Genomic DNA, 55741 nt, shown 5'->3' with positions numbered 1-55741 from the left:
ACACGGGGCGCGCCGGCGTGCCGGCCGACACGGTCAGCACGTCGTAGCCGGTTTCGGTGACGAGCACGGTGTGCTCCCACTGCGCCGACAGGCTGCGGTCGCGCGTCTTGACCGTCCACTGGTCGGGCATCGTGCGGATGTCGCGCTTGCCGGCGTTGATCATCGGCTCGATCGTGAAGATCATCCCGGCCTTCAGTTCGATGCCGGTGCCCGGACGGCCGTAGTGGACGACCTGCGGATCCTCGTGGAACACCGTACCGATGCCGTGGCCGCAGTATTCGCGCACGACGCTGTAGCCCTGTGCTTCCGCGTGCTTCTGGATCGCGTAGCCGATGTCGCCGAGGTGCGCGCCGGGCTTGACCTGGTCGATGCCGAGCCACATGCACTCGTAGGTGGTCTGCACGAGGCGCTTCGCGAGGATCGAACCGTCGCCGACGATGAACATCCGGCTGGTGTCGCCGAAATAGCCGTTCTTGATCACGGTGATGTCGATGTTCAGCGCATCGCCGTTCTTGATCACCTTCTCGCCGGGAATGCCGTGGCAGATCACGTCGTTGACCGAAATGCAGGTGGCCTTGGGGTACGGCGGATAGCCGGGCGGCTGGTAGTTCAGCGGCGCGGGGATCGTGCCCTGTTCGTTGAGCATGAACTCGTGACAGAGGCGGTCGAGTTCGGCGGTCGTGACGCCCGCGACGACGTGCGGCGTAATGAAATCGAGCACTTCGCTCGCGAGACGGCAGGCGACGCGCATCTCGGCGATATCGTGTTCGTTTTTGAGCGTAATAGTCATCGAGGTATGCCTGGAATGCGGTGAATTGACGGATTATCGCACCTTCTGGCAGGCGTCGCAGCCCCTGCCGGCGGTGCGGGTGCGGGTTTTCGCGGATTGTCCGGCGGGCTGCCGCGCGGCAAGCGAAAGTGGTGAGCGACTTGAGAGCGGACAAATCGGCGTGCTATACTCTTTGGCTAAGTCGACATCCAAATGCCGAGTTTGTCCCATTCTGGGGCGGCATCGCGGTGAAAGGCTTACGGCACGGGCGTTTTGCACGTGTCGAATCGCAAGCCGGCGCAACCAGGGTGCCGGCCGCGCGGAATCGGTGCCTTTCGGGCAGATCCGCGCGGCGGTACGGCAGCCGGCTTAAGACCCAACCCTCGTGGAGAATTTACATGGCAGTTACGATGCGCCAAATGCTGGAAGCGGGTGTCCACTTCGGTCACCAGACGCGCTTCTGGAACCCGAAGATGGCTCCGTTCATTTTCGGTCACCGCAACAAGATTCACATCATCAACCTCGAAAAGACGCTGCCGATGTTCACGGACGCACAGAAGTACGTGCGCCAGCTGGCAGCGAACCGCGGCACGATCCTGTTCGTCGGCACGAAGCGTCAATCGCGTGACACGATCGCCCAGGAAGCGCAGCGCGCAGGCATGCCGTACGTCAACGCACGCTGGCTCGGCGGCATGATGACCAACTTCAAGACGCTGAAGGTGTCGATCAAGCGCCTGAAGGACATGGAAGCAGCTGTCGAATCGGGCGAAACCGAGAAGATGAGCAAGAAGGAAGCGCTGCTGTTCGAACGTGAAATCGCCAAGCTGCAGAAGTCGATCGGCGGCGTGAAGGACATGGGCGGCATTCCGGACGCAATCTTCGTCGTCGACGTCGGTTACCACAAGATCGCCGTCACCGAAGCGAACAAGCTGGGCGTGCCGGTCATCGCCGTGGTCGATACGAACCACTCGCCGGAAGGTGTGGATTACGTGATCCCGGGTAACGACGACTCGAGCAAGGCAGTCGCGCTGTACGCTGAAGGCGTGGCCGACGCGATCCTCGAAGGCCGTGCGAACGCGGTCAACGAAGTGGTCCAGGCCGCACGCGGCGACGACGAGTACGTCGAGGAAAACGCGTAACTGGCCCCGAGCCGGCGCAAAAAGGGGGCTCTCAACAGGCCCCCTTTTTTTAAGCTTGTGCGCCGGACCTGATCGCGCCGAATCGGCGCGGGTCCGGAAACGAATTTCGGCCGTTCGCGTCCAAGCGGGCGGCGTTGTGAATACAGACTCAAGGAGCGAATGATGGCGGCAATTACCGCAAGCATGGTGGCAGAACTGCGCGCAAAGACCGACGCACCGATGATGGAGTGCAAGAAGGCGCTGACGGAAGCCGACGGCGATCTGGCCAAGGCTGAAGAGCTGCTGCGCGTCAAGCTCGGCAACAAGGCGAGCAAGGCGGCATCGCGCGTGACGGCCGAAGGCGTCGTCGCATCGTTCGTCGGCGGCAACGCAGGCGCGCTGGTCGAGCTGAACTGCGAAACCGACTTCGTCGCGAAGAACGACGACTTCCTCGCGTTCTCGAAGACGGTTGCGGAACTCGTCGCGACGCAAAACCCGGCCGACGTGGCTGCGCTGTCGGCGCTGCCGCTCGACGGCTCGACGGTCGACGCAGTGCGTCTGGCACTGGTCGGCAAGATCGGCGAGAACGTGTCGATCCGCCGTTTCGTCCGCTTCGAAACCGCGAACAAGATCGCAACGTACCTGCACGGCGCGCGTATCGGCGTGATCGTCGAGTACACGGGCGCGGAAGAGCAGGTCGGCAAGGACGTCGCGATGCACATCGCGGCAATGAAGCCGGTCGCGCTGTCGTCGGCCGACGTGCCGGCGGAACTGATCGAAACGGAACGCCGCGTGGCCGAGCAGAAGGCCGCGGAATCGGGCAAGCCGGCTGAAATCGTCGCGAAGATGGTCGACGGTAGCGTCCAGAAGTACCTGAAGGAAGTGTCGCTGCTGAACCAGACGTTCGTGAAGAACGACAAGCAGACGATCGAGCAGATGCTGAAGGCAGCGAACGCGGCAGTGCAGAAGTTCGCGCTGTTCGTCGTCGGCGAAGGCATCGAGAAGCGCCAGGACGACTTCGCCGCCGAAGTGGCCGCGCAAGTCGCAGCAGCAAAGCAGCAGTAAGCCGTAAGCAGTCAGGCAGTATCCGCGGCGGGCGTCCGTTCCGCCGCGGTCGGCGCCGCCGCCGGCCGGCCGGGAAACCCGGTCCGACCGCCGGCGCTTGCCCGAATCAGTATTTCGCCCCTACAGTTCGTGGTTGTCATCCTCTCGTCGCTCGGAAGCCCCTATGTCCAATGCCTATAAACGCGTCCTTCTCAAACTCTCCGGCGAAGCGCTGATGGGCGACGATGCCTTCGGCATCAATCGCGCGACGATCGAACGGATGGTGGCCGATATCGCCGAAGTCGTGCGTCTCGGTACGCAGCTCGCGGTCGTGATCGGTGGCGGTAATATTTTCCGCGGTGTCGCGGGTGGCGCGGCCGGCATGGACCGCGCGACGGCCGACTACATGGGGATGCTCGCGACGATGATGAACGCGCTGGCGCTGCAGGACGCGATGCGCCACGCCGGCATCGAGGCACGCGTACAGTCCGCGCTGCGGATGGACCAGGTCGTCGAGCCGTATATCCGGCCCCGCGCGATCCGTCAGCTCGAGGAAGGCCGCGTCGTGATCTTCGCGGCCGGTACGGGCAACCCGTTCTTCACGACGGACACGGCCGCCGCGCTGCGCGGTTCGGAAGTGGGCGCGGAAGTCGTGCTGAAGGCGACCAAGGTCGATGGCGTATATTCTGCCGATCCGAAGAAGGATCCGTCGGCCACGCGCTACACGACGATCACGTTCGACGAGGCGATCAGCCGCAACCTGCAGGTGATGGATGCGACGGCCTTTGCGCTGTGCCGCGACCAGAAGCTGCCGATTCGTGTTTTTTCGATCAACAAGCCGGGCGCGCTCAAGCGCATCGTGCTGGGCGAGGACGAAGGTACGCTCGTCCACGTGTAAACTCCCGCGGATGCGGGTCGTCGGCCCTGGCGTGCGTGGCGCGCCGGGCAGTGCCCGCGTTTTTTGAAGGTTTGAAGGTTCGGAGGTTGAAATGAGTGTCGCTGATACCAAGAAGGGCGTCGAGCAGAAGATGCTGCGCTCGATCGATGCATTCAAGAGCGATCTGGCGAAGATCCGTACGGGCCGTGCGCACACCGGCATGCTCGATCACGTGCAGGTCGACTACTACGGGTCGATGGTGCCGATCTCGCAGGTCGCCAACATGACGCTCGTCGACGCACGCACGATCGGCGTGCAGCCGTGGGAAAAGCCGATGGTCGCGAAGGTCGAAAAGGCCATTCGCGAAGCCGATCTCGGCCTGAATCCGGCAACGTCCGGCGACCTGATCCGCGTGCCGATGCCCGCGCTGACGGAAGAGCGCCGCCGCGAGCTGACCAAGGTCGTCAAGAGCGAAGGCGAAACGGCCAAGGTCGCGATCCGCAACCTGCGTCGCGACGCGAACGAAGCGCTCAAGAAGCTCGTGAAGGACAAGGAAATCTCGGAAGACGACGAGCGCCGTGCGAGCGACGACGTGCAGAAGCTGACCGACAAGCACGTTGCCGAAATCGACAAGCTCGTGCAGAGCAAGGAAGCCGAGATCATGACGGTCTGACGACCGTCCTCGCGCGCCGCCTTCTTCCCGCATTACTGTCTCAACGGCCATGACCTATACCAGCTCTACCGTTCGCGTGCCTGACGTCGGCGTCGTGCCGCGTCACATCGCGATCATCATGGACGGCAACGGCCGTTGGGCGACCGAACGCCGCTTGCCGCGCGTCGCGGGGCATACCCGCGGCGTCGATGCCGTCCGGGCGGTGGTCGAAGGCTGCGCGCGCGCCGGCGTCGAATACCTGACGCTGTTCGCGTTCAGTTCGGAGAACTGGCGCCGGCCGAACGACGAAGTGTCGTTCCTGATGCGGCTCTTCATCACCGCGCTCGAGCGCGAGGTCGGCAAGCTCCATGCGAACGGGATCCGCCTGCGTGTCGTCGGCGATCTCGACCGCTTCGAGCCGCGCATCCGCGAACTGATTCGCCGCGCCGAAACCAAGACGGCGCGCAATACCCGTCTTACGCTCACCATCGCGGCCAACTACGGCGGCCGGTGGGACATCCTGCAGGCGACGAAGAAGCTCGTCGAGCAGGCCGTGCGCGAGGGGCGCGAGGTCGAAGTGACCGAGGACACGTTCGCGCCGCACCTGGCGATGGCCTATGCGCCGGAGCCCGATCTTTTCATCCGTACCGGTGGCGAGCAGCGCGTCAGCAACTTCCTGCTGTGGCAACTCGCGTACGCCGAATTCTATTTCACCGACAAATACTGGCCGGATTTCGACGGCGCGGCACTGGCCGACGCCATGGCGTCGTATACGGAGCGCGAGCGCCGTTTCGGCCGCACGAGCGCACAGCTCGAACCGCAATCGCAGAACGCCGACTCCTTTTCATGCTGAAAACCCGTGTGATCACGGCGATCGTGATGCTGGCGGTATTGCTGCCGGTGACGCTGTTCGCGCCGCTCAACGCGTTCGGCGCGCTGATCGGCGTCGTGCTCGTGTTCGCCGCGTGGGAATGGGCGCGCCTGCTCAAGCTCGGCGGCTTCGGCCCGGTCATTTATGCAGTCGTCGCGGCGCTTGCGCTCGCGGCAACGGCGCCGCTCGGCGTCGATGCCGCTTCGTCCCGTCCCCTTTTCATGGCAGCCGGCGTGTTCTGGCTGCTGGTCGGCCCGTTCGCGCTGCGGCGCAAGCCTGAACTCGCGGGCGGCGTATGGCGGCCGTTCCTGCTGGCGGCCGGCCTCGTGGTCTTTGCAGCCTGCTGGCACGCGCTCGTCGCGGCGCGCGCGCGGGGTGTGCCGTTCGTGCTGTCGCTGCTTCTGGTCGTCTGGCTGGCCGATATCGGCGCATACTTCGCGGGCAAGGCCTTCGGAAAGCGTAAACTGGCCATCACGATCAGCCCCGGCAAGAGCTGGGAAGGCGCGATCGGTGGCTGGCTCGCCGTGATGGTCGTCGCCGGTGTCGCGATGGCCGCGCATGCGTTCGAGCCGACCCTGTTTTCCGCGTTCGCCGTGCGCTACGGGATGCCCGGCGCATGGGCCGCACTGACGCTGCTGGTCGCGTACAGCGTGATCGGCGACCTGTTCGAGTCGCTGCTGAAGCGGCAGGCGGGCGTGAAGGATTCGAGCGGACTGCTGCCTGGCCATGGCGGCGTGCTCGACCGTGTCGACGCGCTGCTTCCGGTGCTGCCGCTCGCGATGCTGCTGCTTGGTTAAACCACTATTTCTGTTATGCAAAAACGTCTGACATTGCTCGGTTCCACGGGCTCGATCGGAGACAGCACGCTCGACGTGGTCGCGCGCCATCCCGAGCGCTTCTCGGTCTACGCGCTGACCGCGCACCGCAACGGCGACAAGCTGGTCGAGCAATGCCTGCGCTTCGCGCCTGAAGTGGCGGTGGTCGGCGACGCCGCGACCGCCGCGCACGTCGACGCGAAACTGCGCGCGGCGGGCAGCAAGACGACTGTGCTGCACGGGCCGCAGGCGCTCGTCGACGTGTCGAAGAGCGACGGTTGCGACACGGTGGTCGCGGCGATCGTCGGCGCGGCGGGCCTCGCGCCGAGCCTCGCCGCTGCGCGCGCAGGCAAGCGCATCCTGCTCGCGAACAAGGAAGCGCTGGTGATGTCGGGCGCGATCTTCATGGACGCCGTGCGCGACCATGGCGCGATCCTGCTGCCGGTCGACAGCGAACACAACGCGATCTTCCAGTGCATGCCGCGCGATGCGGCCGAGCACGGCGGGATCTCGAAGATCATCCTGACCGCGTCGGGCGGCCCGTTCCGCACGCGCGAGCCGGCCACGCTCGTCGACGTGACGCCGGACGAGGCGTGCAAGCACCCGAACTGGGTGATGGGCCGCAAGATCTCGGTCGATTCCGCGACGATGATGAACAAGGGCCTTGAGGTGATCGAGGCGCACTGGATCTTCGGGTTGCCGGGCGACCGGATCGACGTGCTGATTCATCCGCAGAGCGTGATCCATTCGCTCGTGTCGTATCGCGACGGCTCGGTGCTCGCACAGCTCGGCAACCCCGACATGCGCACGCCGATTGCGCACGCGCTCGCGTTTCCCGAGCGCGTCGACGCGGGCGTCGATCAGCTCGACCTCGCGCAGATCGCCCAGCTGTCGTTCGAGCAGCCCGATTACGCGCGCTTCCCGTGCCTCGCGCTCGCGCTGAAGGCGCTTGAGGAAGGCGGCATCGCGAGCGCCGCATTGAACGCGGCGAACGAAGTGGCGGTCGAAGCGTTTCTCGAGCGCCGCATCGGCTTCATGGCGATTGCGGCGACGGTCGACACCGTGCTCAGCACGCTGCCGAACCGCGAGCCCGACGGGCTCGACGACGTCCTGGCGGCGGATGCCGAGGCACGCCGCCTCGCCGCCGAAATCATTGCCAAAGCGCCTGCGCCTCGCGTGGAGCGTACTGTCTGAATGGGGTGCTCATGAACGTGCTGGTCGAACTGATCGCGTTTGCGGTGGCGATCGGGGTGCTGGTCGTCGTGCATGAGTACGGACATTATCGCGTCGCGCGCTGGTGCGGCGTGAAGGTGCTGCGTTTCTCGATCGGCTTCGGCCAGCCCGTCGCGCGCTGGGTCAGCCGCAGGACGGGCACCGAGTGGACGCTGTCCGTGCTGCCGCTCGGCGGCTACGTGAAGATGCTCGACGAGCGCGATTCCGGCCCCGGCATTCCGCCCGAGGAGCTTGGCCAGGCGTTCAACCGGCAGTCGGTCTACAAGCGCATTGCGATCGTCGCGGCCGGGCCGATTGCGAACTTCCTGTTGGCAATCGTGCTGTTTTCTGTCGTATTTGCCACCGGCGTGACCGAGCCGGCCGCGATCGTCGCGCCGCCGGCCGCCGGCACGGCGGCGGCGCGCGCGGGCTTCGACGGCGGCGAGACGATCGTGTCGATCCGCAACGTGCGCACAGGCGACGCGCAGGGCGGCGAGTCCGAGCCGGTACGATCGTGGTCGGACCTGCGCTGGAAGCTGCTGGCGGCCGCGTTCGATCACAGCGAGATCGTGCTCGGCGCACGCGACGGCAACACGACGTTCGATTTCCGCGTCGACCTCCGCAACGTTCCCGAAACCCAGCTCGACGACGATTTCATGGCCCATCTGGGCTTCGAAACCGGTGGCGGCACGCTGTCGGTCGCATCGGTGCAGCCCGGCAGCGCAGCGGAGCAGGCGGGCCTGAAGTCCGGCGACAAGCTGGTCGCGCTCGACGGCAAGCCGATCGGCGGCGCGTCGCGCTTCATCGATTTCGTGAAACACCATGCGGGCAAGCCGCTCGACCTGCAGATCGAGCGCGACGGCGCCGCGCAGACGGTGTCGATCGTGCCGCAGATGCAGCGCGACGATGAATCGGGGCAGCAGGTCGGCCGGATCGGCGCGGCGCTGTCGATGCATGCGCCGTCCGTCGACGTGCGTTACGGCCCGATCGAGAGCCTGCGGCTCGGCGCGCACCGCACGTGGGACATCTCCGTGTATTCGCTGCGGATGTTCGGGCGCATGATCACGGGCAACGCGTCGCTGAAGAACCTGTCCGGCCCCGTGACGATTGCCGACTACGCGGGCAAGAGTGCGCGGCTCGGTCCGTCCGCGTTCCTGTCGTTCCTCGCCCTTGTCAGCATTAGCCTTGGCGTCCTGAACTTGTTGCCGATTCCCGTTTTGGACGGGGGGCATCTGTTATATTATGCGGTTGAAGCCGCGACCGGGAAAGCCGTCTCGGAGCGCTGGCAGCTGATTCTGCAAAGAGCCGGGTTGATCTGCATCGTCGCGTTGTCGGCGATCGCGCTGTTCAACGATCTGGCTCGGTTAATCCATTTCTGAAGCGTCAGGCGGCGGCCGCTCGGCAGCCGCCCGATTTGATGCAGCTAAATATTGGGGATGCATGTTGTTCAAACCTCATCGCTTTGTACCTAAGACAGTTGCGGCGGCTGCGCTTGCCGCTCACGGCCTCGCGGCGCATGCAGCGGCACCGTTCGTGGTGCAAGACATCAAGATCGAGGGGCTGCAGCGCGTCGAAGCGGGTTCGGTGTTCGCATATCTGCCGATCAAGCAGGGCGATACCTTCACGGACGACAAGGCATCCGAAGCAATCCGCGCGCTGTACGCGACGGGCTTTTTCAACGACGTTCGCATTGCCACGCAGGGCAACGTCGTCATCGTGCAGGTGCAGGAGCGTCCGGCCATCGCGTCGATCGACTTCACCGGCACGAAGGAATTCGACAAGGACAACCTGACGAAGGCGCTGCGCGCGGTCGGTCTCGCCGACGGCCGCTACTACGACAAGGCACTCGTCGACAAGGCGGAGCAGGAGCTCAAGCGCCAGTACCTCACGCGCGGCTTCTACGCGGCCGAGGTCAAGACGACGGTCACGCCGGTCGACGCGAACCGCGTGTCGATCCTGTTCGCGGTGGCCGAAGGCCCGAGCGCGAAGATCCGCCAGATCAACTTCATCGGCAACAAGGCGTTCAAGACCAGCACGCTGCGCGACGAGATGCAGCTGTCGACGCCGAACTGGTTCTCGTGGTACACGAAGAACGACCTGTACTCGAAGGAAAAGCTGACGGGCGACCTCGAGGCCGTGCGCTCGTACTACCTGAACCGCGGCTACCTCGAGTTCAACATCGAGTCGACCCAGGTGTCGATCTCGCCCGACAAGAAGGACATGTACCTGACGGTGACGCTGCACGAAGGCGAGCCGTACACGGTGTCGGGCATCAAGCTGTCGGGCAACCTGCTCGATCGCGAAGCCGAACTCAACAAGCTGATCAAGATCAAGCCGGGCGACCGCTTCTCGGCCGAAAAGCTGCAGCAGACCACCAAGTCGATCGTCGACAAGCTCGGCGAATACGGCTACGCATTCGCGGCCGTCAACGCGCAGCCGGACATCGACCAGGCGAACCACAAGGTGAACCTGAACCTCGTCGTCGATCCGAGCCGCCGCGTGTACGTGCGCCGCATCAACGTCGTAGGCAACACGCGCACGCGCGACGAAGTGGTGCGCCGCGAAATGCGCCAGCTCGAAAGCTCGTGGTTCGATTCGAACCGTCTCGCGCTGTCGAAGGACCGCGTGAACCGTCTCGGCTACTTCACCAACGTCGACGTGACGACGGTGCCGGTCGACGGCACGAACGACCAGGTCGACGTGAACGTGAAGGTCGACGAAAAGCCGACCGGCGCGATCACGCTGGGCGCCGGCTTCTCGTCGACGGACAAGGTCGTGCTGTCGGCCGGCGTGTCGCAGGACAACGTGTTTGGTTCGGGCACGAGCCTGTCGGTGAACGTCAACACCGCGAAGAGCTACCGCACGCTGACCGTCACGCAGGTCGACCCGTACTTCACGGTCGACGGCATCAAGCGGATCACGGACGTCTACTACCGCACGTACCAGCCGCTCTACTATTCGACGAGCTCGAGCTTCCGGATCATCAGCGCGGGCGGCAACCTGAAGTTCGGCATTCCGTTCTCGGAAGTCGACACCGTTTACTTCGGCGCGGGCTTCGAGCAGAACCGCCTCGACGTCGATTCGAACACGCCGCAGAGCTACCAGGATTACGTGAACCAGTTCGGCCGAGTGTCGAACACGGTGCCGCTGACCGTCGCGTGGTCGCGCGACGCGCGTGACAGCGCGCTGATTCCGAGCCGCGGCTACTTCACGCAGGCGAACATGGAGTACGGCGTGCCGGTCGGCAAGATCCAGTACTACAAGGCCGACCTGCAGGCGCAGTACTACTATTCGTTCTCGCGCGGCTTCATCCTGGGCATGAACCTGCAGGGCGGCTACGGTAACGGTATCGGCAACCCGTACCCGATCTTCAAGAACTACTACGCGGGCGGTATCGGCTCCGTGCGAGGCTACGAGCCGAGCTCGCTGGGCCCGCGCGACACGAAGACGAACGACCCGATCGGCGGTTCGAAGATGGTCGTCGGCAACATCGAACTGACGTTCCCGCTGCCGGGCACGGGTTACGACCGCACGCTGCGCGTGTTCACGTTCCTCGACGGCGGTAACGTGTGGGGCAACGCGCCGGGCGGCACGAGTACGGGCGCCAACGGCCTGCGTTACGGCTACGGCGTGGGTCTCGCGTGGATCTCGCCGATCGGCCCGCTCAAGCTGAGCCTCGGCTTCCCGCTGCAGAAGCACGAAGGCGACCAGTATCAGAAATTCCAGTTCCAGATCGGGACGGCGTTCTGACCGAACGCATGACAACAGCAACGAGAGGGTAATTTTGCTAACCGGTAAGTTTTCGAAACGAGTGATGTGCGCGCTGACCGTTGCGCTGGCCTTGGGCGCGGCAACGGTGCACGCACAGGACGTCGCCCGCATCGCGGCGGTCAATTCGGATCGGATCCTGCGCGAGTCGGCGCCCGCGAAGGCGGCGCAGACGAAGCTCGAAGCCGAGTTCGCGAAGCGCGACAAGGATCTGCAGGACTTGGCGGCGCGTCTGAAGTCGATGTCCGATTCGCTCGACAAGAACGGCACGTCGCTGTCGGCGGCCGATCGTGCGCAGAAGCAGCGCGATCTCGCGCAGCTCGATACCGACTTCCAGCGCAAGCAGCGCGAGTTCCGAGAGGACCTGAACCAGCGCCGCAACGAGGAGCTGGCGGCTGTGCTCGAGAGGGCGAACAAGGTCATCAAGCAGATCGCCGAGCAGCAGAATTACGACCTGATCGTGCAGGAAGCCGTGTACGTCAGCCCGCGCATCGACATCACCGACAAGGTGCTCAAGGCGCTCGCGTCCGGCTCGACGAACTGAACGGAGCAGACGACGAATGGCATTGACGCTTGAGGAACTCGTAAAGCGGTTCGGCGGCGAGATCGCCGGCGACGCACAGTGCAAGGTGAGCGGGCTCGCACCGCTCGACCAGGCTGGCCCGCAGCAACTCGCGTTCCTCGCGAATCCGAAGTACCTGTCGCAGGTCGAGTCGACCCGCGCCGGCGCGGTGCTGATCGCGCCGAAGGATCTGGAAAAGCTCGGCGCGGCCGCTACCGGCCGGACGGCCGGGCCCCGCAATTTCATCGTCACGCCGAATCCGTATGCGTATTTCGCACGCGTCGCGCAGATGTTCATCGATCTGGCCACGCCGCAGCGTGCCGCAGGCGTGCATCCGAGCGCGACGATCGATCCGGCCGCACAGGTCGCCGCGAGCGCGGTGATCGGCCCGCACGTAACGGTCGAGGCCGGTGCGGTGATCGAAGACGGCGTGCAGCTCGACGCGAACGTATTCATCGGCCGCGGCACGACGATCGGCGCGGGCTCGCACCTGTATCCGAACGCGTCGGTGTACCACGGCTGCAAGGTCGGCCCGCGCGCGATCATCCATGCGGGCGCCGTGATCGGCTCCGACGGCTTCGGCTTCGCACCGGATTTCGTCGGTGACGGCGACGCGCGTACCGGCAGCTGGGTCAAGATCCCGCAGGTCGGCGGCGTATCGATCGGCCCGGACGTCGAGATCGGCGCGAACACGACGATCGACCGCGGCGCGATGGCAGATACCGTCATCGACGAATGCGTGAAGATCGACAACCAGGTGCAGATCGCCCACAACTGCCGGATCGGCGCCTACACGGTGATCGCCGGCAAGGCGGGCATCGCGGGCAGCACGACGATCGGCCGCCACTGCATGATCGGTGGCGCGGCCGGGATCGCTGGCCACGTGACGCTCGGCGACTATGTCATCATCACCGCGAATTCGGGCGTGTCGAAGTCGCTGCCGAAGGCCGGCATCTATACCAGCGCGTTCCCGGCCGTCGACCACGGCGAATGGAACAAGAGCGCCGCGCTCGTGCGCAACCTCGACAAGCTGCGCGAGCGCATCAAGGCGCTCGAAGCCGCGCTCGCCGCCCAGGGCGGCACGCACGCCTGAGCGCATCATGCGAGATCTCGAACCGGGCACGGCCAGCGCAACCGGCCCGGTTTGCCAGACAGGGCCGCACGGCGGCCCGCTTCAGCCTTTGCATCACCACCGCGCAGCCTCTGCGTGAGACGAACCATCATGAGCACTGAAAAAATCAATCTCGACATCCACAAGATCCTCACGCTGCTGCCGCATCGCTACCCGATTCTGCTCGTCGATCGCGTGCTCGAACTCGAGCCGCACAAGGGAATCAAAGCGCTGAAGAACGTGTCGATCAACGAGCCGTTCTTCCAGGGGCATTTCCCGAAGCGGCCGGTGATGCCGGGCGTGCTGATCCTCGAGGCACTCGCGCAGGCCGCGGCGCTGCTGACCTTCTCGGAAGAGCAGCCGAAGGATCCGGAGAACACGCTGTACTACTTCGTCGGGATCGACGGCGCGCGCTTCAAGCGTCCGGTCGAGCCGGGCGACCAGCTGATTCTGAACGTGACGTTCGAACGCTACATCCGCGGTATCTGGAAGTTCAAGGCGGTGGCGGAAGTGGACGGCAAGGTGGCGGCGGAAGCCGAACTGATGTGCACGGTCAAGACGACCGACGCGGCGCCCTGAGCGACGCGGCACGCACAGGCAACGCAACGCGACACATCACATCGAGAGGCAACGGCGCATGACCAGGATTCATCCCACCGCGATTGTCGAACCGGGCGCGCAGATCGACGAATCGGTCGAGATCGGCCCGTACGCGATCGTCGGTCCGCATGTCACGATCGGCGCGCGCACGACGATCGGTTCGCACAGCGTGATCGAGGGCCATACGACGCTCGGCGAGGACAACCGCATCGGCCATTACGCGTCGGTCGGCGGTCGTCCGCAGGACATGAAGTACAAGGACGAGCCGACGAAGCTCGTGATCGGAAACCGCAACACGATCCGCGAATTCACGACGATCCACACGGGCACCGTGCAGGACGTCGGTGTGACGACGCTCGGCGACGACAACTGGATCATGGCCTATGTGCACATCGGCCATGACTGCACCGTCGGCAGCCACGTGATCCTGTCGAGCAACGCACAGATGGCCGGCCACGTCGAGATCGGCGACTGGGCGATCGTCGGGGGGATGTCGGGCGTCCACCAGTTCGTGCGCATCGGCGCGCACTCGATGCTCGGTGGTGCTTCGGCGCTCGTGCAGGACATTCCGCCGTTCGTGATCGCGGCGGGCAACAAGGCCGAGCCTCACGGGATCAACGTCGAAGGGTTGCGCCGGCGCGGTTTCTCGCCCGACGCGATCTCCGCGCTGCGCAGCGCTTACCGCCTGCTGTACAAGAACGGTCTGTCGTTCGAGGAAGCGAAGGTGCAGCTGCGCGAGCTCGCGGAAGCGGGCGGCGACGGTGACGCGGCGGTCAAGGCGTTCGTCGAGTTCATCGACGCGTCGCAACGCGGCATCATCCGCTAAGCGATGCCGCTTCCGACCACTCAGCTCCGGCTTGCGATGGCGGCCGGCGAACCGTCGGGCGACCTGCTCGGGGCATCGCTGCTCGGCGGGCTGCGCGAGCGACTGCCCGAATCGGCCCAGTTCTACGGGATCGGCGGGCAGCGGATGATCGCGCAGGGCTTCGACTCGCACTGGCAGATGGACAAGCTGACCGTGCGCGGTTATGTCGAGGCGCTGGGCCAGATCCCCGAGATCCTGCGGATTCGTGGTGAGCTCAAGCGCCAGTTGCTCGCCGAGCGGCCGGACGCGTTCATCGGCATCGACGCGCCCGACTTCAACTTCAACGTCGAACAGGCGGCCCGCGACGCGGGTATCCCGTCGATCCACTTCGTGTGCCCGTCGATCTGGGCATGGCGCGGCGGCCGGATCAAGAAGATCGCGAAATCCGTCGATCACATGCTGTGCCTGTTCCCGTTCGAACCGGCGATTCTCGACAAGGCAGGCATCGCGTCGACCTACGTCGGCCATCCGCTGGCCGACGAGATCCCGCTCGAACCCGACACGCACGGTGCGCGCATCGCGCTCGGATTGCCGGCCGACGGCCCGGTGATCGCGGTGCTCCCGGGCAGCCGGCGCTCGGAAATCGCGCTGATCGGCCCGACGTTCTTTGCGGCGATGGCGCTGATGCAGCAGCGCGAGCCCGGTGTGCGGTTCGTGATGCCGGCGGCGACGCCCGCGCTGCGCGCGCTGCTGCAGCCGCTCGTCGATGCGCATCCGCAGCTCGCGCTGACGCTCACCGACGGCCGCTCGCAGGTCGCGATGACGGCGGCCGACGCGATCCTCGTGAAGAGCGGCACGGTCACGCTGGAAGCCGCGCTGCTGAAGAAGCCGATGGTGATCTCGTACAAGGTGCCCTGGCTGACCGGGCAGATCATGCGCCGGCAGGGTTACCTGCCGTACGTCGGCTTGCCGAACATCCTGGCGGGGCGTTTCGTCGTGCCCGAGCTGCTGCAGCATTTCGCGACGCCCGAGGCGCTCGCCGATGCGACGCTCACGCAGCTGCGCGACGACGCGAACCGCCGCACGCTCACCGAAGTATTCACCGAAATGCATCTTTCGTTGCGGCAGAACACGGCCGCGAAGGCCGCCGAAGCGGTCGTGCGCGTGCTCGAACATCGCAAGGGGCGCGCATGACCGCAGTACGTGCATCACGCCGCCGCGCGTCGAGCGACGAGCAGGGCGGTTTCGACTTCAGCCGCCCTGACGAGATCGTCTGCGGTGTCGACGAAGCGGGCCGCGGCCCGCTCGCGGGGCCGGTGGTGGCCGCCGCCGTGATCCTCGATCCGGCGCAGCCGATCGACGGGCTCGACGATTCGAAGGCGCTGTCCGCGAAGAAGCGTGACGCGCTGTACGACCTGATCGTCGCACGTTCGCGCGCGTACTGCGTCGCGTCGGCGAGCGTCGACGAGATCGACACGCTGAACATCCTGCACGCGACGATGCTCGCGATGAAACGGGCCGTCGAGGGGCTGTCGGTCCTGCCGACGCTCGCGCAGATCGACGGCAACCGCTGCCCGACGCTGGCGGTGCGTGCCGAGGCGATCGTCAGCGGCGACGCGCTGGTGCCGAGCATCTCGGCCGCGTCGATCCTCGCGAAGGTCACGCGCGATCGCATGCTCGTCGACCTGCACGCGCGTTTCCCGGTGTACGGCTTCAACGTGCATGCGGGCTACGGCACCGCGAAACACCTTGCCGCACTGCGCGAGCATGGCCCGTGCGAAGCGCATCGGCGCTCGTTCGCGCCGGTTCGTGCGGCACTCGACCTGATTCGATGAAAAGCATTACTTCCCGCGACAATCCGCTGTACAAGCGCCTGAAGGCGCTGGCGGGTTCGACGCCCCATCAGCGCCGCAGTGGCCAGGCGCTGCTCGAAGGATTCCATCTCGCGAGCGCGTACCTCGATACGGGAGCGACGCCGGAGCTGTGCGTGGCGACCGAAGGCGCGCTCGGCCACGCCGAAGCGCAGGCGATCGTCGCACGGGTGGACGCGCAGCGGATCGTCACGCTGCCCGACGCACTGTTCGGGCAGTTGTCGAACGTCGTCAACGGCGTCGGTTTCCTGCTGCTCGTCGACCGGCCAGAACAACCGCTGCCCGCTCGCGTCACGCATACGTCGGTTGTGCTCGACGGTGTGCAGGATGCCGGCAACGTCGGCTCGATCCTGCGCAGCGCGGCGGCGGCCGGCGTGCGCCACGTGTTCTGTGCGCCGGGAACGGCGTATGCATGGTCGTCGAAGGTGCTGCGCTCGGGCATGGGTGCGCATTTCCTGCTGTCGATCCATGAGGATGTCGAAGCCGGTGCGCTCGCCGAGCGCCTCGATGTGCCGGTCGCGCTGACCGACTCGCACGGTGCGCAGGCGGTCTATGACTGCGACTTGTCGGGGCCGGTTGCATGGGTGTTCGGCAACGAGGGCGCCGGCGTATCGACGTTCTGGCGCGACGCGGCCACGCATCGCGTGACGATCCCGCAGCCGGGCGGGATGGAGTCGCTGAACGTCGCAGCAGCCGCAGCGGTGTGCCTGTTCGAGCAGGTACGCCAGCAGCGGAGTGCGTGACGCCGCGCATGCGCATTTCCCGCCCCATGAAAGAAGGCCGCGTTCGACGCGGCCTTTTTGTTTCCGGCGGGCGGCCAGGCGGCCGCCAGCGCGCAGGCGCTCAGTACGACTGCCGGTCGAGACGGATTTCCTGCAGGATCGTCGTCGCGATTTCCTCGATCGATTTGTGCGTCGACGACAGCCACTTGATCCCTTCGCGACGCATCATCGCCTCGGCCTCGTTGATCTCGTAACGGCAGTTCTCGGGCGCAGCATACTTGCTGCCCGGTCGGCGCTCGTTGCGGATCTCCGACAGGCGTTGCGGGTCGATCGACAGCCCGAACAGCTTCTCGCTATACGCGGCGAGCGCCGACGGCAGCTTGCCGCGCTCGAAATCTTCCGGAATCAGCGGATAGTTGGCTGCCTTCACGCCGTACTGCATCGCGAGATACAGGCTCGTCGGCGTCTTGCCGCTGCGCGACACGCCGACGAGGATCACGTCGGCTTCCGACAGGTTGCGGTTCGACTGGCCGTCGTCGTGCGCGAGCGAGAAGTTGATCGCCTCGATCCGGGTCTTGTATTCCTCGGTGTCGGCGTTCTGGTGGCCGCGGCCCATCGCGTGGCTCGATTTCAGCTCCAGCTCCTGCTCGAGCGGTTCGACGAAGCGCTGGAACATGTCGAGCACGAGCGCGTTGGAGCGTTTGACGATGTCGTTCGACTCGCTGTCGACGAGCGTCGTGAACACGATCGCGCGGCGGCCGTCGTGTACGGCGGCCTCGTTGATCTTCTCGACGGTCGCATAGGCCTTGTCGAGCGAGTCGACGAACGGCACGCGCACGAGACGGAATTTCTGGTCGAACTGGGAGAGGATCGAGTGCGCGAAGGTTTCGGCAGTGATCCCGGTGCCGTCGGAGACGATGAATACGGTAGGCAGCATGAATCTGGGCGTCGAGCGTGAAGGGCGGTTGCGCGGGCGGCTGGAGGTTCGCCTCCAGACGCAGTGACAAGGTCGCGCCACATCCGGCAGCCGGCACGGTAGAATAGCGGCAACCTGTTGGATAAGCAATTGCGGGGGCAGGGCGCGAACGGCGCCCCAGGCTTTGCCGCTCGATTCCAAAATTCCCGGCAAGTGTGGCGATTTGTCTGCAAATATCGCCCTTCTGCCGGGATTTTTGCAAATCGGGTCGAAATATTTTTCGCCACTGCGATTGTTTATCTAACAGGTTGCGCAAGACGCGCCGCGCCTTTTTGCAAGCGCCCGCGTCCGAGCCCACTTGCGCAATCGAGCATTTTTTTCACACTTAGGGGCTTGTATGACTAACGCAGCAAACGTCGCAAAGGACCAGGCGTATGTAATTCCGTTCGAGCAGTTGCGGATGACCGATGTGGAGATCGTGGGCGGCAAGAATGCGTCGCTCGGCGAGATGATCAGCCAGCTTTCCGAAGCAGGCGTTCGCGTACCCACCGGTTTCGCCACGACCGCGCTCGCGTTCCGTGATTTCCTCACGCACAACGACCTTACCGACCGCATCGCCAAGCGTCTCGAGTCGCTCGACATCGACGACGTGAAGGCGCTCGCCGAAGCCGGTGCCGAAATCCGCAAGTGGATCGTCGACGCGCCGATGCAGGCACGTCTCGAACAGGAGATTCGCGAGCAGTTCGAAATCCTGAAGAACGGCTCGCCGGCCGAGCTGTCGTTTGCCGTGCGTTCGTCCGCGACCGCGGAAGACTTGCCCGACGCATCGTTCGCCGGCCAGCAGGAGTCGTACCTGAACGTCGTCGGCATCGAAGACGTGCTCGACCGCATGAAGCACGTGTTCGCGTCGCTGTACAACGACCGCGCGATCTCGTACCGCGTGCACAAGGGCTTCACGCACGCCGAAGTCGCGCTGTCGGCCGGTGTGCAGCGCATGGTCCGCTCGGACGTCGGCGCCGCCGGCGTGATGTTCACGATCGACACCGAATCGGGCTTCAAGGACGCCGTGTTCATCACGTCGAGCTACGGCCTGGGCGAAACCGTCGTGCAGGGCGCTGTGAACCCGGACGAGTTCTACGTGTTCAAGACAACGCTCGCACAGGACAAGTACCCGATCATCCGCCGCTCGATCGGCTCGAAGCTGATCAAAATGGAGTTCACGCAGCCGGGCGAGCCGGGCCGCGTGAAGACGGTCGACGTGCCGCACGAACAGCGCAACCGCTACTCGATCACCGACGAAGACGTGATCGAGCTGGCGAAGTACGCGGTCATCATCGAGAAGCACTACCAGCGTCCGATGGACATCGAGTGGGGCAAGGACGGCCGCGACGGCAAGATCTTCATCCTGCAGGCGCGCCCGGAAACCGTGAAGAGCCAGGCAACCGGCAAGGCCGAGCAGCGCTTCAAGCTGAAGGGCCAGTCGCAGGTGCTGGCGACGGGCCGTGCGATCGGTCAGAAGATCGGTGCGGGCCCCGTCCGCGTGATCCAGGATCCGTCGGAAATGGAACGCGTGCAGCCGGGCGACGTGCTGGTGGCCGACATGACCGACCCGAACTGGGAGCCGGTGATGAAGCGTGCGGCCGCGATCGTCACGAACCGTGGCGGCCGGACTTGCCACGCGGCGATCATCGCGCGTGAACTCGGCGTGCCGGCAGTCGTCGGTTGCGGCGATGCGACCGACATCCTGAAGGACGGCGCGCTCGTCACGGTATCGTGCGCGGAAGGCGACGAAGGCAAGATCTACGACGGCCTGCTCGAGACGGAAGTCACGGAAGTGCAGCGCGGCGAACTGCCGGAAATCCCGGTCAAGATCATGATGAACGTCGGCAACCCGCAGCTCGCGTTCGACTTCTCGCAACTGCCGAACGGCGGCGTGGGTCTTGCGCGTCTCGAGTTCATCATCAACAACAACATCGGCGTTCACCCGAAGGCGATCCTCGAGTACCCGAACATCGACCAGGACTTGAAGAAGGCCGTCGAGAGCGTCGCGCGCGGTCACGCATCGCCGCGCCAGTTCTACGTCGACAAGCTGACCGAAGGTGTCGCGACGATCGCGGCGGCGTTCTATCCGAAGCCCGTGATCGTGCGTCTGTCCGACTTCAAGTCGAACGAGTACAAGAAGCTGATCGGCGGTTCGCGTTACGAGCCGGACGAGGAAAACCCGATGCTGGGTTTCCGCGGCGCATCGCGCTACATCGCTGAAGACTTCGCGCAGGCGTTCGAGATGGAGTGCCGTGCACTGAAGCGCGTGCGCGACGAGATGGGCCTGACCAACGTCGAGATCATGGTGCCGTTCGTGCGTACCGTGAAGCAGGCGGAGCGCGTCGTCGGCCTGCTCGAGAAGTTCGGCCTGAAGCGCGGCGAAAACGGCCTGCGCCTCGTGATGATGTGCGAAGTCCCGACCAACGCGATCCTCGCCGAAGAGTTCCTGGAACACTTCGACGGTTTCTCGATCGGCTCGAACGACCTCACGCAGCTCACGCTCGGCCTCGACCGCGACTCGGGCATGGAACTGCTGGCGGCCGACTTCGACGAACGCGATCCGGCCGTCAAGTTCCTGCTGAAGCGCGCGATCGACACCTGCCGCAAGATGGGCAAGTACGTCGGCATCTGCGGCCAGGGCCCGTCCGATCACCCGGACTTCGCGCAATGGCTGACCGACGAAGGCATCGTGTCGATCTCGCTGAACCCGGACACGATCATCGATACGTGGCAGGCGCTCGCCGCCAACCGGAAGTAACGGTCGGTGATGCCGCTTCGGCGAAAGCGCGGTGCCGCCGCGCTTTCGTTGAAGGCAAAATGCAAGGTTCGTGTTATAAACACCCCGGTACACACCGGGGTGTTTTTGTTTGTCGGTACGCAACGTGCCGACCCGGGCGTGCTGGTCGCCTCCGCTCGCGGCAGCGAATATAGTGAGTACAGGGGCGTTTTTCTGGAGGCCAAAATGATGTCGGGGCATCTGTTCTGGTGGGTCGCGGTGGGCGTACTGGTCGTGGCCGAACTGCTGACGGGCACGTTCTACCTGCTGATGATCGCGCTCGGCTTTCTCGCGGGCGGCTTGCTGCAACTGGCCGGTTTCGCGCCGCACGTGCAGTTCGGCGCGGCGGCCGCGGTCGCGATCGTCGCGATGATCGTATTGCGGCGTTCGGGGCTCGGCCGCAAGCAGAAGCGCGACACGTCGACGAATCCCGACGTCAATCTCGACATCGGCTCGACCGTCACGGTCGACGCGTGGCGTGACGGCCGCGCGCGCGTGCAGTATCGCGGCGCCGACTGGGACGTCGAGCTTGCGAACGGCGAGCGCGACGATGCGCGCGTGTATCAGGTGAGTGCCGTGCGCGGCAATTGTCTCGTGGTCGTGGCGAAACTCGCGGGCTGATCGTCCGCCGATACAACAAGGAGGGAATACTTCATGGATTCGCTGATCATCTGGGTTGTCCTGCTCGTCATCGCGATCGTGATCGTGTCGAAGACGGTGAAGATCGTGCCGCAGCAGCATGCATGGGTACTCGAGCGCTTCGGGCGCTATCACGCGACGCTGTCGCCCGGTCTGAACATCGTGCTGCCGTTCGTCGATCGCATCGCGTACCGGCACATCCTGAAGGAAATCCCGCTCGACGTGCCGAGCCAGATCTGCATCACGCGTGACAACACGCAGCTTCAGGTCGACGGCGTGCTGTATTTCCAGGTGATGGACCCGATGAAGGCGTCGTACGGGTCGAGCAACTTCGTGCTCGCGATCACGCAGTTGTCGCAGACAATGCTGCGCTCGGTGATCGGCAAGCTGGAACTCGACAAGACGTTCGAGGAACGCGATTTCATCAACCACAGCATCGTGTCGGCGCTTGACGAGGCCGCGTCGAACTGGGGCGTGAAGGTGCTGCGCTACGAGATCAAGGACCTGACGCCGCCGAAGGAAATCCTGCACGCGATGCAGGCGCAGATCACCGCGGAGCGCGAAAAGCGTGCGTTGATCGCCGCATCCGAGGGCCGCAAGCAGGAACAGATCAACCTCGCGTCGGGTGCGCGTGAAGCGGCCATCCAGAAGTCCGAAGGCGAGCGGCAGGCCGCGATCAACCAGGCGCAGGGCGAGGCCGCTGCGATTCTTGCCGTGGCCGAGGCGAACGCGCAGGCGATCCAGAAAATCGCGAACGCGATGCAGTCGCAGGGCGGCATGGACGCGGTGAACCTGAAGGTCGCCGAGCAGTATGTCGGCGCGTTCGCGAATCTCGCGAAGCAGGGCAATACGCTGATCGTGCCGTCGAACCTGTCGGATCTCGGCAGTGCGATCGCATCGGCGATGTCGATCGTCAAACACGCGTCGCCGGCTGCGGGCGGGAAGGGCTGAGCCGGACGGATGCGATCCCGCAGGCGGCCGCCCGTTTGAGGTCCGCCTGCGGCGAATCGTCGCGCAGCCTGGCCGGTTCGGGTGACGCTTGCGGGATGCCGCCGGCGTGCATCTTCAGCCGAAACAGGCGGCGTTGCGTGTGGAATCCCGCCGGCAGGCTCCGCCCGTCGATCGGTATCGACGATTCATGCAGTCCAAAACGACACGGCCCGCTTCGAGCGAGCCGTGTCGTTTGCGAAGCGCGTCGTGTGCTTCAGGTGCCGGCGCGCATGATGCGTGCCTTTTCGCGTTCCCAGTCGCGCTTCTTCTCGGTTTCGCGCTTGTCGTGCAGCTTCTTGCCCTTCGCGAGCGCGATGTCGCACTTCACGCGACCGCCCTTGTAGTGGAAGTTCAGCGGCACGAGCGTGTAGCCACGCTGCTCGACCTTGCCGATCAGTTTCTTGATTTCCTCGCGGTGCAGCAGCAGCTTGCGCGTGCGAACCGGGTCGGGCGTGATGTGCGTCGAGGCTTCGGGCAGCGGGCTGATATGGGTACCGATCAGGAAGATTTCGCCGCTCTTCACGACGACATAACCTTCCCGGATCTGGCCGCGCCCGGCGCGCAGCGCCTTGACTTCCCAGCCCTCGAGCACGAGCCCCGCCTCGTAGCGTTCCTCGATGTGATAATCGAAGTGCGCTTTCCTGTTGTCGATGATGCTCATGAAAGGATCGGGCCAACTCGTTTAAAATCACGATTTTAGCAAAGCAGGGCGGGAATCGCCCGGCTTGCGTTCCCACTTTAAGCGATGCCGCGCGATTTATGGCAGATGTCCAGAAAACCGTATTGATCCGTCACTCGGCGGAACAGATGTTCGACCTCGTCACCGACGTGGCCGACTACCCCAATTTCCTGCCCTGGTGCGGCGGCGTCGAGATTCGCCGTCAGGACGAGAGCGGGATGGAAGCGCGCATCGATATCAACTTCAAGGGCATCAAGCAGCATTTCGCGACGCGCAATACGCAGGAGCGCCCGACGCGGATCGACATGGAGTTCACAGACGGCCCGTTCAAGAAGTTCACGGGCACGTGGCGCTTCACGGCGTTGCGTGCCGATGCGTGCAAGATCGAATTCGCGCTGCACTACGAGTTCTCGAGCATCCTGCTCGAGAAGATCATCGGGCCGGTGTTCAGCCACATCGCGAACACGTTCGTCGATTCGTTCGTGAAGCGCGCCGACCAGCGCTACGGGAAGGGGTGACGCGATGTTGTCGATCGAAGTCTGCTACGCGCTGCCGGATCGCCAGACGCTGATTCCGCTGTCGCTGCCCGAAGGGGCGACGGTTCGTTCGGCGATCGATGCGAGCGGCGTGCTTGCGCTGCACCCGGAAATCGATCTCGCGAACGCGAAGACGGGTGTGTACGGCAAGCTTGCGCCGCTTGACGCGCCGCTCGCCAACCACGACCGCGTCGAGATCTACCGCCCGTTGATCGTCGATCCGAAGCTCGCGCGCCAGCGGCGCGTCGACAAGTCGCGGCGCGGCGGCTCCATCGAGGGCCGCAAATGGATGCACAAGGACGCGCGCTGACGCGGATCGATCCGCGACTTTCGCCCCTCCCATTCGTCTGACCAAACGCCGCGGCGCTCAGTGGGCCGCGGCGTTCGCGTTTGCCGGCGCGTTTCCTGGCGTACCGCCGCCGGCGGGCGTGTTGCCGTGCCGCCGCACCGATCCGTAGACACCCGCGAGCAACAGCACCAGCGCGGCGATTTCGAGCGCATGCGGCATCCGCCGGTCGTACACGAACGCATAAAGCATCGCGAATACGGTTTCGAACACGATCAGCTGGCCCGACAGCGTGAGCGGCAGCCGCTTCGACGCGGCATTCCACAGCCCGTTGCCAAGCCACGAAGCACCGATCGCGAGCACGAGGTTCAGCAGCCAGAACAACTGCCAGCGCGACGCCGGCACCGCTGCCTGCACCGAGCCGGCCGGCAGCGCGAGGATCGCGATCCAGACGAGCCCGCCGATCAGGCCCGTCACGACTCCCCACAGCACCGACCACTCGTTGCCGCCGAAATGATGGTGGCGCTGCAGATAGCGTGCGTTCGCGACCGCATACCAGGTCCAGCTCGCGAGCGCGCCCGCCGCGCAGGCGATGCCGGCGAGCTTCTGGCCGAGCGTGGTCGCATGCGCGGCCTCGGACGTGAACAGGTCGACGTTGATGCAGACGATGCCCGCGATCACCAGCGCGAGCGGGGCGGCGAGCCGGCGCAGCGGTACGGCGCCGTGGTCGCCGAGGCCCGCGAGCGTCACCGTGACGGGCAGCACGCCGACGATCAGGGAGCTGGGTGCGATGCCGATCAGGTGCACCGCGCCGGACAGCAGCATGTAGTACGCGACGTTGCCGACGACGGCGAGCCTGACCAGCGCGACGAGATCCTCGCGGGTCAGCCGCGCGAGCAGCGAGCGGGCGGCCGGCAGCGCGGCTGCGAGCGACACGAGGCCGTACATCGCATAGCGGCCGGCGCTCAGCAACAGCGGCGAGAAATCGGTCAGCAGCCGCGGAACGAGAAACACCATGCCCCACAGGGCGCCTGCCAGGACACCATAAACCACACCGCGCTGCATCGACCGCTCCGAACACATGACTGACGAGCGCGCATCTTAGCGACGCCATCGCGGCGTCGTCTTGTTCATTCCTGCACTCGGCGCAGCGCGATGCCTTGGCGTGCAGCGCGCAGGAGCGATCCCGGCAGGCGGCCGATCAATCGTCAGCCGGATCGGGCGTCGCTCCCGCACTGTCGTGCGGCGCCCGCACCCGCGCGGGCCGGCGCACGGTGCGCAACGTGCCGCTGTTGCCGCCGCCGCAGTAGAAGCGGTCGTGGCCGTCGGATTCGAGCCCCGATACGCCAACGCCGGCGGGCATGTCGATCTGCTCGAGCACCCGGCCCGTGCGCGGATCGATGTGCCGCAGGTCGGCCTGGTCGGCTTCCCAGGTGCCGTGCCACAACTCGCCGTCGACCCACGTCACGCCGGTGACGAAGCGGTTCGATTCGATCGTGCGCAGCACCGCGCCCGATTGCGGATCCACCTGATGAATCTTGCGTTCGCGGTACTGGCCGACCCACAGCGCGCCTTCGGCCCATGCCAGCCCCGAATCGCCGCCGCCACCGGGGGCGGGAATCGTCGCGAGCACGCGGCCCGATTCGGGATCGATCTTCTCGATACGGTCCTCGACGATCTGGTACAGGTGGCGGCCGTCGAACGCTGTGCCCGCATGCGCGGCGACGTCGATCGAGCGGACGGTCGTGCCGCGCTCCGGGTCGAGCGCATTCAGCTTGTCGCCGGACGCGTACCACACGTACTTCCCGTCGAACGTGACGCCGTGTACGCCGTCTACGCCGGGAAACGGGCCGTATTCGCGAAGGATCTCTGCACTGGAGCGTTTCATGTTCGTCACCTCGTCGTTCGGTGAGGTCATCCTAATCTCCCGGCAGCGGGGCAGGGAGTAACAAGGTCGTCGCGAAACCGGGCAGCGGCGGCGTCATCCAGCGGCGCGCGCGGCCGCGGCCGAGCGCCTGGACCTTGTCCGCTTCGGCGAGCGCGTCGAGCGCGCGCTGCACGGTGCGTTGGCTCGCGCCGAGAGCCAGCGCCAGCGCGGAGCTCGACCATGCTTCGCCATCGGCGAGGAGCGCAAGCACGGCCGCGTGGCGATCGTCGACCGGGCGCGCCAGGACGACGGTCTCTCGTACGCCGAGCGGCTCGAGCGCAAAGCCGCGCGGCGTTGCGACGACGTTGGCGAGCGGCCGCAGCACCGCGCGCAGCCGGCCGATCTCGACGCGCAGCCGCGCGCGATGCGATTCGTCCGCGTGTTTCGCGCGGAACGCGGCGGCCACGAGCGCGTTGCGCGACACGTCGGCCGGCCATGCTTCGCCGAGCGCACGGGCGAGCACGAACAGCACGGGCCGCCGCGCGAGCGACACAGTCGTGCGCGCGTCGCGCACCGTGTGGCGGCACGCATCGACGACGAGCGCGTTCGACGCGAACAGCGTCTCGACTTCGTCGAGCTGCACGAGCCTTGATGTGCCGCGCGCGATGAGGCGCGCCGCCGGTGCGTCGAGTACGCGTGCCGCAGTGTCGACCTCGGCCGTCAGTGCGGCGATGCCGGCGTCGCGGGCGGCTGCGTGCGCACGGGCGAGCGCCGCGCGTGCCGCGTGCGTACGGATGCGGCGCATCGCGATGCCGGCCGCGATCAGTTCATGGGCGGCGCGCGACGCGGCTGGCAGCGGCGCGGGATCGAGATGCGCGAGCAGTTGCTCGGCATCGTCGATATGGCCGATCAGCAGCAGCCGGCGTACGCCGAGATAGCGTGCATGCGCGGCGTTCGCGCGGTCGCCGTGCGCGTCGAGCGTTGCGCAGGCCGTATCGAGCGCGCGCGTCGGCCAGCGCAGGTCGCGCGACGCGAGTGCGATCTCGGCTTCCGCGACGACGCAGCGTGCCCGTGCAACGGCTTCCTTCGCGCCGAATGCACGGGCGGCGCCGCGCACGAGGGCTCGCGCGCGTTCGAAATCGCCGAGCTGCGCCATCGCGATGCCGCGCAGCGCGAGCGCCGGCGCATCGTCGCGCAGCGCGACGCGGTTCAACGCGCCGAGCGCGTCACCGGCCGCGAGCGCGCGCGCGGCCGCGGTGATCAGCGAATCCATCCGAATCCCGACACACTTGTCACTCCCTCCGGTCCGATGCCCGCCACTAATCTAGCACCACGCACACGGCACTGTCCGCCGTGCCCGGATACCCATCGGAAGGAGGAACCCGCAATGACGACCCATCTCACCGGAACGCGCGACGAATGGCTGGCCGAGCGCCGCGCACTGCTCGATGCCGAAAAGGCGCTGACGCGGCAAAGCGACGAACTCGCACGGCGGCGCCAGGCGCTGCCTTGGGTGCGCGTCGACAAGACCTACCGGTTCGACACCGAAGACGGGCAGGCGACGCTCGACGACCTGTTTTGCGGCCGTTCGCAACTGCTCGTCTATCACTTCATGTTCGGCCCCGACTACAAGGCCGGCTGCCCGTCGTGCTCGGCGCTCGCCGACGGTTTCGACGGCTTCGCCGTGCACCTGGCGAACCACGACGTGACGCTCGCGGCGGTGTCGCGTGCGCCGCTCGCGAAGCTCCTCGCTTACCGCGAGCGGATGGGGTGGACCTTCCCGTGGGCATCGTCGGTCGGCAGCGATTTCAACTTCGACTTCAATGTGTCGTTCACCGAAACGCAGCAGCGCGCGGGCGACGTCGAGTACAACTACGCGCGGGCCGGTCACGCGATGGACATGGATCCGCCGCCGGCACCCGTCGTGCAGTTCGCGGCGACCTGCGGCACCGACGCGCTCACGTACTCGCTCGACCGGCCGGGGATGAGCGCGTTCGTGCGCGAGGATGGCGTCGTCTATCACACGTACTCGACCTACGCGCGCGGGCTCGACGGGCTGTGGGGGATGTACCAGTGGCTCGATCGCGCGCCGCGCGGGCGCAACGAGGCCGGCCCGTGGTGGCGCCGTCACGACGAGTACGCGCGCGGTTGAGCGCAAGCCGGCGACGGGCGGGAGCGCGCGATGGCGCAGTCGGCAACCGGCGGGGCGGGCCCTGATCCGCGGGCATTCGGGGCCGCATTCGCGGCCGTGTTCGCCGTCGCCGTGACGGCGGCACTGGCGCAGCATGCGTCGATGGCCGCGATGGGCAGTGAACCGATGGCCGGCGGCTGGATGGCTTCGGCCGCATGGCAGCAGACGTGCGGCCGAAGCACCGTCCGCGCATTCGCGGCGTTCGCCGGAATGTGGGGCGCGATGACCGTGGCGATGATGCTGCCGGTGCTGGCGCCGATGCTCTGGCGATACCGGCAGAGCATCGGCCCGATGGGCACGGCGCGTTCCGCCTGGCTCGTCGTCGTCGCGGGCGTCGGATATTTCGCGGTGTGGATGGCGTTCGGGGCGCTCGTGTTTCCGGCTGGCGCCGAGCTGACGGCCGCCGCCGCACGGCTCCCGGCGCTTGCCCGCGCGCTGCCGTTCGCGGCCGGCGCGGTCGTGTCGGTTGCGGGCATGCTGCAATTCTCCGCGTGGAAGGCGCGGCGGCTGGCGTGCTGCCGGCATACGGCACGCGACGCACACCGGTTGTCGGCAGTTGCCGGTGTGGCATGGCGGCACGGCGTGCGGGCCGCCATGCACTGCAGCGCCTGTTGCGGGAACCTGATGGCGATCGCGCTGGCGGCCGGCATGATGGACCTGCGCGTGATGGCCGCCGTGACGGTCGCGATTGCTGCCGAGCGCCTCGCGCCAACCGGCGGGCGTGTTGCGCAGATCGCCGGTTGCGTGGCGGTCGGCGGCGGCATCGCGATGATCGTGCGTGCGGCCGGACTGCTATAACACAGGGTAGGCAGGCCGAGTCGACACGTTGCCGGGCCTTGCTTCACCGTGGCCGCATCGGCCGCGTGACCTGTGCGCAACAGGCCGATGGGCCACGTTGCCGCCCGTTGCGCGAATGGCTCGATGCAGCGGTGAAACGAAAGGCGATCGAAAACGAACCGAACCGCGATCCGAACGATTCGGCCCCCGAACGGCTGAAACCGGCTAAGCCGTTGTTCGTGTTGTGAAAATTCGCAGCGCTTCGCGTATAATTCGCTTTTGCGCCCATAGGATTTGCCATGCGTCTGATCCAAAAAGCACTCACTTTCGATGACGTGCTCCTCGTTCCCGCCTTCTCCGACGTTCTCCCGCGCGACACCAGCCTCAAGACCAAGCTGACCCGCAACATCTCCCTGAACATGCCGCTCGTGTCCGCCGCGATGGACACGGTCACCGAAGGTCGCCTCGCGATCGCGATGGCACAGCAGGGTGGCGTCGGTATCGTCCACAAGAACCTCACGCCGGCCGAGCAGGCCCGCGAGGTCGCGAAGGTCAAGCGTTTCGAGTCGGGCGTCGTCCGCGATCCGATCACGGTGCCGCCGCAAATGAAGGTGCGCGACGTGATCGCGCTGTCGCGCCAGCATGGCATCTCGGGTTTCCCGGTCGTCGAAGGCCCGCAGCTCGTCGGTATCGTCACGAACCGCGACCTGCGTTTCGAAACGCGCCTCGATGAGCCGGTCAAGTCGATCATGACGCCGCGCGAGCGCCTCGTCACGGTCAAGGAAGGCACGCCGCTCGCCGAAGCGAAGGCGCTGATGCACAGCCACCGCCTCGAGCGCGTGCTGGTCGTCAACGACGCGTTCGAACTGCGCGGCCTGATGACCGTCAAGGACATCACGAAGCAGACCGAGCACCCAGACGCGTGCAAGGACGAACACGGCAAGCTGCGCGCAGGCGCGGCGGTTGGCGTCGGCGCGGACAACGAAGAGCGCGTCGAGCTGCTGGTGCAGGCCGGCGTCGACGTGATCGTCGTCGATACCGCGCACGGTCACAGCAAGGGCGTGCTCGAGCGCGTTCGCTGGGTCAAGCAGAACTTCCCGCACGTCGAGGTGATCGGCGGCAACATCGCGACGGCCGCCGCCGCGAAGGCGCTCGTCGAATACGGCGCGGACGCGGTCAAGGTCGGTATCGGCCCGGGCTCGATCTGCACGACGCGGATCGTCGCCGGTGTCGGCGTGCCGCAGATCAGCGCGATCTCGAACGTCGCGGAAGCCCTGAAGGGCACCGGCGTGCCGTGCATCGCCGACGGTGGCGTGCGCTTCTCGGGCGACGTGTCGAAGGCCCTCGCGGCCGGCGCGAACGCGGTGATGATGGGCAGCATGTTCGCGGGCACCGAAGAGGCGCCGGGCGACGTGTTCCTGTTTCAGGGCCGCCAGTACAAGTCGTACCGCGGCATGGGTTCGGTCGGTGCGATGAAGGACGGCGCGGCGGACCGCTACTTCCAGGACAACTCGGCGAACATCGACAAGCTCGTGCCGGAAGGCATCGAAGGCCGCGTCGCGTACAAGGGTTCGGTCAACGCGATCCTGTTCCAGCTGGTCGGTGGTGTGCGCGCGAGCATGGGCTACTGCGGCTGCCGCACGATCGACGAGCTGCACGACAAGGCCGAATTCGTCCAGATCACCGCGGCGGGCATGCGCGAGTCGCACGTGCACGACGTGCAGATCACGAAGGAAGCGCCGAACTACCACGTGGACTGATCGCCGATGAAACCGCTGCTGCGAGCCGTGCTGATTATCGATGCCGTGCTGCTGCTGGCGTTCGGCGTGCTGTTCGTGCTGACGCCCTGGCAGTCGCTCTTCAACGCGCTGCAGCTTGCGAACGTCCAGCCGGCGATGCTCGGCCAGGCGTTCGGCATCGCGTTGCTCGGGCTCGCGTGGCTCGCGTTTCATGCAGCGTTCAACGGGGATCTCACGGCGCCGGTTGCGCGCTCGGTCGGCCATGTGTACTGGCTGACCGGTGCGCTGACGATCGTCTGGTCGATCGGCACCGGCAGCGGTCCCGCGCTCGCAGCCGCCGGCAGGGTGCTGTCGGCCGTGGCCGGCGTTGCGCTGATCGTCCTCGGCCTCGGCGGCGTGCGGCTCGCATCGGCCGTGCGCCGGCGCGAAAAAGCGCAGGCGCTCGAGGCGCGCGCGCCAGCGCAGCGTCCGGACGAGCCGGCGATGGCGCAAGCGTCGTCGGCCGCGCCGCAGCGTGTCGAACCCGTTGTCAGCCGTCCCGCGGCACCGTCGCCGGCCGCCGCAAAGTCACCGGCCGCATCCGGCCCATCGTCGTCAGGCACCGTCGCACTCGACGAGCGCCCGCCGATGCAGGATTGACCGGCCATGCGTCGCGCGTGCTGCCTTCCGCCCGACGCCGCTGTCCATGCTATTGACGCAGCGCATGATGCAAATGATGCGCTGCTTTTCTTATTCTCTTCATCCCGTCCGCAGCCATGCACGACAAAATCCTGATTCTCGACTTCGGTTCGCAAGTCACCCAACTGATCGCGCGCCGCGTGCGTGAAGCGCACGTCTACTGCGAAATCCATCCGAACGATGTGTCCGACGACTTCGTCCGCGAATTCGCGCCGAAGGCGGTGATCCTGTCGGGCAGCCACGCGAGCACGTACGAAGACCACCAGCTGCGCGCGCCGCAGGCCGTGTGGGATCTCGGCGTGCCGGTGCTCGGCATCTGCTACGGCATGCAGACGATGGCCGTGCAGCTCGGCGGCAAGGTCGAGTGGAGCGACCACCGCGAATTCGGTTACGCGGAAATGCGCGCGCACGGCCATACGCGCCTGCTCGACGGCATCGAGGATTTCAAGACGGACGAAGGCCACGGGATGCTGAAGGTCTGGATGAGCCACGGCGACAAGGTTGCCGAGCTGCCGCCGGGCTTCGCGCTGATGGCGTCGACGCCGAGCTGCCCGATCGCCGGCATGGCCGACGAGGCACGCGGGTACTACGCGGTGCAGTTCCATCCGGAAGTTACGCACACGCTGAAGGGCCGCCAGATCATCGAGCGCTTCGTGCTGCAGATCGCCGGCGCGAAGCCCGACTGGATCATGAAGAATCACATCGAGGAAGCCGTCGCGAAGATCCGCGAGCAAGTCGGTGACGAGGAAGTGATTCTCGGCCTGTCGGGCGGTGTCGATTCGAGCGTCGCGGCCGCGCTGATCCATCGCGCGATCGGCGACCAGCTCACCTGCGTGTTCGTCGACCACGGCCTGCTGCGCCTGAACGAAGGCAAGATGGTGCTCGACATGTTCGAGGGCCGCCTGCATGCGAAGGTCGTGCACGTCGACGCAGCCGATCAGTTCCTCGGCCACCTGGCCGGCGTGACCGATCCGGAAGCGAAGCGCAAGATCATCGGCCGCGAGTTCGTCGAGGTGTTCCAGGCCGAGGCGAAGAAGCTGTCGAAGGCGAAGTGGCTCGCGCAGGGCACGATCTATCCGGACGTGGTCGAATCGGGCGGCACGAAGACGAAGAAGGCGACGACGATCAAGAGCCACCACAACGTCGGCGGCCTGCCGGAAACGCTCGGCCTGAAGCTGCTCGAGCCGCTGCGCGACCTGTTCAAGGACGAAGTACGCGAACTGGGCGTCGCGCTCGGCCTGCCGCCGGAGATGGTGTACCGCCATCCGTTCCCGGGCCCGGGCCTCGGCGTGCGGATTCTCGGCGAAGTGAAGCGCGAGTTCGCGGACCTGCTGCGCCGCGCTGACGCGATCTTCATCGAGGAATTGCGCAACACGACCGCGACCGCGCAGGATGCGGCTGCCGGCCTGTGCGGCGAAGCCGATGTCGGCAAGAGCTGGTACGACCTGACGAGCCAGGCGTTCGCAGTGTTCCTGCCGGTCAAGTCGGTGGGCGTGATGGGCGATGGCCGCACGTACGACTACGTGACGTCGCTGCGCGCCGTGCAGACGACCGACTTCATGACCGCACACTGGGCGCACCTGCCGTACGCGCTGCTCGGCCGCGCGTCGAACCGGATCATCAACGAGGTGCGCGGGATCAACCGGGTCGTGTACGACATCTCGGGCAAGCCGCCGGCGACGATCGAGTGGGAGTGAGTGGTAAAACGTTCCTCTTGAAATCAATGGCTTACGCAGTACCTTGCGGGATTTCCGTTGTGATCCCCATGGTTGTAAGCCGTTGATCTAGAAGCGAACTTTCGACGATTCCGGAGACCGCCCGCCGAGTGAGCGCCGCAAAATGACGGTGGAGCGGGCGGTATATGCCGGATGCATGATTGCGACTCGATAATCTACCGGCAGCGTGATTCGGTCGTGGCAGTAAAACTCCTTCCAAAATTCCGGGCGTGGTGCGGGTTTGCGGGCACATCGAGGGCTCGTGGTTGGCAGCGGTAAAAGCTTTGCCAATCACGAGAACGAGAAAAGCAGCTCACTGAATTCACACTCCGCAACCTCAAACCCCGTACAGCCCTGTACAAGATCGCTGACTGCGGCGGCATATATGTCGCAGTATCTCCGGCGTTCACCATTTCCTTTTTCGATACGATTGCCGCATTATTGAGCGGCGAGAAACGATGACAATCGGCCGCAATGGCCGAGGGTGTATTTCGCTGGCGTTGGCGCGGGAAAAACTGCTGGATGCCGGCGTGCCGTCCGTGAAGACGGGTGCCTGGCCGTGGCGAAGCAGAGGAAAAAGCAGCGGCGCGTCGTGACGAAGACCTTTGGTGAATGTGTCGGCAGCCGGCGTAATGGAGCCGGAATGACGAATCCGAAAGTACATTGTTGCGCGCGATAGGGTTTTTGCCGTCGAATTGGTGTCGTGTGTTTTTCCAAAGAATCGATATTCTTTTCACGCAGTTCGGAAGGTTTTGTCTTTCGCCATTTCCTATACTGATCTTCAGCAACGTGGAACGCCTCAGTTCATTGCGTGGCTGTGTCGTCTCTGGGCGTGACCGCATTGCTGATGCGCCACGGTCAATTGGCCGTGGTATTTGGTGGCCTTCTACTGTAGTTGCAGCGTCGCGCGCCACCGCCCAAAAACGCTACGTCACAGGAAAGAAAAATGGCAAACCTACAAAACGGCATCAATGCGTGGATTTTCTTGAACGAAGACGAACCGCCACAAACCAACTACAACAGTCCAGAAAGTTGCTATCAATCGCTCGTCGATTGCAAGGTTTACGACAGTGCAAGTTTTCTTGGCATTGCTTTTTTTGAAGTCATTCCCGCCGCGCAGGGTTCCACGATCCAAATCGGCAACTCATCTCATCCGGGTGGCCTGACTAATCAGGATTATTTGAATTTTGTGCTCCGCGATGCGCGTCAGGTCAATCCCGGAATAAAATTTCTGGCCACAATGGTGTATTCCGGTGCCAATACCTTGGCGGCGGTTTTTTCAGGGAGCGGGGATCCGCAAACGCAGGCAAGTAACTTTGCAAATAATCTGGTGGCATATCTTAAAGATAATGGAATGAATGGCTTGGACATCGATTGGGAAGGCGATGTTTCCGAGAAAATGACGCGATCGCAGTTCCAGATCCTGTTTTCTGCAATTCGCAATGAATTTGATCGGCAGCCCGTGAAATATTATCTGTCATTCACGCCCGCGTGGCCCACCGACACGACTGATTATTCTGCAGTCAATAGCAAATTCGATTTTGTCTCGCCGCAATTCTATGACGGCACGCCGCTATCAGCGTTCCTCGATGCCGGAATATCGCCGTCCAGGATTGGCTATGGGGCTCAGTTTGAGCCAGGAAATGCAGCCCCCAATGCCAGCGCGCAACAGGTGTGGAGCATGGTTTCGGAAGGTTTTTCTTTCGGGAGCGCGCTATATGACTATCAAGATATTTTTGTCTGGCGCTTCAATTCTGGAAACTTCCAGTTCGAGCAAGCGCAGTTCATGATTCTTGATCAACTCGGCAATCCACCCTCCAGCAACATCTTCGACGACACGCCGATTATCAACGCAGCGGGCAATCCCAACCTTACCCAGATGACGATCCGATCAGGCGACGTGCTCAACGCGATTCAGGCTGTCAATACCGGGACGGGGCCCTATAACACCGGCACCCAGGGAACGGGAACCGGAATATTTACCTTGTTGCAACACGGCGGAAACAGTGGGGGTGCGCAAACCTTCAATATCCCGCTTAACGATCCGATCGTGTCCATTTCCGGCTACACGGGCGTGTGGTATGGCTGGCAATGTGTTTTGCAACTGTCGTTGACCGGGAAAAGCGGGGTCACTTATGGCCCATTCGGCAGTATGGCCGGCTCAGCCACCCAGAATCGATTTGTACAGCCGGCTCCAGCCGGGCAAAGCGTGGTTGGCTTTAGTGGATCGACGGTGACGGTTCCGCTGGCAGGGGGCAGCCAGACAGCAATCATTGCAACGTTGAACGCCGTTTTCGCCTAAGCACCTGAAACGATTTTTCAGTACCTGCGGCAATGATCGCCCAAGGCCATGCGACCGCATGGCCTTTTTTCAGTTCGTGTCGGGTCGCGTGCATCGGCTCAAGTTACTGAAGTGCCAAACGCATGGCCGCGCCGGCTTCCGGTTCTTCCGATGGCGCAAGCCGTGTTTGCCACGCAAAGCCGACCGGCGAAGCATCGGCGGAATTGTCTGCGGCTTGGTGAGGGCGGCTCATTGCACGCAGGCCGTGGTCGTCAAAAATTCGTCGAGAACCGGTTTGGCGATTGCCAAGCCGTTTTGCGTTAACGCGGTGCCTGAATCATGAAACGTCGTGCGGCATGCGTGATGCGGCAATCCTCTGTGCGCCTGATGGCGATCGCCTGCGGTGGTCGACCGATTCTCACGCGTGCGAGCCCGCGAGCGAACGCAAGTACAGCGGCACTTTCGCCTTCGCCGTCGCCTGGACACGTGCCATGAGCGCGTGATCGATGCGATCCAGCCCGTAAGTCCGCGCAATGTCGTGCTGCAACCGGCACCACAGGTGACCGGCCATCTCGGCATCGACCATCGCCCGGTGCGCACGGCCCGACTTGGGCAACCGCAGCATATCCACCAGGCTCGACAGGCGGTGACTCTGGGCATCCGGGTAGATACGTCGCGCCACGAGCATCGTGCAGGCAAACGCATGCTCGGCCGTCATGCCGAGCAGCCCGAGTTCCGCCTGCCAGAACCGTTTGTCGAAACCGGCGTTGTGGGCCACGACCGCATGCTTGCCGACGAACGCCGCCGCTTCCTTCATGACTTTGGATGCCGGGGGTGCCGATGCGATCATCTCGTTCGTAATGCCGGTCAGCGCGACGACATCCGACGGGATGCGTCTGCCCGCATTCATCAGACTCTGGAAACGGTCGACGACTTGTCCGTCCCGCAGGAGGATGACGGCGATTTCGGTCGCACGGTCGCCCAGGTTCGGCGAAAGTCCGGTTGTTTCGAAGTCCAGTACCGCAACGGTTTGCATGGTCGAATCCTGTTGCTTCACGCGGTGTCGTTCAGAGAGGCCGAGAGGTTAGCATCTTCAGGCCCGCGACAGACTCGTTCAGCCCGGGAAACGACCAACCGTGCGGCGCAAGCCGACCCGATCGATGACGCGGACCGCCCGCGAATGCGTCCCGATCCGCCGTTGGCTCGGCAGGACGCACGACGCTGCAACAGGGTGCTGGCTGCCGATTATCGGCAGCCCATCGATCCGCGCGTCATGCCGCAAGCCCGTTTTTGCCTTCGACGATCCGGACCGGGCCCGTCGCTTGTCCCGCACCCTGCCTGAGGCTGAACGCGATCAGGTCTTCGTAAATCTCCCGTTGCCCGGCAGGCAGCACGGGCAGCAGCGTCTCGCGCCGCTTGTCCGCATCGAACATCGCTTCCACCAGCCATCCGGTCAGATAGAGCGACGCAAGGCAACCGCCCGCGGTCGCGACGTTGCCGTGACACACCAGCGGCTGATCCATCGCTTGCAGATCGAGTGCCTGCAAACCGTTCCGCGCTTCAGGGTGCGTCGTGGCGCGGCGCTGGGGCAGCAGCCCGAGCCGTTCGAGAATGAAGGCGCCGGCGCAGATCGACCCGACAAGCTGGCGTTCGGGATCGAGATCGAACGACTGCAGGAAATCCGGATCGGCGAGCGCGGCCGGTACGCCTTCCTTGCCGCTCGAAAACAGGATCGCGTCGGCGCGATTGGCGTCGGTGAGCGGGCCGTGGGTCGGGATGGCCAGGCCATGGGCGGAATGCAGCACCGGCTGCGCACCCAGGATCCGGACGCGCCAGTCCTTGTTGTTGCGACCGAGAATGTCCCACATCAGGAACAGGTCGATGTCGGTGAACCGGTCGAATGCGACGAGCGCGATGTCTTTCAAGGCGGACTCCATGCGTAGTGGCACGCTGCCGGATGCGGCGGCGGCCGTGATAGAGTTCGCAGCCTATCTGTCCATGCCGCACCATACACAGCCTGTATGGCGATGACGATGAGCACACTGACGCGAAACGACTGGATTGCCGTGGGCTTCGACGCCCTCGACGGGGAAGGGTATACGGGCATTTCGGCCGAAAGCCTTGCGCGACGGCTGAACGTGACCCGCGGATCGTTCTATCACCACTTCCGCAATCGCGAGGACTTCGTCACGACCTTGCTGACCGCGTGGGAGGACGACTACACCGCGCGCATGCTTGCGTATGCGGCCGAGGGCCGCGGTGCCGGCGATACGCTGGCGCGCTACCTGCGCATCGCTGCCGAGAAACGGCCCGGGCGAGAAATCGCGATCCGCGCATGGGCGTTGCACGATCCGCTGGTCGCGGAATTCCAGCAGCGCGTCGACGCGGCGCGGCTCGCGTTTGCGATCGAGACGTCGCGCCGGCTGGTGCGCACGTCGGGCGAGGCCGAGATCGTCGGGCAGGCCGTGCACTTGTGCCTGATCGGCGGACAACAGGCCGGGCTGCGGCGCGATGCCGACCGGTTCAACGGTTTCATGCAGCGCGCTTTTTCAATCGTCGAACGCGTGCTGCCGATGCGTCGCGCGTGACGTGCCACGTGGCACGCGTATCGGTGCGCGTGCTGCATGCGTGGCGCGGACTCGGTAGCACGCAGCTGCTTTGGCGCGCCCGGCGCGTGAGCCGTGGAAGGCGGCGTGATACCCCGCGCCAGCAGGGGGTTATGCGTGCCGCGGCGAGGACGGCGGTGCCGCGCGATAGCGCAGGTGAATCAGCGGATAGGCCCGCCCTTGTCCATCGAGCGCCGAGCGCCCGCAGCGCTCGAAGCCGAGCCGTTCATAGAATCCCGCTGCCAATTCGTTCTGCTCGTTGACGTCGGTCGACAGGTCGGGGTGACGCCTGAGTGCCTCTTCCACGAGCAGGCGCCCGACACCTGCGCCATGGTGAGCCGGATCGACGAACAGGGCTTCCATGTGACTGTCGTCGCACAGCATGAAGCCGATCGCGCGGTCGGCCTCGTCGACGGCGAGATCAAGCGGCGCACCGGGCAGGAACGCGACCACGTCGGATTCGATCGCGCGGCGGTCATCGTCGCTCAGGAAGTGATGCGTGGCGTCGACCGCGTTGCGCCAGATATCCAGCACGCGTGCGCCGTCAGCCTCGGTGGATTTGCGAATGCTGATCATGGTTTGACCTGTTTTGATGGGTAGTTTGAAGGTCGGCGGGCAGCCGACACCGTCATGGCCCCGATCGGGCCGCTCGCAAGGGGCGCTGGAAAGATGGCGTTGTTTCAGGTAATGGCCGGACGCGGTGCGTCGCCGAGGGCCGCCGCACGCTCGATCGCGCGTCGCGCGACGTCGCGAACGCCGGCGCTCATCGGCAAATCGTCGCGGTCGAGTTCGGCGAGATCGAACCAGCGCGCGTCGAGCGCATCGTCGCCGGCAGCAGGCGTGCCGCGCAGCCATGTGCACAGCACCGCGACCATGACGAAATGCTGGCGCACGTTGCCGCCGGCATCGTAATCGAAGGCATCCAGCGCGGTAAAGGTGTCGCGTGCTTCTACGTCGACGGTCGTCTCTTCGGCGATCTCGCGCACGATCGCGTTCGCAATCGATTCCCCTGCTTCGATCTTGCCGCCGGGAAAGCCCCAGCAGCCCGCATCGGGCGGATTGGCGCGGCGTACCAGCAGCACGTCGCGTTCCCGCAGGACGATGCCGATCACGGCGGGAACGGGGCGTACGGAGGCGATGACGGTGGTCGGGGAGCGGGGCGAATCGGACATGAGGGGTCTACGTGCGGGCGTGTTCGAGGGTGTCGGGCGGCCGGTGACGATTCACCGCACGTCGTGCGTGCGTTGCTCGATCGCGCGGATCACGGCGACCATGTCGTCCGCGCCATGTCCGGCCCGCTCGGTCTCGCCGTAAAGCGCGTGACAGATGTCGAGCAGCGGCGACGCGATGCCGATGTCGCGCGCGGATTCGGCGACGAGGCGCGCATTCTTCAGCACGTCGGTGATCGCGGCCTGCACCGAGAAATCCGCGGCGACGAGTTTGCCGAGCTTCACGCGCGACACGTCGCTCGCCATCGGGCCCGCATTCAGCACGTCGGCGAAGCGGGCGAGATCGATACCTTGGCGTTGTGCGAAATGCGTGGCTTCGGTCAGGCCGGTGACCATCGTGATCAGGAACAGGTTCACGGCGAGCTTCATCGTCAGCGCCGACGGTACGTCGCCGCATACGAAGCTGTCGCGGCACAGCGGCTTCACGAGCGTGCGGACGGCGTCGACGTCGTCCGGCGCGCCGGCGAGCATCACGACGAGTTGACCGGCTTCGGCCGGCTTGCGTGACCCCGACACCGGCGCTTCGACGTAACGGCCCGACGCGGCAGCGATTTCATCGGCCAGTGCGCGCGAATACCCGGGTGCGTTCGTGCCCATGTTCACGATGGTGCGTCCGCCGACACGGGCGGCGAAACCGGGCGTGCCGCGCGCGAGAACGGCGTCGATCGCCGCGTCGTTCGCGAGCATCAGGATCACGGTCGGGCAGGCGGCGAATACGTCATCGGCGTGCTCGGCCACGCGTGCGCCGGCGTCGCGCAACGCATCGTCGCTGCCGTGCGACCGGCTCCATACGACGAGCGGCGTGCCGGCCCGCGCGAGATTGAGTGCCATCGGCGTGCCCATCACGCCGAGGCCGATGAATCCGACTGCGGTTTGCATGTTCTGGCTCCCACGGTGGGTGGAGACGATCGTGGGCGTCAGTATCGCAGCGTTTCCGCACACCTGTCATGTCGTCCGCGCACGCGCGGGAGTCACGTCACGGCCGCGCCGTCATGTCCGCCGTATCCGCCATATCCGCCAGATATGGCCACGGATAGATGCCGCGCGCATGACCGTCGCCGAACCGGGCGCGGATGCCGTAGCCGGCTGGCTCGAGGCTGTCCAGCGTCAGGTCGGGCCGCGCATCGACACGACCGCCGTCGAGCCGGATCCTTCGGCATTCCGCACACGGGCAATCGCCGCGCAACCGCGCATAGCCGATGCGTTGCGTGCGGCCGTCCGGCCAGCGGAGTGTCAACGTGCGTGCCGGGTGGTCGAGTGCGATTTCGGTCGGCGAGATCATCGCGACGCCTCGTCGATTTGCCGGATCGCGATTCGCACGGCCTTGCGTACTTCCGGATCGTGATCCTCCAGCGCGTGGGTCAGCGCGGGCAACGTCGTGCGGTCGCGCAATTCACCGAGCGCAAGCGCGGCTTCCTTGCGCAGGTTGCTGATCGCATGCGACAGCAGCGCGACGACGGCCGGCGCCGCGGCCGCATCGCGCAGTTGCCCGAGCGAGCGCGCGGCACGCAAGCGTACCTGCCAGTAGTCGTCGTCGAGCGCGGCGACGAGCGGTTCGCGCGCGGCCGTGACACGCAACTTGCCGAGCGTCGTGGCCGTTTCCTCGCGCACCTGCCATTCGCGGTCGCGCAGCGCGGCAAACAGTGCGTCGATGGTGGCCGCATCGTCGGGTGCCGCGAACCCGATCGCGCCGACCGCGGCGCGTCGCACGTCCGCTGCGGCATCGGTGGTCGCGATGCGCGCGAGCGGCGGCAGCGCACGCGGATCCCTGAGCCAGCCGAGCACCGCCACGGCTTCGGCGCGCACGGCAGCGTGTTCGGCGTCGAGCGCGTGCAGCGCCGGCGCGAACGCGTCGGGGTCGCGCAACTCGCGCAATCCGCGCAGCACGGCGCGGCGCACGAACGGCTCGGGCCGGGCGGCCCATCGACACAGTACGGCACCCGATGCCGGGTCCTTCAGTTCGGACAGGCTCTGCGCGGCGGCGGCGCGTACACCTTCGTCCGGATCGAGCAATGCACCGCACAGTGCGTCGACGACGTCGGGCTGTTCCCATGCGCCGAGCACGCGCGCAGCCTCGCTGCGTACGTCGGCCGACGGATCGTCGCACAGTGCCGCAACGAATGACGGCACCAGATCGGACTCCTCGAGATCGGCAAGCTCGAGCAGTGCGATGCGGCGCACGGATGCGTCGGGCGCGGCGAGGCGGAGGGCGAGTGCGGCACGATCCGGATCGTGCGTGCCGGGCAGCGGGGTGGTGGAAAAGAAAGCGGTCATGGGCAAAAATCGGTTCGGTGAAGGAGCTGCTGCTCACGGAGCGCGGCGCATGGACGGCGCGGTATGGCGACGCGAACCTGGCGAACGCCGGCCCGGCCGTCACGTCGTCGATGCGCGGCCCGCGCGCGCGGCACGACGACGATCGGCCGCGCGCTCGCTCAGCGCAGCAGGTAAGGGATGTCGACCTTGACCGCGCCGGTCGGGCAGTCGCGCTCGCACGGCATGCAGTACCAGCATTCGTCGAACTGCATGTAGGCCTTGCCTTTGGTCAAGTCGATCGCGAGCAGGTCGAGCGGGCACACGTCGACGCAGACGGTGCAGCCCTTGTCGGCGATGCAGCGTTCCTCGTCGATCGTCACGGGCGCGCTGCTGCGCAGGAAGATGTCGTGCGGGGTATGGGGCACGGTAGGGCTCCTCAGAGGGCGGCAGCGAGTGCGGCCGGTTCGCGGATGCGCAGGTTCGTGTAGGCGTCGCGATCGTCGTCCGCAAGCGGCACGACGTACGGTTCGACGGGCCGCTTCTCGCTGCGCATCGCGCCGTCGGCGTCCTTGCGCAGCCAGGTGTGGCAGAACCATTCGGCGTCGTTGCGATGCGGAAAGTCGACGCGATGGTGGTACAGCCCCCAGCGGCTCTCGGTGCGGAACAGCGACGCGCGCGCGGCCATTTCCGCGCAGTCGCGGATCGCGCGCACCTCGGCGGCGCGCATCAGTTCGTGCGGATGGTTTGCCTTTATCTCTTCGATATCCTCAGTAATGGCGTCAAGGCGTTGCAGCCCGATTTCCATTTTGCGTGTCACTTTCGGCGGTTGAAGATAGTCGTTCACCATGCGGCGCAGCTTGTACTCGACCTGCGCCGGTGCCAGGCCGCGCTCGCGCAACAGTGGCGCAAGCGCGCGGGTGCGTTCGGCGGCGACCTGTTCGTCGTCCACCGGCGCATGCTCGCGGCCTGTCACGTAGTCGGCCGCGTTCTGCCCGGCAAACCAGCCGTACGTAAATGCGCCGAGCATGTAGTTGTGCGGGACGGCCGCCATGTCGCCGGCCGCGTAGAGCCCGGGCACGGTCGTCTCCGCGCGGGCGTTCACGTATACGCCGGATGCGCTGTGGCCGCTGCAGAAACCGATCTCGGAGATGTGCATCTCGACCATCTGGCTGCGGTAGTCGGTGCCGCGCCCCGCATGGAAGCGGCCGCGGCTCGGCCGTTCGTTCGTATGCAGGATCTGCTCGATGGTCTGGATCGTTTCTTCCGCGAGATGATCGAGCTTGAGGAACACCGGGCCGTTGCCGCTCTGCAGTTCCTGGTAGAACTCCCACATCATCTGGCCACTCCAGTAATCGCATTCGATGAAGCGTTCGCCCTTGCCGTTCGCGGTGAAGCCGCCGAGCGGGCCCGTCACGTACGCGCATGCGGGACCGTTGTAGTCCTTGATCAGCGGATTGATCTGGAAGCATTCGAGATTCGCGAGCGCGGCGCCGGCGTGATAGGCCATCGCGTAGCCGTCGCCGGCGTTGGTCGGGTTCTCGTACGTGCCCATCAGGTAGCCCGAGGCCGGCAGGCCGAGGCGGCCGGCCGCGCCGCAGCAGAGAATCACGGCCTTCGCACGGATCACGTGGAACTCGGCCGTGCGGCAGTCGAAGCCGAGTACGCCGCTCGCGTGGCCCTGCGCATCGGTCAGCACGCGCGTCACGACGATCCGGTTGGTGATCGCGATGCGTGCGCGCTTCAGTTGCCGGTACAGCACCTTCTTGATGTCGTGCCCCTCCGGCATCGGCAGCACGTACGAGCCCATGTGGTGGACCTTCTTCACCGCGTAGTCGCCGGTGCCGTCCTTCTCGAACTTCACGCCCCAGCGGTCGAGCTGCTCGATCGTCGCGAAGCTGTGCGCCGCATACGCGTACACGGCTTCCTGGTCGACGATCCCGTCGTTGGCGATCGTGATCTCGCGCGTGTATTGCTCGGGCGTCGCATGCCCGGGAATCACCGCGTTGTTCAGGCCGTCCATCCCCATCGAGATCGCGCCGCTGCGTTTCACGTTGGCTTTTTCGAGCAGCAGCACGCGCAGGGACGGGTCGTGCTCCTTCGCCTTGATCGCCGCCATCGGGCCGGCCGTGCCGCCGCCGACCACGACGATGTCGTATTCGAGTACATGGGTAGTCATCGCTGTTTCCTTGCAGGTTGGCGCGGCTTTTGCCGGTCGATGCGCAGCCGGTACTGGAAGGCGTCGCCGCGGAAGTACAGGTATTCGTAGTCGATCGGCGCGCCCGACGCGTCATGCGTGAGGCGCTCGATGCGCAGCACGGGGCTGCTTTCCTCGACGTGCAGCGCATCGACGATCTCGTCGTCGGCGAGGATCGCGTCGATCGACACGTCGGCATGGCCGAGCGGGATGCCGCAGTCGTTTTCCAGGACCAGGAAGATGTCGCGGGTCGCGAGATCGGCACCCGCGAGGCGCTTGCCGAGTGCTTCCGGCACCCAGGTCTGTTCGAGCGACACGGGCTCGCGATTCAGCAGCCGCACGCGGTGAATCTCGACGAGCGGCGCGCCTTCGGGCACGTTCAGCTTTGTCGCGAGATGGCGGTCGGCCTTGACGGTGCGGACACTGCGCACCTGGTTGACGATCTCGTAGCCCATCGACGACATCGCCTCGGCGAAGCCCTGCAGCGACGTCACGTTCTGGAACGCCTTCGGCTTCGACACGAAGGTGCCCTTGCCGTGCAGCTTGAACAGCAGTCCTTCCTTCTGCAGATCGCCGAGCGCCTGGCGCACCGTGATCCGGCTGACGCCGAACGCCGCGCAGAGTTCGTGCTCGGAAGGCATCCGGCTGTGCGGCGCATAGGTGCCGTCGAGAATACGCGCACGCAGCGTGTCCTTGATCTGCACGTAGAGCGGGGCCGCCGACAGCGGCACGACGTTGGGTGAGGTCATCGGTCAACTTGTTATGACAAGATCGCTCGAGTGTAGTCAGCGCGATGGCACGTCCCAACCAACCATTTCTGATTTCGACTTTCCGATTCCGGAAAAGCACGGCGGCAGGGGCCGGACCGAACGGTGGATCCGGCATGCGGTGTCGGCCCGATCCGCCCGTTGCGGGCGGCGTGGAGCGGCGGACAATCAGGAAATTCGCCGGCGCGTGTGCCGTGCATGTCGATTTCCCGTTGCGTCGCCCGTCGTATCCATGTCGACCGGGCAGGGCGCCACGCGGGTGGCGCCCGGTTACCGAGGATTGGCGTAACGAAAAGGAGGCATCCCATGCAGGATTCCCGATATCGCTGGGTCATCGTCGCCGCGGGCGGCTTGATGGGCTGCATCGCCGTCGGCGCGATGTTTTCGCTGCCGGTTTTCCTGCGCGCCATCGCGCGCGACACGGGCTGGTCGATGACCGGCATTTCCGGCGCGATGACGCTTGGCTTCATCGCGATGGCCTTCGCGAGCATGGGGTGGGGCAGCCTGTCGGACCGCATCGGCATGCGCCCGGTCGTCATCATGGGTGCCGTCCTGTTGCCGGCAAGCCTGGCGCTGGCGAGCCGCGCGCCGTCGCTGCTCGTGTTCCAGCTGACGTTCGGCCTCGCCGTCGGCGGCGCGACGGCTGCGATATTCGCGCCGATGATGGCGTGCGTGACGGGCTGGTTCGACACGCACCGCAGCCTGGCGGTGTCGCTCGTGTCGGCCGGCATGGGGATGGCACCGATGACGATGGCCCCGCTGGCCGCGTGGCTCGTGTCGGTGCGCGACTGGCGCACGTCGATGCTGCTGATGGCGGCGCTGGCCGCCGTCGTGATGATTCCGGTGTCGCTGCTGGTGCGCCGGGCGCCCGCGCTCGACGGTGCGCATGCGGCCCCGGCAGCCGCTGCGCCAGCCGGCGAGCCTGGGGCGATGTCGGTCGCGCACGCGCTGCGTTCGCCGCAGTTCATCGTGCTGCTGCTGACCAATTTCTTCTGTTGCGCGACGCATTCGGGTCCGATCTTCCATACGGTCAGCTACGCGGTGACGTGCGGGATCCCGTTGATCGTCGCGGTGTCGATCTACAGCGTCGAAGGGCTCGCCGGCATGGGCGGCCGGATCGCGTTCGGGATCCTGGGCGACCGCATCGGCGCGAAGCGCATGCTGGTGGCCGGGCTGCTCGCGCAGGCGCTGGGCGCGCTCGGGTACGCCTTCGTGCGCACGCTCGACGGCTTCTACGCGGTCGCGACCTTGTTCGGCTTCATCTATGCGGGCGTGATGCCGCTGTATTCGGTACTCGCGCGCGAGAACTTCCCGCTGCGGATGATGGGCACCGTGATCGGCGGCTGTGCGATGGCCGGCAGCCTCGGGATGGCCGCGGGCCCCGTGGCCGGCGGCCTGATCGTCGACACGTTCGGCAGCTATGGCTGGTTGTACGTCGGTTCGTTCGCGATCGGCGTCGGCGCGTTCCTGATGGCGATGATGTTCCGCCCGTTCGCGAAAGCGCGACCGGAAATCGTGGCCGCGTGACCCGGAGCCGGAAGCGGGGCGGCTTGCATTTCACCGGATCGGCGCGGCTCGGCGCGCGTTGCCACCGATAAAAACAGGGCCCGACACCGCGTGTGGCGGCGGGTACGTGGGCGGCCCGCAGCCCGCTGCGGCGCAGCAGGGCGGCAAATGATGCCGATCGGCGCGCATGCGCCGCGATTCGGCCCCTAAAAATACAATATCGAGCATATATTCGAAGGGCCTGTCATACCCGCGTCACCCTGCTAGAATTCGGCCTGCCGCATTGTTCCGATTGACTGATGAGATTGCTTGACGCCCTTGTCGAACAACGTATTGCCGCCGCCGCCGCGCGGGGCGAGTTCGACGATTTGCCGGGTACCGGCGCGCCGCTGGCGCTGGATGACGACCTGCTCGTGCCCGAGGAGGTGCGGGTGGCCAACCGTATCCTGAAGAATGCGGGCTTCGTGCCGCCGGCCGTCGAGCAATTGCGCGCGTTGCGCAACCTGCATGACGAAGTGCAGGCGGTCAGCGACCGTGCCGCGCGGTGCCGGCTGCAGGCGAAGATCCTCGCGCTCGATATGGCACTGGAATCGCTGCGCGGCGGCCCGATGGTGATGCCGCGCGACTACTGCCGGCGCATCGCGGAGCGCCTGTGCGAGCGCGGGCTCGATGAAGCGCCCGCCGAAGCGGGGCCGATGTGACGTCCGACGCGCTGCACGACGCAGCCCGGCCGGCCGCCGCCGCGGCCGCCGAACCCGCCGCCGATTTTCCCGTTCCCGAAGCCGCGCCCGTATCGGTGCGCGACCTGCATTTCATGCGTCTCGCGCAGGCCGCCGCCGAAGAGGCGCGCGCGGCCGGCGAGGTGCCGGTCGGTGCGGTGCTCGTGCGCGGCGACGAAGTGATCGCACGCGGCTTCAACCATCCGATCGGCGGGCACGACCCGTCGGCCCATGCGGAAATGGCCGCGCTGCGCATGGCCGCGCAGCATCTGCAGAATTACCGGATGCCCGGCTGCGAGCTGTACGTGACGCTCGAGCCGTGCCTGATGTGCGCGGGCGCGATCATGCATGCGCGCATCGCGCGGGTCGTCTACGGCGCCGCCGATCCGAAGACGGGCGCCTGCGGCAGCGTGATCGACGCGTTCGCGAACCCGCAGCTGAACCACCATACCGAAGTGACCGGCGGCGTGCTCGCCGACGAGTGCGGCGCCGCGCTGAAGTCGTTCTTCGCCGAGCGCCGTCGCGCGTTGCGCGAAGCACGGCTGGCCCGCGACGCCGAATCCGGCGCGTCATAGGCGCGCCCGCCGCCCGGCGCGGGCCGGGTGCGCACGGCTTCGTGAACCGGAGACGGTTCGGACCCTCTAAGCAGGTTTGACGACCCGACACCTTTCGCCATGTCCTTCCAGCCCGCCGCGTCCTACACCATCCGACTGCTTGCGCCGTCAGGCTATCCGCACGACCCCGACGCGATCAATCGTGCGCTCGAGCGCCTCAGCACCGCACAGCACCGCATCGAGAACATCGAAGCGACGCAGCGACGCTTCCAGCGGTTCGGCGGCACCGACGGAGAGCGGGCAGGCGACCTGAACCGCCTCGCCGATCCCGAGCGGCCGCTGCCGGACATCGCGCTGGCGGTGCGCGGCGGCTACGGCGCCGCGCGCATCCTGCACGGGCTCGACTACCGCGGGCTCGAACGCAGGCTGCGCGACCAGCCGGTCGCGCTCGTCGGGCACAGCGACTTCACGGCACTCCAGCTCGCGCTGTATGCGAAGGCGCGCATCAAGACCTTCGGCGGCCCGATGCTGTCCGCCGACTTCGGCGCGGAAACGCCGAGCGACTTCACGATGCAGCACTTCTGGCAGACGCTGACGCAGCCGACCACGACGATCATCGCCGAAGCGCCGCAGGTGCAGACCGTGAACGTGACGGGCACGCTGTGGGGCGGCAACCTCGCGATCCTCACGTCGCTCGTCGGCACGCCGTACATGCCCGACATCGAAGGCGGGATCCTGTTCATCGAGGACGTCAACGAGCAGCCGTTCCGGATCGAACGGATGATCTATCAACTGCACCTGTCGGGGCTGCTTGCGCGCCAGCAGGCGCTCGTGCTCGGCCAGTTCACCGGCGCGCGGCCGTTCGAGTACGACAACGGCTACGACATGCAGGCGATGATCGACCAGGTGCGTGAGGTGGTGGGGATTCCGGTCGTCACGGGGCTCCAGTTCGGCCATGTGCCCGACCTGCTGACGCTGCCGTTCGGCGCGCAGGCGCAACTGGTCGCGAATGCGCACGGTTTCCGGCTCACGCTGTCGGACTATCCGCACCTCGGCTGAGGCGGACGCGATCGATCGAAAGGCGGTTTTTCCGCCTTTTTCTTTATGTAAATGCGCAACTAACGGTCAGTTTTTTCGTCGACTCCAGCAGGATCGTCGCCGAATTTTGCACCAGTTTTGTCAACAAAATGGCCCGGAGGGTATACGACGAGAATGGCCTCTGTCGTGTGTCTCAGCCTTGCCGTGCATGGATTCGACGCATCGTGCACCGAACCGGGTCGCATTGATGCACGTCGATTGTGCGCAATGCAGGAAAAGAATTGTTGACAATCTTTATGTCCGCCCTAGGATGAGGATCATCACGCGATGCCGATCATGAACGAGCCCGAATCCCACCCGTCCGGCGCAGCCGGTCCCGAAGCGATCGCCGAGCGGATCCGCACGGCGATCCTCGAGCATCGGCTCGCGCCCGGCGCGAAGCTGACGGAGGCGCAGCTCTGCGACGTGTTCGACGTGAAGCGCGGGACGATCCGCCAGGCGCTCGCGCAGCTCGCGACCGACAAGCTGGTCGATCTCGAGCCGAACCGTGGCGCGTTCGTCGCGAGCCCGACGCTGCAGGACGTGCACGAGGTGTTCGAGATGCGCCGGATCATCGAGCTCGCCGTAGTCGAGCGGCTCGCGACCGGGCCCGGCGCGAAGCGTCTGAAGGGGGTCGCCGCGCTGATCGACAAGGAGCGCAAGGCGTTCGAGCGGCACGACTTCGCGGCGTGGATCCGCCTGTCGGGCGAATTCCATACGGCGCTCGCCACGCTGATGGGCAATGCGACGCTCAGCGAGTGCCTCGAAGGGCTCGTCGCGCGCTCGACGCTGATGTCCGCGTTGTACGAATCGCACGGGCGCAGCCCGTGCTCGTGCGACGACCACGACGAGATCCTCGGCGCGCTGGAGGCGGGCGATCCGAAGCGGGCGGTGACGCTGATGGCGCACCACCTGCAGCATGTCGAACTGAAGATGCTGGACCGGCCCGCACAGGGGCAGGTCGATTTGCGCGAAGTGTTCGGCGGCGCCTGAGCGGCGACGCGAACCCGGCCGCGCGCCACAAAAACGAGCGAAATGCAGGCCCGCGGTGTTTGCCGCGGGCCGCTGGTCCGACTCCGGGCGTCGATCCGGAGCGATATCGATGACGGTGGAGCGGCCGCCCGGCCGCGTCAAGGAGAAGTCATGGCTCAGTTCAGTGTGGCGCACGAGAGCGCCTATCCGGCGGAAGAAGGCGGCGAGGGCGGCGACCCGACGCTGCCGAATGGTTACAGCGAACGTCTGTACAACGAAGATTTGGCACCCCTTAAAAATCAGACATGGGGTTCGTACAACATCTTCGCGTTCTGGATGTCGGATGTGCACAGCGTCGGTGGCTACGTGTTCGCGGGCAGCCTGTTCGCGCTCGGGCTGACGAGCTGGCAGGTGCTGCTCGCGCTGATCGTCGGCATCGGCCTCGTGAACGTGCTGTGCAACCTGATCGCACGGCCGAGCCAGCAAATCGGCGTGCCGTATCCGGTCGCGTGCCGCGCGACGTTCGGCGTGCTCGGCGCGAACGTGCCGGCCGTGATCCGCGGGCTGATCGCGATCGCGTGGTACGGCATCCAGACGTATCTCGCGTCGAGCGCGCTCGTGATCGTCGTGCTGAAATTCTTCCCGCAATGGCTGCCTTACGCGGACGTCCATCGCTACGGCTTCCTCGGGCTGTCGGCGGTCGGTTGGGCCGGTTTCATGCTGCTGTGGGTGCTCCAGGCGTTCGTGTTCTGGAACGGGATGGAGACGATCAAGAAGTTCATCGACTTTGCGGGCCCGGCCGTCTACGTCGTGATGTTCATCCTCGCCGGCTACATGGTGTGGCGCGCGGGCTGGCGCAACATCGGCATCAACCTCGGCGGCGTCAAGTATCACGGTGCGGAAGTGATTCCTGTGATGATCACGGCCGTGTCGCTGGTCGTGTCGTACTTCTCCGGGCCGATGCTCAATTTCGGCGACTTCTCGCGCTATTGCCGCTCGTTCGGCGAAGTGAAGCGCGGCAATTTCTGGGGGTTGCCGGTCAACTTCCTCGCGTTCTCGCTCGTCACGGTGATCACGACGGCAGCGACGTTGCCCGTGTTCGGCGAACTCATCACCGATCCCGTCGAGACGGTCGGCCGCATCGACCATCCGACCGCGGTGATCCTCGGTGCGCTCACGTTCACGATCGCGACGATCGGCATCAACATCGTCGCGAACTTCGTGTCGCCCGCGTTCGACTTCTCGAACGTCGCGCCGCGCCTGATCAGCTGGCGCGCGGGCGGGATGCTCGCGGCCGTCGCGTCGATCTTCATCACGCCGTGGAACCTGTTCAACAACCCGGCCGTGATCCACTACACGCTCGACGTGCTCGGCGCGTTCATCGGCCCGCTGTACGGCGTGCTGATTGCGGACTTCTACCTCGTCAAGCGCGGCAGGCTCGTGCGCGACGACCTGTACACGATGTCGGAAAGCGGGTCGTACTGGTACACGGGCGGCGTGAATCGACGCGCGCTCGCAGCGCTCCTGCCGGCCGCAGTGATCGCGGTCGTCTGCGTGATGGTGCCGGGCTGGCAGGGCGTCGCGAACTTCTCGTGGTTCATCGGCGCGGGGCTCGGCTTCGTGTTCTACCGGCTGCTCGTGAGCACGAAGGCCTGAGGAGCGTGCGATGAAGATCCGACTGATCAATCCCAATACGACGCAGCGGATGACCGATGCGATGGGTCGCTGCGCGCGCGAGGTCGCGGCCGCCGGCACGGAGATCGTGGCGGTGAGCCCGCCGATGGGACCGCCGTCGATCGAAGGGTATTACGACGAGGCGCTCGCGACGCCGGGGCTGCTTGCCGAGATCGCGCAGGGCGAGCGCGACGGCTGCGACGCATACGTGATCGCGTGCTTCGGCGATCCGGGCCTTTATGCGGCGCGCGAGCTCGCGCGCGGGCCGGTGATCGGCATTGCCGAGGCCGCGATGCATGCGGCGAGCGTGCTCGCGCCGGGCTTCTCGGTCGTCACGACGCTCGCGCGCACCTGCGGGATGGCCTGGCACCTCGCGGAGCGCTACGGGATGAAGCGGTTCTGCCGCAACGTGCGCGCGACCGACGTCGCCGTGCTCGAACTCGACCGGCCGGGCCCGGCCGCGCGCCGGATCATCGTCGACGAATGCCGGCGCGCGCTCGACGAGGACGGCGCCGACGCGATCGTGCTGGGTTGTGCAGGGATGGCCGAGTTCACGCACGAGATCGAGCAGCAGATCGGCGCGCCGGTGGTCGAAGGCGTCACGGCGGCCGTCAAGTGGGCCGAGGCGCTCGTCGCGCTGCGCCTCGCGACAGCGAAGCGCGGCGACTACGCGCGGCCGCTGCCGAAGCGCTACGACGGCGCGTTCGCCCGCTTCAGCCCGCCGGACGGGGATGAGGCAGAATCGGTCCCGAATTTGCCGCAACCGCACATACACACCGTCTGACACGCACTATCTGCGTCGCTGTATGGGCGCGTATGGGCGTTTTCGCTACACTGGGCCGTCATCGCATCGGCTTGCGCGGCCGGCCTCCGGCACCCGCGCGGTCGATGCGAACCCATTATTTCAGCGAGCTTTCGTCGCACTTCGAACCCATGTCACTCGATCCCAACTATCCTCGCGACCTGATCGGCTACGGCCGCCATCCCGTTCAGGCGAACTGGCCGGGGCGCGCCCGCGTCGCCGTGCAATTCGTGCTGAACTACGAGGAGGGCGGCGAGAACTGCGTGCTGCACGGCGATCCGGGCTCCGAGCAGTTCCTGTCCGAAATCGTCGGTGCGGCCGCGTATCCCGACCGCCACATGAGCATGGAGTCGATCTACGAATACGGTTCGCGGGCCGGCGTATGGCGCATCCTGCGCGAATTCGAGAAGCGCGGGATGCCGCTGACGGTATTCGGCGTCGGCATGGCGATCGAACGCCACCCGGACCTCGCGCGCGCGTTCGTCGAGCTGGGCCATGAAATCGCGTGCCACGGCTGGCGCTGGATCCACTACCAGAGCATGTCGCCGGAACTCGAGGCCGAGCACATGCGCCTCGGGATGGAAGCGATCGAGCGCGTGACGGGCGAGCGCCCGCTCGGCTGGTACACCGGCCGCGACAGTCCCAATACGCACCGCCTCGTCGCGGAATACGGCGGTTTCCTGTACGACTCCGACAACTACGGTGACGACCTGCCGTTCTGGATGGACGTCGCAGTGTCGGGCGGCAAGACGTCGCCGCAGCTGATCGTGCCGTACACGCTCGACACGAACGACATGCGCTTCGCGACGCCGCAGGGCTTCAACACCGGCGATCACTTCTTCGACTACCTGCGCGACGCATTCGACGTGCTGTACGCGGAGGGCGACGAAGCGCCGAAGATGCTGTCGATCGGCATGCACTGCCGGTTGCTCGGCCGGCCGGGCCGGTTCCGCGGGCTGCAGCGTTTCCTCGATCACATCGAGAAGCACGATCGCGTATGGGTGACGCGCCGTGTCGATATCGCGCGTCACTGGCGTGAACATCATCCGTATCAGCCCAATCATCAGAACGAAGGGAAAGCATGAAGGCGATGCGCTACACGTTGAATCAACTGAATACGATGGCGCCGAGCGCATTTGTCGCGGCGCTGTCGGGGATCTTCGAACATTCGCCGTGGGTGGCCGAGGTCGCTGCGGGCAAGCGCCCGTTCGCGAGCATCGACGCGTTGCACGAGACGATGTCGGGTGCAGTGGAAACGGGCGGCGAAGTGCGCCAGCTCGCGCTGATCAACGCTCACCCGGAGCTGGCCGGCAAGGCCGCCGTGCGCGGCGAGCTGACGGCCGAGTCGACGCGCGAGCAGAGCGGCGCGGGCCTCGACCAGTGCACGCAGGAAGAATTCGACAAGCTGCTGACGCTGAACCGCACGTATCGCGAGAAGTTCGGCTTCCCGTTCATCCTCGCGGTGCGCGGTTATGACCGGCACGGCATCATCGCGAACTTCGAGTCGCGCGTGAATCATTCGCGCACCGAGGAACTGCGCGCGAGCCTCGACCAGATCTACCGGATCGCACGCTTCCGCCTCGACGACCTGATCGACGCCTGACACCGCAATACGGCCTGCTGCGTCGCAGCGGCCTGATCGCCTCACTGAAACAAGGAAACATCATGGCTGTTCCGCTTCTCGATCCCAACGCACCCGACTTCACGCGGCGCTACGTGAACCTTGCCGACCCGCGTCTCGGTGCGCAGGCGCTCGAAGCCAGCGACGATTTCTTCGCGCCGAAGGACCGGATGCTGAACCCCGAGCCGGCCGTCTTCATCCCCGGCAAGTACGACGACCACGGCAAGTGGATGGACGGCTGGGAAACGCGCCGCAAGCGCACGACGGGCTACGACTGGTGCATCGTCAAGCTCGCGCGCCCGGGCGTGATCAAGGGCTTCGACATCGACACGAGCCACTTCACCGGCAACTTCCCGCCGGCCGCGTCGATCGAGGCCGCGTTCGTGGCCGACGGTGCGCCGACGCATGCGACCGAGTGGGTCGAGATCGTGCCGTCGACGACGCTGCAGGGCAACAGCCATCACTATGTCGAAGCGAGTGACGCGCGTGCCTTCACGCACCTGCGTGTGAACATCTACCCGGACGGCGGCATTGCACGCCTGCGCGTGTACGGCCAGCCGCAGCTCGACTGGGCCGGCGCGAGCGCGTCCGAGCAGTTCGATCTCGCGGCGATGGAAAACGGCGGTTACGTGGTGGCCGCGAACAACCAGCACTTCGGCGTCGCGTCGAACCTGCTGCTGCCGGGCCGCGGCGTGAACATGGGCGACGGCTGGGAAACCCGCCGCCGCCGCGAACCGGGCAACGACTGGGCGATCATCGCGCTCGCGCAGCCGGGCGTGATCCGCAAGATCGAAGTCGATACCGCGTTCTTCAAGGGCAATTACCCGGATCGCTGCTCGATCCAGGCCGCGTACGTGTCGGGCGGCACGGACAGCTCGCTGATCACGCAGTCGATGTTCTGGCCCGAGCTGCTCGGCGAACAGAAGCTGCAGATGGACAAGCAGCACTACTTCGAACAAGGCATCGCGTCGCTCGGCCCCGTCACGCACGTGCGACTGAACATCATTCCGGACGGCGGCGTATCGCGCCTGCGCTTGTGGGGGACGCTCGACAAATGAAGACGCTTGCCATCGAACCGCTGACCAAGGAAGCGTTCGCGCCGTTCGGCGACGTGATCGAAACGGAAGGGGCGAAGCAGATCCCGATCAACCTCGGCACCACGATCCGCTTTCACGATCTCGCGAAAGTCGACGTGACCGATGAAGACGGCCGCACGCTCGTCAACCTGTTCCGCGGCCAGCCGCGAACGCTGCCGTTCGAAGTGAAGATGCTGGAGCGGCACCCGCTCGGCAGCCAGGCCTTCGTGCCGCTGAACGACCAGCCGTATCTCGTCGTCGTGGCACCCGCGGGCGATCTCGATCCGGCAAAGATCCGCGCGTTCGTGACGAGCGGGTGGCAGGGCGTCAATTACGCGAAGGGCGTGTGGCATCACCCGCTGATCGCGCTCGGTGGCGTCAGCGACTTCATCGTCGTCGACCGCGGCGGCGACGGCCTGAACCTGAACGAGCAGGACCTGCAGGAATCGCTGTGGCTCACCGACGAGGCGCTGACCGCGCTGACGGCCTGAGTCACCGGAGTTTCAGCCAGCGTCTGTCGAAACCCGCGCATGATGCGCGGGTTTTTTTATGCGCGGACCGCTCCGCGCGCTTCAGGTCGCCGCGGTTTTGCGCGCGCTGCGCGAACCGTGGCCGCCGCGGCGCCGGTTCGCGACCGGCGCATGCTGCGCCATCAGCTCGGCGACCCAGTCGATGAAGACGCGCAGCTTCGCGCTGACGTGCCGGTTCGGCGGGAACGCGACGTACATCGGCATCGGTTCGAGCTGCCATCGTTCGAACAGCGGCACCAGTTCGCCGCGTGCGCGATACGCGGCGGCCATGTAGTCGGGCAGCCACAGAATGCCCAGCCCGGCGAGGCCGGCCTCGAGGTACGCATTGCCGTCGTCGACCGCCAGCACGTAGCGCCCGCGCACGGTGATCTGCTCGCCGTCGCATGCCATCGCAAACGGCAACGCCTTGCCGGTGCGCGCCCACAGGAACCCGACGATCCGGTGATGGGTGTCCTCCAGCTCGTCCGGACGCGCCGGCGTGCCGGCGCGTGCGAGATAGGCCGGCGACGCGTACACGCCGAGCCGCAGGTCGCCGACCTGCCGCGCGACCAGCGAGCGGTCGGTCGGTTCGCCGCCGCGCACGACGCAGTCGACGTTCTCGCCGATCACGTCCACCACGCGGTCGCTCACGCCCATGTCGAGCTGGATGTCCGGATAGCGCGCATGGAACGCGGGCAGCGCGGGGATCAGGATCAGGCGCGCGAACGGGCTCGGCACGTCCACGCGCAGCCGCCCGCGGGGCGATGCGGATGCAACTGACAGGCTCGTTTCGGCGTCGTCCATGTCGGCCAGCAGCCGCACCACGCGGTCGTAGTACGCGGCGCCGTCGGCCGTGACGACGACCTTGCGCGTCGTGCGGTTGAACAGCTTCACGCGCAGCCGCGCTTCCAGTTGCTGCACCAGTTGCGTGACGGTGGTGCGGCTCATGTGCAGCGTGTCGGCGGCCTTCGTGAAGCTGCCGGCTTCCACCACGCGGGCGAACGCCTGCATTGCGTCGAATCGATCCATGGGGTCAGGGCTCCGCGTCGGTCGGACATTGTTTGGAGAGCGCAAACAGTGTTGGACAAGGTTGCCGGTTTATCCGCCGCGCAACGGTCCATAAAGTGCTTTCCATCGTTGATACAGGGGCGGTTTTGCCCCGCAAACTGATGGAGGTGTTGAATGGCAAAGCGTAGCGTAGTTTTTCCGCCCGGTCGCCAGGCGCTGTATGACCGCAACCGCTATTCGCCGGCAGTGCGCTCGAACGGTTTCC

57 protein-coding genes (2 of these 57 cut by a window edge) are annotated in these 55741 nt (G+C 65.8%); 40 read left to right on the top strand and 17 right to left on the bottom strand.

Annotated features, from left to right (window positions below):
* Positions 1 to 790, bottom strand: partial view of a type I methionyl aminopeptidase gene (gene map, locus HAV18_RS22495; RefSeq protein WP_166960024.1) — the 5' portion only. It extends 26 nt beyond the left edge of the window; 790 of the gene's 816 nt are visible here — the first part of the coding sequence; the start codon lies at positions 788 to 790; its stop codon lies beyond the left edge, outside the window.
* A gap of 377 nt (positions 791 to 1167) precedes the next feature.
* On the opposite strand from map, the gene rpsB reads away from it, so the two are divergent.
* From rpsB to HAV18_RS22415, 16 genes are all read left to right on the top strand, one after another.
* The gene (gene rpsB / locus HAV18_RS22490; protein WP_011352461.1) at positions 1168 to 1908 is read left to right on the top strand and encodes a 30S ribosomal protein S2; all 741 of its coding nucleotides are present in this window, start codon (positions 1168 to 1170) and stop codon (positions 1906 to 1908) included.
* A 162-nt stretch (positions 1909 to 2070) separates the two neighbouring features.
* Positions 2071 to 2952 carry a translation elongation factor Ts gene (gene tsf, locus HAV18_RS22485; protein ID WP_166960022.1) on the top strand — a complete coding sequence of 294 codons (882 nt, stop codon included), beginning with the start codon at positions 2071 to 2073 and terminating at the stop codon, positions 2950 to 2952.
* A 163-nt stretch (positions 2953 to 3115) separates the two neighbouring features.
* Positions 3116 to 3829: a UMP kinase gene (gene pyrH, locus HAV18_RS22480; protein ID WP_011352459.1), complete on the top strand. Its 714-nt coding sequence runs from the start codon at positions 3116 to 3118 to the stop codon at positions 3827 to 3829.
* Between the two features lie 91 nt (positions 3830 to 3920).
* Positions 3921 to 4481: a ribosome recycling factor gene (frr, locus tag HAV18_RS22475; RefSeq protein WP_014896735.1), complete on the top strand. Its 561-nt coding sequence runs from the start codon at positions 3921 to 3923 to the stop codon at positions 4479 to 4481.
* Between the two features lie 49 nt (positions 4482 to 4530).
* Complete coding sequence (uppS, locus tag HAV18_RS22470; RefSeq protein ID WP_166960020.1) at positions 4531 to 5313, top strand: polyprenyl diphosphate synthase; 783 nt, start codon at positions 4531 to 4533, stop codon at positions 5311 to 5313.
* Positions 5307 to 6128: a phosphatidate cytidylyltransferase gene (locus tag HAV18_RS22465; RefSeq protein WP_166960018.1), complete on the top strand. Its 822-nt coding sequence runs from the start codon at positions 5307 to 5309 to the stop codon at positions 6126 to 6128. Before uppS ends, HAV18_RS22465 begins: the two co-directional genes overlap by 7 nt.
* Positions 6129 to 6143: 15 nt before the next feature.
* On the top strand, positions 6144 to 7340 hold the full coding sequence (locus HAV18_RS22460) for a 1-deoxy-D-xylulose-5-phosphate reductoisomerase (RefSeq protein WP_166960016.1): 1197 nt from the start codon (positions 6144 to 6146) through the stop codon (positions 7338 to 7340).
* A gap of 11 nt (positions 7341 to 7351) precedes the next feature.
* Positions 7352 to 8737 (top strand): RIP metalloprotease RseP, encoded by a 1386-nt coding sequence (gene rseP / locus HAV18_RS22455; protein ID WP_166960014.1) that lies wholly within the window; start codon positions 7352 to 7354, stop codon positions 8735 to 8737.
* A gap of 61 nt (positions 8738 to 8798) precedes the next feature.
* Positions 8799 to 11108 carry an outer membrane protein assembly factor BamA gene (gene bamA, locus HAV18_RS22450; RefSeq protein WP_208102082.1) on the top strand — a complete coding sequence of 770 codons (2310 nt, stop codon included), beginning with the start codon at positions 8799 to 8801 and terminating at the stop codon, positions 11106 to 11108.
* A gap of 64 nt (positions 11109 to 11172) precedes the next feature.
* Positions 11173 to 11670 (top strand): OmpH family outer membrane protein, encoded by a 498-nt coding sequence (locus HAV18_RS22445; RefSeq protein WP_048248617.1) that lies wholly within the window; start codon positions 11173 to 11175, stop codon positions 11668 to 11670.
* A 16-nt stretch (positions 11671 to 11686) separates the two neighbouring features.
* Positions 11687 to 12781 (top strand): UDP-3-O-(3-hydroxymyristoyl)glucosamine N-acyltransferase, encoded by a 1095-nt coding sequence (gene lpxD, locus HAV18_RS22440; protein ID WP_166960012.1) that lies wholly within the window; start codon positions 11687 to 11689, stop codon positions 12779 to 12781.
* Positions 12782 to 12910: 129 nt separating this feature from the next.
* Entirely contained in the window at positions 12911 to 13378 is a 468-nt protein-coding gene (fabZ, locus tag HAV18_RS22435; protein ID WP_166960010.1) for a 3-hydroxyacyl-ACP dehydratase FabZ, read from the top strand.
* 58 nt (positions 13379 to 13436) lie between these two features.
* Positions 13437 to 14225, top strand: a complete 789-nt coding sequence (gene lpxA / locus HAV18_RS22430) for an acyl-ACP--UDP-N-acetylglucosamine O-acyltransferase (RefSeq protein ID WP_166960008.1) — start codon at positions 13437 to 13439, stop codon at positions 14223 to 14225.
* Positions 14226 to 14228: 3 nt separating this feature from the next.
* Positions 14229 to 15398 carry a lipid-A-disaccharide synthase gene (gene lpxB, locus HAV18_RS22425; RefSeq protein WP_166960006.1) on the top strand — a complete coding sequence of 390 codons (1170 nt, stop codon included), beginning with the start codon at positions 14229 to 14231 and terminating at the stop codon, positions 15396 to 15398.
* Positions 15395 to 16039, top strand: coding sequence for a ribonuclease HII (gene rnhB / locus HAV18_RS22420; RefSeq protein ID WP_166960004.1), 645 nt, complete (start codon positions 15395 to 15397; stop codon positions 16037 to 16039). Before lpxB ends, rnhB begins: the two co-directional genes overlap by 4 nt.
* A complete protein-coding gene (locus HAV18_RS22415; protein WP_166960002.1) occupies positions 16036 to 16818 on the top strand; it encodes an RNA methyltransferase in 783 nt (260 codons plus the stop codon). The genes rnhB and HAV18_RS22415 overlap by 4 nt, the downstream gene beginning before the upstream one ends.
* Before the next feature lie 100 nt (positions 16819 to 16918).
* On the opposite strand, the gene HAV18_RS22410 is transcribed toward HAV18_RS22415, so the two are convergent.
* A complete protein-coding gene (locus HAV18_RS22410) occupies positions 16919 to 17734 on the bottom strand; it encodes a pyruvate, water dikinase regulatory protein (RefSeq protein WP_011352445.1) in 816 nt (271 codons plus the stop codon).
* A gap of 376 nt (positions 17735 to 18110) precedes the next feature.
* Between HAV18_RS22410 and ppsA the strand changes: the two genes are divergently transcribed.
* From ppsA to HAV18_RS22395, 3 genes are all read left to right on the top strand, one after another.
* Positions 18111 to 20513, top strand: a complete 2403-nt coding sequence (ppsA, locus tag HAV18_RS22405; protein WP_166960000.1) for a phosphoenolpyruvate synthase — start codon at positions 18111 to 18113, stop codon at positions 20511 to 20513.
* Between the two features lie 204 nt (positions 20514 to 20717).
* Positions 20718 to 21152, top strand: a complete 435-nt coding sequence (locus HAV18_RS22400; protein WP_166959998.1) for an NfeD family protein — start codon at positions 20718 to 20720, stop codon at positions 21150 to 21152.
* Positions 21153 to 21185: 33 nt separating this feature from the next.
* Complete coding sequence (locus HAV18_RS22395; protein ID WP_166959996.1) at positions 21186 to 22121, top strand: SPFH domain-containing protein; 936 nt, start codon at positions 21186 to 21188, stop codon at positions 22119 to 22121.
* Positions 22122 to 22374: 253 nt separating this feature from the next.
* Here HAV18_RS22395 and smpB read toward each other — a convergent pair whose 3' ends face one another.
* The gene (smpB, locus tag HAV18_RS22390) at positions 22375 to 22821 is read right to left on the bottom strand and encodes an SsrA-binding protein SmpB (protein WP_014896751.1); all 447 of its coding nucleotides are present in this window, start codon (positions 22819 to 22821) and stop codon (positions 22375 to 22377) included.
* A gap of 98 nt (positions 22822 to 22919) precedes the next feature.
* Between smpB and HAV18_RS22385 the strand changes: the two genes are divergently transcribed.
* Together HAV18_RS22385 and HAV18_RS22380 are read left to right on the top strand one after the other, a co-directional pair.
* The gene (locus tag HAV18_RS22385) at positions 22920 to 23357 is read left to right on the top strand and encodes a type II toxin-antitoxin system RatA family toxin (RefSeq protein WP_048248602.1); all 438 of its coding nucleotides are present in this window, start codon (positions 22920 to 22922) and stop codon (positions 23355 to 23357) included.
* 4 nt (positions 23358 to 23361) lie between these two features.
* A complete protein-coding gene (locus tag HAV18_RS22380) occupies positions 23362 to 23685 on the top strand; it encodes an RnfH family protein (RefSeq protein ID WP_166959994.1) in 324 nt (107 codons plus the stop codon).
* 57 nt (positions 23686 to 23742) lie between these two features.
* Here HAV18_RS22380 and HAV18_RS22375 read toward each other — a convergent pair whose 3' ends face one another.
* The 3 genes from HAV18_RS22375 to HAV18_RS22365 all read right to left on the bottom strand — a co-directional run bounded on the left by HAV18_RS22375 (position 23743) and on the right by HAV18_RS22365 (position 26801).
* Positions 23743 to 24726: a DMT family transporter gene (locus HAV18_RS22375; protein ID WP_166959992.1), complete on the bottom strand. Its 984-nt coding sequence runs from the start codon at positions 24724 to 24726 to the stop codon at positions 23743 to 23745.
* A 136-nt stretch (positions 24727 to 24862) separates the two neighbouring features.
* Positions 24863 to 25549, bottom strand: a complete 687-nt coding sequence (locus HAV18_RS22370) for a glutamine cyclotransferase (protein WP_166960556.1) — start codon at positions 25547 to 25549, stop codon at positions 24863 to 24865.
* 31 nt (positions 25550 to 25580) lie between these two features.
* Positions 25581 to 26801: a helix-turn-helix domain-containing protein gene (locus HAV18_RS22365; protein WP_166959990.1), complete on the bottom strand. Its 1221-nt coding sequence runs from the start codon at positions 26799 to 26801 to the stop codon at positions 25581 to 25583.
* A gap of 114 nt (positions 26802 to 26915) precedes the next feature.
* Here HAV18_RS22365 and HAV18_RS22360 point away from each other — a divergent pair, with 114 nt between their 5' ends.
* The 6 genes from HAV18_RS22360 (at position 26916) to HAV18_RS22335 (ending at position 34930) form a co-directional block, all read left to right on the top strand.
* Positions 26916 to 27680: a DUF899 domain-containing protein gene (locus HAV18_RS22360; RefSeq protein WP_166959988.1), complete on the top strand. Its 765-nt coding sequence runs from the start codon at positions 26916 to 26918 to the stop codon at positions 27678 to 27680.
* A 30-nt stretch (positions 27681 to 27710) separates the two neighbouring features.
* Positions 27711 to 28517, top strand: coding sequence for a DUF2182 domain-containing protein (locus HAV18_RS22355; protein ID WP_166959986.1), 807 nt, complete (start codon positions 27711 to 27713; stop codon positions 28515 to 28517).
* 278 nt (positions 28518 to 28795) lie between these two features.
* Positions 28796 to 30256 (top strand): IMP dehydrogenase, encoded by a 1461-nt coding sequence (gene guaB, locus HAV18_RS22350; protein WP_166959983.1) that lies wholly within the window; start codon positions 28796 to 28798, stop codon positions 30254 to 30256.
* Between the two features lie 6 nt (positions 30257 to 30262).
* On the top strand, positions 30263 to 30874 hold the full coding sequence (locus HAV18_RS22345; RefSeq protein ID WP_166959980.1) for a hypothetical protein: 612 nt from the start codon (positions 30263 to 30265) through the stop codon (positions 30872 to 30874).
* Positions 30875 to 30990: 116 nt separating this feature from the next.
* Entirely contained in the window at positions 30991 to 32610 is a 1620-nt protein-coding gene (gene guaA, locus HAV18_RS22340) for a glutamine-hydrolyzing GMP synthase (protein WP_166959977.1), read from the top strand.
* Positions 32611 to 33574: 964 nt separating this feature from the next.
* The gene (locus tag HAV18_RS22335; protein WP_166959973.1) at positions 33575 to 34930 is read left to right on the top strand and encodes a glycosyl hydrolase family 18 protein; all 1356 of its coding nucleotides are present in this window, start codon (positions 33575 to 33577) and stop codon (positions 34928 to 34930) included.
* A 397-nt stretch (positions 34931 to 35327) separates the two neighbouring features.
* Here the strand turns inward: HAV18_RS22335 and HAV18_RS22330 are convergent, their stop codons facing one another.
* Positions 35328 to 35945, bottom strand: coding sequence for a PolC-type DNA polymerase III (locus HAV18_RS22330; RefSeq protein ID WP_166960553.1), 618 nt, complete (start codon positions 35943 to 35945; stop codon positions 35328 to 35330).
* Between the two features lie 235 nt (positions 35946 to 36180).
* Positions 36181 to 36846, bottom strand: coding sequence for a DJ-1/PfpI family protein (locus tag HAV18_RS22325; RefSeq protein WP_166959970.1), 666 nt, complete (start codon positions 36844 to 36846; stop codon positions 36181 to 36183).
* Between the two features lie 96 nt (positions 36847 to 36942).
* Between HAV18_RS22325 and HAV18_RS22320 the strand changes: the two genes are divergently transcribed.
* On the top strand, positions 36943 to 37497 hold the full coding sequence (locus HAV18_RS22320; RefSeq protein WP_166959967.1) for a TetR/AcrR family transcriptional regulator: 555 nt from the start codon (positions 36943 to 36945) through the stop codon (positions 37495 to 37497).
* A gap of 129 nt (positions 37498 to 37626) precedes the next feature.
* On the opposite strand, the gene HAV18_RS22315 is transcribed toward HAV18_RS22320, so the two are convergent.
* The 8 genes from HAV18_RS22315 to HAV18_RS22280 form a co-directional block, all read right to left on the bottom strand.
* Entirely contained in the window at positions 37627 to 38091 is a 465-nt protein-coding gene (locus HAV18_RS22315) for an acetyltransferase (RefSeq protein WP_166959964.1), read from the bottom strand.
* 104 nt (positions 38092 to 38195) lie between these two features.
* Positions 38196 to 38687, bottom strand: a complete 492-nt coding sequence (locus tag HAV18_RS22310; RefSeq protein ID WP_166959961.1) for an NUDIX hydrolase — start codon at positions 38685 to 38687, stop codon at positions 38196 to 38198.
* A gap of 51 nt (positions 38688 to 38738) precedes the next feature.
* Positions 38739 to 39623, bottom strand: a complete 885-nt coding sequence (locus tag HAV18_RS22305) for an NAD(P)-dependent oxidoreductase (RefSeq protein WP_166959958.1) — start codon at positions 39621 to 39623, stop codon at positions 38739 to 38741.
* 97 nt (positions 39624 to 39720) lie between these two features.
* Positions 39721 to 40026, bottom strand: coding sequence for a DUF971 domain-containing protein (locus HAV18_RS22300; RefSeq protein WP_166959954.1), 306 nt, complete (start codon positions 40024 to 40026; stop codon positions 39721 to 39723).
* A complete protein-coding gene (locus HAV18_RS22295) occupies positions 40023 to 41018 on the bottom strand; it encodes a HEAT repeat domain-containing protein (RefSeq protein WP_166959951.1) in 996 nt (331 codons plus the stop codon). Before HAV18_RS22295 ends, HAV18_RS22300 begins: the two co-directional genes overlap by 4 nt.
* A 158-nt stretch (positions 41019 to 41176) precedes the next feature.
* Positions 41177 to 41422 (bottom strand): ferredoxin family protein, encoded by a 246-nt coding sequence (locus HAV18_RS22290; RefSeq protein ID WP_166959947.1) that lies wholly within the window; start codon positions 41420 to 41422, stop codon positions 41177 to 41179.
* 11 nt (positions 41423 to 41433) lie between these two features.
* Complete coding sequence (locus tag HAV18_RS22285; RefSeq protein WP_166959945.1) at positions 41434 to 43173, bottom strand: fumarate reductase/succinate dehydrogenase flavoprotein subunit; 1740 nt, start codon at positions 43171 to 43173, stop codon at positions 41434 to 41436.
* Positions 43170 to 43940 (bottom strand): GntR family transcriptional regulator, encoded by a 771-nt coding sequence (locus tag HAV18_RS22280; RefSeq protein ID WP_166959943.1) that lies wholly within the window; start codon positions 43938 to 43940, stop codon positions 43170 to 43172. The genes HAV18_RS22285 and HAV18_RS22280 overlap by 4 nt, the downstream gene beginning before the upstream one ends.
* Before the next feature lie 324 nt (positions 43941 to 44264).
* Between HAV18_RS22280 and HAV18_RS22275 the strand changes: the two genes are divergently transcribed.
* From HAV18_RS22275 to HAV18_RS22225, 11 genes are all read left to right on the top strand, one after another.
* Entirely contained in the window at positions 44265 to 45485 is a 1221-nt protein-coding gene (locus tag HAV18_RS22275; RefSeq protein ID WP_166959940.1) for an MFS transporter, read from the top strand.
* Positions 45486 to 45763: 278 nt separating this feature from the next.
* The gene (locus HAV18_RS22270; RefSeq protein ID WP_166959937.1) at positions 45764 to 46165 is read left to right on the top strand and encodes a DnaJ family domain-containing protein; all 402 of its coding nucleotides are present in this window, start codon (positions 45764 to 45766) and stop codon (positions 46163 to 46165) included.
* Positions 46162 to 46758, top strand: a complete 597-nt coding sequence (tadA, locus tag HAV18_RS22265) for a tRNA adenosine(34) deaminase TadA (RefSeq protein ID WP_166959934.1) — start codon at positions 46162 to 46164, stop codon at positions 46756 to 46758. The genes HAV18_RS22270 and tadA overlap by 4 nt, the downstream gene beginning before the upstream one ends.
* A gap of 99 nt (positions 46759 to 46857) precedes the next feature.
* A complete protein-coding gene (gene ldcA / locus HAV18_RS22260) occupies positions 46858 to 47796 on the top strand; it encodes a muramoyltetrapeptide carboxypeptidase (protein ID WP_166959931.1) in 939 nt (312 codons plus the stop codon).
* A 306-nt stretch (positions 47797 to 48102) separates the two neighbouring features.
* Complete coding sequence (locus HAV18_RS22255; protein ID WP_166959928.1) at positions 48103 to 48807, top strand: GntR family transcriptional regulator; 705 nt, start codon at positions 48103 to 48105, stop codon at positions 48805 to 48807.
* 150 nt (positions 48808 to 48957) lie between these two features.
* Positions 48958 to 50442 carry an NCS1 family nucleobase:cation symporter-1 gene (locus HAV18_RS22250; protein ID WP_166959925.1) on the top strand — a complete coding sequence of 495 codons (1485 nt, stop codon included), beginning with the start codon at positions 48958 to 48960 and terminating at the stop codon, positions 50440 to 50442.
* Positions 50443 to 50452: 10 nt separating this feature from the next.
* The gene (locus tag HAV18_RS22245; RefSeq protein WP_166959922.1) at positions 50453 to 51244 is read left to right on the top strand and encodes an aspartate/glutamate racemase family protein; all 792 of its coding nucleotides are present in this window, start codon (positions 50453 to 50455) and stop codon (positions 51242 to 51244) included.
* Positions 51245 to 51393: 149 nt separating this feature from the next.
* Positions 51394 to 52347 carry an allantoinase PuuE gene (gene puuE / locus HAV18_RS22240; protein WP_166959919.1) on the top strand — a complete coding sequence of 318 codons (954 nt, stop codon included), beginning with the start codon at positions 51394 to 51396 and terminating at the stop codon, positions 52345 to 52347.
* Complete coding sequence (gene uraD, locus HAV18_RS22235; RefSeq protein WP_166959916.1) at positions 52344 to 52865, top strand: 2-oxo-4-hydroxy-4-carboxy-5-ureidoimidazoline decarboxylase; 522 nt, start codon at positions 52344 to 52346, stop codon at positions 52863 to 52865. Before puuE ends, uraD begins: the two co-directional genes overlap by 4 nt.
* 62 nt (positions 52866 to 52927) lie before the next feature.
* Complete coding sequence (gene alc, locus HAV18_RS22230) at positions 52928 to 53941, top strand: allantoicase (RefSeq protein ID WP_166959913.1); 1014 nt, start codon at positions 52928 to 52930, stop codon at positions 53939 to 53941.
* Complete coding sequence (locus HAV18_RS22225) at positions 53938 to 54450, top strand: ureidoglycolate lyase (RefSeq protein WP_166959910.1); 513 nt, start codon at positions 53938 to 53940, stop codon at positions 54448 to 54450. Before alc ends, HAV18_RS22225 begins: the two co-directional genes overlap by 4 nt.
* Before the next feature lie 81 nt (positions 54451 to 54531).
* Here HAV18_RS22225 and HAV18_RS22220 read toward each other — a convergent pair whose 3' ends face one another.
* A complete protein-coding gene (locus HAV18_RS22220) occupies positions 54532 to 55497 on the bottom strand; it encodes a LysR family transcriptional regulator (RefSeq protein ID WP_166959907.1) in 966 nt (321 codons plus the stop codon).
* A 153-nt stretch (positions 55498 to 55650) separates the two neighbouring features.
* Between HAV18_RS22220 and HAV18_RS22215 the strand changes: the two genes are divergently transcribed.
* Positions 55651 to 55741, top strand: partial view of a RidA family protein gene (locus tag HAV18_RS22215; RefSeq protein WP_166959904.1) — the start only. It continues 314 nt past the right edge of the window; 91 of the gene's 405 nt are visible here — the first part of the coding sequence; it begins with the start codon at positions 55651 to 55653; the stop codon falls past the right edge of the window.

Origin of the sequence: Burkholderia sp. D-99 (genome assembly GCF_011605345.1) — a bacterium.
Taxonomy (GTDB): Bacteria; Pseudomonadota; Gammaproteobacteria; order Burkholderiales; family Burkholderiaceae; genus Burkholderia.
The sequence above is the reverse complement of the archived record's forward strand: the minus strand, read 5'-3'. Positions and strand labels throughout refer to the sequence as shown.

Bases quoted from the DNA above. Each gene is read 5' to 3' on its own strand.
- frr (WP_014896735.1), top strand. From the start codon at position 3,921: ATGAGTGTCGCTGATACCAAGAAGGGCGTCGAGCAGAAGATGCTGCGC.
- HAV18_RS22255 (WP_166959928.1), top strand. From the start codon at position 48,103: ATGCCGATCATGAACGAGCCCGAATCCCACCCGTCCGGCGCAGCCGGT.
- HAV18_RS22380 (WP_166959994.1), top strand. From the start codon at position 23,362: ATGTTGTCGATCGAAGTCTGCTACGCGCTGCCGGATCGCCAGACGCTG.
- HAV18_RS22225 (WP_166959910.1), top strand. From the start codon at position 53,938: ATGAAGACGCTTGCCATCGAACCGCTGACCAAGGAAGCGTTCGCGCCG.
- rpsB (WP_011352461.1), top strand. From the start codon at position 1,168: ATGGCAGTTACGATGCGCCAAATGCTGGAAGCGGGTGTCCACTTCGGT.
- alc (WP_166959913.1), top strand. From the start codon at position 52,928: ATGGCTGTTCCGCTTCTCGATCCCAACGCACCCGACTTCACGCGGCGC.
- guaB (WP_166959983.1), top strand. From the start codon at position 28,796: ATGCGTCTGATCCAAAAAGCACTCACTTTCGATGACGTGCTCCTCGTT.
- ppsA (WP_166960000.1), top strand. From the start codon at position 18,111: ATGACTAACGCAGCAAACGTCGCAAAGGACCAGGCGTATGTAATTCCG.
- guaA (WP_166959977.1), top strand. From the start codon at position 30,991: ATGCACGACAAAATCCTGATTCTCGACTTCGGTTCGCAAGTCACCCAA.
- tsf (WP_166960022.1), top strand. From the start codon at position 2,071: ATGGCGGCAATTACCGCAAGCATGGTGGCAGAACTGCGCGCAAAGACC.
- HAV18_RS22325 (WP_166959970.1), bottom strand. From the start codon at position 36,846: ATGGAGTCCGCCTTGAAAGACATCGCGCTCGTCGCATTCGACCGGTTC.
- HAV18_RS22310 (WP_166959961.1), bottom strand. From the start codon at position 38,687: ATGTCCGATTCGCCCCGCTCCCCGACCACCGTCATCGCCTCCGTACGC.
- bamA (WP_208102082.1), top strand. From the start codon at position 8,799: ATGTTGTTCAAACCTCATCGCTTTGTACCTAAGACAGTTGCGGCGGCT.
- HAV18_RS22315 (WP_166959964.1), bottom strand. From the start codon at position 38,091: ATGATCAGCATTCGCAAATCCACCGAGGCTGACGGCGCACGCGTGCTG.
- ldcA (WP_166959931.1), top strand. From the start codon at position 46,858: ATGTCCTTCCAGCCCGCCGCGTCCTACACCATCCGACTGCTTGCGCCG.
- rseP (WP_166960014.1), top strand. From the start codon at position 7,352: ATGAACGTGCTGGTCGAACTGATCGCGTTTGCGGTGGCGATCGGGGTG.
- HAV18_RS22220 (WP_166959907.1), bottom strand. From the start codon at position 55,497: ATGGATCGATTCGACGCAATGCAGGCGTTCGCCCGCGTGGTGGAAGCC.
- HAV18_RS22345 (WP_166959980.1), top strand. From the start codon at position 30,263: ATGAAACCGCTGCTGCGAGCCGTGCTGATTATCGATGCCGTGCTGCTG.
- HAV18_RS22370 (WP_166960556.1), bottom strand. From the start codon at position 25,549: ATGAAACGCTCCAGTGCAGAGATCCTTCGCGAATACGGCCCGTTTCCC.
- HAV18_RS22375 (WP_166959992.1), bottom strand. From the start codon at position 24,726: ATGCAGCGCGGTGTGGTTTATGGTGTCCTGGCAGGCGCCCTGTGGGGC.
- lpxA (WP_166960008.1), top strand. From the start codon at position 13,437: ATGACCAGGATTCATCCCACCGCGATTGTCGAACCGGGCGCGCAGATC.
- HAV18_RS22415 (WP_166960002.1), top strand. From the start codon at position 16,036: ATGAAAAGCATTACTTCCCGCGACAATCCGCTGTACAAGCGCCTGAAG.
- HAV18_RS22245 (WP_166959922.1), top strand. From the start codon at position 50,453: ATGAAGATCCGACTGATCAATCCCAATACGACGCAGCGGATGACCGAT.
- HAV18_RS22335 (WP_166959973.1), top strand. From the start codon at position 33,575: ATGGCAAACCTACAAAACGGCATCAATGCGTGGATTTTCTTGAACGAA.
- HAV18_RS22395 (WP_166959996.1), top strand. From the start codon at position 21,186: ATGGATTCGCTGATCATCTGGGTTGTCCTGCTCGTCATCGCGATCGTG.
- HAV18_RS22460 (WP_166960016.1), top strand. From the start codon at position 6,144: ATGCAAAAACGTCTGACATTGCTCGGTTCCACGGGCTCGATCGGAGAC.
- HAV18_RS22410 (WP_011352445.1), bottom strand. From the start codon at position 17,734: ATGCTGCCTACCGTATTCATCGTCTCCGACGGCACCGGGATCACTGCC.
- HAV18_RS22355 (WP_166959986.1), top strand. From the start codon at position 27,711: ATGGCGCAGTCGGCAACCGGCGGGGCGGGCCCTGATCCGCGGGCATTC.
- rnhB (WP_166960004.1), top strand. From the start codon at position 15,395: ATGACCGCAGTACGTGCATCACGCCGCCGCGCGTCGAGCGACGAGCAG.
- lpxB (WP_166960006.1), top strand. From the start codon at position 14,229: ATGCCGCTTCCGACCACTCAGCTCCGGCTTGCGATGGCGGCCGGCGAA.
- HAV18_RS22280 (WP_166959943.1), bottom strand. From the start codon at position 43,940: ATGACCTCACCCAACGTCGTGCCGCTGTCGGCGGCCCCGCTCTACGTG.
- HAV18_RS22270 (WP_166959937.1), top strand. From the start codon at position 45,764: ATGAGATTGCTTGACGCCCTTGTCGAACAACGTATTGCCGCCGCCGCC.
- HAV18_RS22385 (WP_048248602.1), top strand. From the start codon at position 22,920: ATGGCAGATGTCCAGAAAACCGTATTGATCCGTCACTCGGCGGAACAG.
- HAV18_RS22305 (WP_166959958.1), bottom strand. From the start codon at position 39,623: ATGCAAACCGCAGTCGGATTCATCGGCCTCGGCGTGATGGGCACGCCG.
- uppS (WP_166960020.1), top strand. From the start codon at position 4,531: ATGACCTATACCAGCTCTACCGTTCGCGTGCCTGACGTCGGCGTCGTG.
- HAV18_RS22250 (WP_166959925.1), top strand. From the start codon at position 48,958: ATGGCTCAGTTCAGTGTGGCGCACGAGAGCGCCTATCCGGCGGAAGAA.
- HAV18_RS22365 (WP_166959990.1), bottom strand. From the start codon at position 26,801: ATGGATTCGCTGATCACCGCGGCCGCGCGCGCGCTCGCGGCCGGTGAC.
- HAV18_RS22320 (WP_166959967.1), top strand. From the start codon at position 36,943: ATGAGCACACTGACGCGAAACGACTGGATTGCCGTGGGCTTCGACGCC.
- fabZ (WP_166960010.1), top strand. From the start codon at position 12,911: ATGAGCACTGAAAAAATCAATCTCGACATCCACAAGATCCTCACGCTG.
- HAV18_RS22465 (WP_166960018.1), top strand. From the start codon at position 5,307: ATGCTGAAAACCCGTGTGATCACGGCGATCGTGATGCTGGCGGTATTG.
- puuE (WP_166959919.1), top strand. From the start codon at position 51,394: ATGTCACTCGATCCCAACTATCCTCGCGACCTGATCGGCTACGGCCGC.
- HAV18_RS22445 (WP_048248617.1), top strand. From the start codon at position 11,173: ATGTGCGCGCTGACCGTTGCGCTGGCCTTGGGCGCGGCAACGGTGCAC.
- smpB (WP_014896751.1), bottom strand. From the start codon at position 22,821: ATGAGCATCATCGACAACAGGAAAGCGCACTTCGATTATCACATCGAG.
- HAV18_RS22275 (WP_166959940.1), top strand. From the start codon at position 44,265: ATGCAGGATTCCCGATATCGCTGGGTCATCGTCGCCGCGGGCGGCTTG.
- HAV18_RS22285 (WP_166959945.1), bottom strand. From the start codon at position 43,173: ATGACTACCCATGTACTCGAATACGACATCGTCGTGGTCGGCGGCGGC.
- HAV18_RS22330 (WP_166960553.1), bottom strand. From the start codon at position 35,945: ATGCAAACCGTTGCGGTACTGGACTTCGAAACAACCGGACTTTCGCCG.
- uraD (WP_166959916.1), top strand. From the start codon at position 52,344: ATGAAGGCGATGCGCTACACGTTGAATCAACTGAATACGATGGCGCCG.
- HAV18_RS22300 (WP_166959954.1), bottom strand. From the start codon at position 40,026: ATGATCTCGCCGACCGAAATCGCACTCGACCACCCGGCACGCACGTTG.
- pyrH (WP_011352459.1), top strand. From the start codon at position 3,116: ATGTCCAATGCCTATAAACGCGTCCTTCTCAAACTCTCCGGCGAAGCG.
- lpxD (WP_166960012.1), top strand. From the start codon at position 11,687: ATGGCATTGACGCTTGAGGAACTCGTAAAGCGGTTCGGCGGCGAGATC.
- HAV18_RS22295 (WP_166959951.1), bottom strand. From the start codon at position 41,018: ATGACCGCTTTCTTTTCCACCACCCCGCTGCCCGGCACGCACGATCCG.
- HAV18_RS22400 (WP_166959998.1), top strand. From the start codon at position 20,718: ATGATGTCGGGGCATCTGTTCTGGTGGGTCGCGGTGGGCGTACTGGTC.
- HAV18_RS22360 (WP_166959988.1), top strand. From the start codon at position 26,916: ATGACGACCCATCTCACCGGAACGCGCGACGAATGGCTGGCCGAGCGC.